The organism is Streptococcus dysgalactiae subsp. dysgalactiae (assembly GCF_900459225.1).
In the GTDB taxonomy this organism is placed as follows: Bacteria; Bacillota; Bacilli; order Lactobacillales; family Streptococcaceae; genus Streptococcus; species Streptococcus dysgalactiae.
On record NZ_UHFH01000003.1, the window covers coordinates 1,072,918 to 1,130,588 of the forward strand.

General features: G+C 38.8%; 55 protein-coding genes and 2 pseudogenes (2 of these 57 only partly in view). 13 read left to right on the forward strand and 44 right to left on the reverse strand.

From position 1 onward, the window contains the following. The 4 genes in view from DYD17_RS05690 to DYD17_RS05705 are tightly spaced (at most 43 nt apart) and all read right to left on the reverse strand, a layout consistent with a single transcriptional unit that may run on beyond the window. Positions 1–312: the 5' end (the start) of a response regulator transcription factor gene (locus DYD17_RS05690; RefSeq protein WP_115252876.1), read on the reverse strand. It extends 354 nt beyond the left edge of the window; only the first 312 of its 666 coding nucleotides appear in the window; it begins with the start codon at positions 310–312; its stop codon lies beyond the left edge, outside the window. Between the two features lie 43 nt (positions 313–355). Beyond that, complete coding sequence (locus DYD17_RS05695; protein ID WP_115276399.1) at positions 356–2,311, reverse strand: FtsX-like permease family protein; 1,956 nt, start codon at positions 2,309–2,311, stop codon at positions 356–358. Position 2,312: 1 nt separating this feature from the next. Beyond that, positions 2,313–3,065: an ABC transporter ATP-binding protein gene (locus DYD17_RS05700; protein WP_115252878.1), complete on the reverse strand. Its 753-nt coding sequence runs from the start codon at positions 3,063–3,065 to the stop codon at positions 2,313–2,315. Positions 3,066–3,101: 36 nt separating this feature from the next. Further along, the gene (locus DYD17_RS05705; protein ID WP_115252879.1) at positions 3,102–4,067 is read right to left on the reverse strand and encodes a S41 family peptidase; all 966 of its coding nucleotides are present in this window, start codon (positions 4,065–4,067) and stop codon (positions 3,102–3,104) included. Between the two features lie 165 nt (positions 4,068–4,232). On the opposite strand from DYD17_RS05705, the gene DYD17_RS05710 reads away from it, so the two are divergent. Together DYD17_RS05710 and citC are read left to right on the forward strand one after the other, a co-directional pair. Continuing rightward, complete coding sequence (locus tag DYD17_RS05710; protein ID WP_115252880.1) at positions 4,233–4,715, forward strand: PASTA domain-containing protein; 483 nt, start codon at positions 4,233–4,235, stop codon at positions 4,713–4,715. Between the two features lie 266 nt (positions 4,716–4,981). Next, complete coding sequence (citC, locus tag DYD17_RS05715; protein ID WP_115252881.1) at positions 4,982–6,034, forward strand: [citrate (pro-3S)-lyase] ligase; 1,053 nt, start codon at positions 4,982–4,984, stop codon at positions 6,032–6,034. Positions 6,035–6,166: 132 nt separating this feature from the next. Here citC and DYD17_RS05720 read toward each other — a convergent pair whose 3' ends face one another. From DYD17_RS05720 to DYD17_RS05755, 9 genes are all read right to left on the reverse strand, one after another. Then, complete coding sequence (locus tag DYD17_RS05720; RefSeq protein ID WP_003050671.1) at positions 6,167–7,561, reverse strand: oxaloacetate decarboxylase subunit alpha; 1,395 nt, start codon at positions 7,559–7,561, stop codon at positions 6,167–6,169. 14 nt (positions 7,562–7,575) lie between these two features. After that, entirely contained in the window at positions 7,576–8,154 is a 579-nt protein-coding gene (citX, locus tag DYD17_RS05725) for a citrate lyase holo-[acyl-carrier protein] synthase (RefSeq protein WP_115252883.1), read from the reverse strand. Then, on the reverse strand, positions 8,147–9,679 hold the full coding sequence (gene citF, locus DYD17_RS05730; RefSeq protein ID WP_115245974.1) for a citrate lyase subunit alpha: 1,533 nt from the start codon (positions 9,677–9,679) through the stop codon (positions 8,147–8,149). The genes citX and citF overlap by 8 nt, the downstream gene beginning before the upstream one ends. A gap of 2 nt (positions 9,680–9,681) precedes the next feature. Continuing rightward, positions 9,682–10,569, reverse strand: coding sequence for a citrate (pro-3S)-lyase subunit beta (gene citE / locus DYD17_RS05735; RefSeq protein WP_115252884.1), 888 nt, complete (start codon positions 10,567–10,569; stop codon positions 9,682–9,684). Further along, entirely contained in the window at positions 10,557–10,865 is a 309-nt protein-coding gene (gene citD / locus DYD17_RS05740) for a citrate lyase acyl carrier protein (RefSeq protein WP_003050682.1), read from the reverse strand. The genes citE and citD overlap by 13 nt, the downstream gene beginning before the upstream one ends. 35 nt (positions 10,866–10,900) lie before the next feature. Beyond that, complete coding sequence (locus DYD17_RS11140) at positions 10,901–11,035, reverse strand: OadG-related small transporter subunit (RefSeq protein ID WP_003050685.1); 135 nt, start codon at positions 11,033–11,035, stop codon at positions 10,901–10,903. A 17-nt stretch (positions 11,036–11,052) separates the two neighbouring features. Then, the gene (locus DYD17_RS05745; RefSeq protein ID WP_003050688.1) at positions 11,053–12,174 is read right to left on the reverse strand and encodes a sodium ion-translocating decarboxylase subunit beta; all 1,122 of its coding nucleotides are present in this window, start codon (positions 12,172–12,174) and stop codon (positions 11,053–11,055) included. A 44-nt stretch (positions 12,175–12,218) separates the two neighbouring features. Further along, positions 12,219–12,614: an acetyl-CoA carboxylase biotin carboxyl carrier protein subunit gene (locus DYD17_RS05750; RefSeq protein WP_115252885.1), complete on the reverse strand. Its 396-nt coding sequence runs from the start codon at positions 12,612–12,614 to the stop codon at positions 12,219–12,221. 61 nt (positions 12,615–12,675) lie between these two features. Then, on the reverse strand, positions 12,676–12,999 hold the full coding sequence (locus tag DYD17_RS05755) for a hypothetical protein (protein WP_003050694.1): 324 nt from the start codon (positions 12,997–12,999) through the stop codon (positions 12,676–12,678). A gap of 380 nt (positions 13,000–13,379) precedes the next feature. Between DYD17_RS05755 and DYD17_RS05760 the strand changes: the two genes are divergently transcribed. From DYD17_RS05760 to citG, 3 genes are all read left to right on the forward strand, one after another. Then, on the forward strand, positions 13,380–14,783 hold the full coding sequence (locus DYD17_RS05760; RefSeq protein ID WP_003050697.1) for a CitMHS family transporter: 1,404 nt from the start codon (positions 13,380–13,382) through the stop codon (positions 14,781–14,783). Positions 14,784–14,942: 159 nt separating this feature from the next. Next, positions 14,943–15,638 (forward strand): GntR family transcriptional regulator, encoded by a 696-nt coding sequence (locus tag DYD17_RS05765; RefSeq protein ID WP_003050701.1) that lies wholly within the window; start codon positions 14,943–14,945, stop codon positions 15,636–15,638. Continuing rightward, positions 15,631–16,515, forward strand: a complete 885-nt coding sequence (citG, locus tag DYD17_RS05770) for a triphosphoribosyl-dephospho-CoA synthase CitG (protein WP_003050705.1) — start codon at positions 15,631–15,633, stop codon at positions 16,513–16,515. The genes DYD17_RS05765 and citG overlap by 8 nt, the downstream gene beginning before the upstream one ends. Before the next feature lie 118 nt (positions 16,516–16,633). Here citG and DYD17_RS05775 read toward each other — a convergent pair whose 3' ends face one another. The 14 genes and pseudogenes from DYD17_RS05775 to ylqF all read right to left on the reverse strand — a co-directional run bounded on the left by DYD17_RS05775 (position 16,634) and on the right by ylqF (position 30,784). After that, a complete protein-coding gene (locus DYD17_RS05775) occupies positions 16,634–17,698 on the reverse strand; it encodes an AbrB family transcriptional regulator (RefSeq protein WP_003050707.1) in 1,065 nt (354 codons plus the stop codon). Positions 17,699–17,884: 186 nt separating this feature from the next. Continuing rightward, complete coding sequence (locus DYD17_RS05780) at positions 17,885–19,015, reverse strand: sodium ion-translocating decarboxylase subunit beta (RefSeq protein WP_003050712.1); 1,131 nt, start codon at positions 19,013–19,015, stop codon at positions 17,885–17,887. A gap of 9 nt (positions 19,016–19,024) precedes the next feature. Beyond that, on the reverse strand, positions 19,025–19,372 hold the full coding sequence (locus tag DYD17_RS05785; RefSeq protein ID WP_003050714.1) for a biotin/lipoyl-containing protein: 348 nt from the start codon (positions 19,370–19,372) through the stop codon (positions 19,025–19,027). After that, positions 19,372–19,686 carry a hypothetical protein gene (locus DYD17_RS05790; protein WP_115252886.1) on the reverse strand — a complete coding sequence of 105 codons (315 nt, stop codon included), beginning with the start codon at positions 19,684–19,686 and terminating at the stop codon, positions 19,372–19,374. The genes DYD17_RS05785 and DYD17_RS05790 overlap by 1 nt, the downstream gene beginning before the upstream one ends. A gap of 42 nt (positions 19,687–19,728) precedes the next feature. Then, a complete protein-coding gene (locus tag DYD17_RS05795) occupies positions 19,729–21,132 on the reverse strand; it encodes a pyruvate carboxylase subunit B (protein WP_283309413.1) in 1,404 nt (467 codons plus the stop codon). 158 nt (positions 21,133–21,290) lie between these two features. Beyond that, positions 21,291–22,637 carry a methylenetetrahydrofolate--tRNA-(uracil(54)-C(5))-methyltransferase (FADH(2)-oxidizing) TrmFO gene (trmFO, locus tag DYD17_RS05800; protein WP_003050723.1) on the reverse strand — a complete coding sequence of 449 codons (1,347 nt, stop codon included), beginning with the start codon at positions 22,635–22,637 and terminating at the stop codon, positions 21,291–21,293. Between the two features lie 150 nt (positions 22,638–22,787). After that, positions 22,788–23,504 carry a DUF3307 domain-containing protein gene (locus tag DYD17_RS05805; protein ID WP_003050726.1) on the reverse strand — a complete coding sequence of 239 codons (717 nt, stop codon included), beginning with the start codon at positions 23,502–23,504 and terminating at the stop codon, positions 22,788–22,790. Continuing rightward, positions 23,497–24,162, reverse strand: coding sequence for a SatD family protein (locus tag DYD17_RS05810; protein ID WP_003050727.1), 666 nt, complete (start codon positions 24,160–24,162; stop codon positions 23,497–23,499). Before DYD17_RS05810 ends, DYD17_RS05805 begins: the two co-directional genes overlap by 8 nt. A gap of 104 nt (positions 24,163–24,266) precedes the next feature. Continuing rightward, positions 24,267–24,498 (reverse strand): annotated as a pseudogene (locus DYD17_RS05815) (lactate dehydrogenase); the annotation flags it as partial. Positions 24,499–24,743: 245 nt separating this feature from the next. Next, positions 24,744–25,892 (reverse strand): annotated as a pseudogene (locus tag DYD17_RS05820) (IS3 family transposase). A 116-nt stretch (positions 25,893–26,008) separates the two neighbouring features. Further along, positions 26,009–28,126 (reverse strand): type I DNA topoisomerase, encoded by a 2,118-nt coding sequence (gene topA, locus DYD17_RS05830; protein WP_115252887.1) that lies wholly within the window; start codon positions 28,124–28,126, stop codon positions 26,009–26,011. Between the two features lie 100 nt (positions 28,127–28,226). Then, on the reverse strand, positions 28,227–29,069 hold the full coding sequence (dprA, locus tag DYD17_RS05835; protein WP_003050741.1) for a DNA-processing protein DprA: 843 nt from the start codon (positions 29,067–29,069) through the stop codon (positions 28,227–28,229). Between the two features lie 106 nt (positions 29,070–29,175). Next, positions 29,176–29,946, reverse strand: coding sequence for a ribonuclease HII (locus DYD17_RS05840; RefSeq protein ID WP_003050743.1), 771 nt, complete (start codon positions 29,944–29,946; stop codon positions 29,176–29,178). Further along, a complete protein-coding gene (gene ylqF, locus DYD17_RS05845; RefSeq protein ID WP_115252888.1) occupies positions 29,936–30,784 on the reverse strand; it encodes a ribosome biogenesis GTPase YlqF in 849 nt (282 codons plus the stop codon). The genes DYD17_RS05840 and ylqF overlap by 11 nt, the downstream gene beginning before the upstream one ends. Positions 30,785–31,440: 656 nt before the next feature. Here ylqF and DYD17_RS05850 point away from each other — a divergent pair. The 3 genes from DYD17_RS05850 (at position 31,441) to DYD17_RS05860 (ending at position 33,557) form a co-directional block, all read left to right on the forward strand. Continuing rightward, complete coding sequence (locus tag DYD17_RS05850; RefSeq protein ID WP_003050852.1) at positions 31,441–31,881, forward strand: DUF1836 domain-containing protein; 441 nt, start codon at positions 31,441–31,443, stop codon at positions 31,879–31,881. Continuing rightward, positions 31,878–32,528: a PAQR family membrane homeostasis protein TrhA gene (gene trhA / locus DYD17_RS05855; RefSeq protein ID WP_115252889.1), complete on the forward strand. Its 651-nt coding sequence runs from the start codon at positions 31,878–31,880 to the stop codon at positions 32,526–32,528. The genes DYD17_RS05850 and trhA overlap by 4 nt, the downstream gene beginning before the upstream one ends. A gap of 117 nt (positions 32,529–32,645) precedes the next feature. Next, positions 32,646–33,557 carry a diacylglycerol/lipid kinase family protein gene (locus DYD17_RS05860; RefSeq protein ID WP_003050859.1) on the forward strand — a complete coding sequence of 304 codons (912 nt, stop codon included), beginning with the start codon at positions 32,646–32,648 and terminating at the stop codon, positions 33,555–33,557. A 40-nt stretch (positions 33,558–33,597) separates the two neighbouring features. Here DYD17_RS05860 and DYD17_RS05865 read toward each other — a convergent pair whose 3' ends face one another. The 5 genes from DYD17_RS05865 to DYD17_RS11150 all read right to left on the reverse strand — a co-directional run bounded on the left by DYD17_RS05865 (position 33,598) and on the right by DYD17_RS11150 (position 37,232). Further along, a complete protein-coding gene (locus DYD17_RS05865) occupies positions 33,598–34,047 on the reverse strand; it encodes a hypothetical protein (protein ID WP_003050862.1) in 450 nt (149 codons plus the stop codon). A gap of 136 nt (positions 34,048–34,183) precedes the next feature. After that, positions 34,184–34,390, reverse strand: coding sequence for a CsbD family protein (locus DYD17_RS05875; protein WP_003050866.1), 207 nt, complete (start codon positions 34,388–34,390; stop codon positions 34,184–34,186). 328 nt (positions 34,391–34,718) lie between these two features. Further along, positions 34,719–36,263 (reverse strand): ABC-F family ATP-binding cassette domain-containing protein, encoded by a 1,545-nt coding sequence (locus DYD17_RS05880; RefSeq protein WP_174221695.1) that lies wholly within the window; start codon positions 36,261–36,263, stop codon positions 34,719–34,721. 434 nt (positions 36,264–36,697) lie between these two features. Then, entirely contained in the window at positions 36,698–36,937 is a 240-nt protein-coding gene (locus tag DYD17_RS11145; protein WP_226319053.1) for a carbohydrate kinase family protein, read from the reverse strand. Positions 36,938–37,025: 88 nt separating this feature from the next. Then, positions 37,026–37,232: a hypothetical protein gene (locus DYD17_RS11150; RefSeq protein ID WP_226313972.1), complete on the reverse strand. Its 207-nt coding sequence runs from the start codon at positions 37,230–37,232 to the stop codon at positions 37,026–37,028. A gap of 89 nt (positions 37,233–37,321) precedes the next feature. Between DYD17_RS11150 and DYD17_RS05890 the strand changes: the two genes are divergently transcribed. Beyond that, the gene (locus DYD17_RS05890; protein WP_115253256.1) at positions 37,322–38,587 is read left to right on the forward strand and encodes an aminotransferase-like domain-containing protein; all 1,266 of its coding nucleotides are present in this window, start codon (positions 37,322–37,324) and stop codon (positions 38,585–38,587) included. 60 nt (positions 38,588–38,647) lie between these two features. Here DYD17_RS05890 and DYD17_RS05895 read toward each other — a convergent pair whose 3' ends face one another. The 3 genes from DYD17_RS05895 to cls form a co-directional block, all read right to left on the reverse strand. Further along, positions 38,648–38,986: an ATP cone domain-containing protein gene (locus DYD17_RS05895; RefSeq protein ID WP_003050875.1), complete on the reverse strand. Its 339-nt coding sequence runs from the start codon at positions 38,984–38,986 to the stop codon at positions 38,648–38,650. A gap of 139 nt (positions 38,987–39,125) precedes the next feature. After that, a complete protein-coding gene (locus DYD17_RS05900; protein ID WP_003050878.1) occupies positions 39,126–40,202 on the reverse strand; it encodes an aspartate-semialdehyde dehydrogenase in 1,077 nt (358 codons plus the stop codon). Positions 40,203–40,479: 277 nt separating this feature from the next. Next, entirely contained in the window at positions 40,480–42,057 is a 1,578-nt protein-coding gene (gene cls, locus DYD17_RS05905) for a cardiolipin synthase (RefSeq protein WP_003050881.1), read from the reverse strand. Between the two features lie 412 nt (positions 42,058–42,469). Here cls and DYD17_RS05910 point away from each other — a divergent pair. Then, positions 42,470–43,575 (forward strand): IS3 family transposase gene (locus DYD17_RS05910; protein WP_115276400.1). Its coding sequence is split into 2 segments (ribosomal slippage): positions 42,470–42,746 and positions 42,746–43,575, totalling 1,107 coding nucleotides; the frame shifts between segments, so codons are not numbered across the junction. Between the two features lie 8 nt (positions 43,576–43,583). Here DYD17_RS05910 and DYD17_RS05915 read toward each other — a convergent pair. From DYD17_RS05915 to DYD17_RS05955, 9 genes are all read right to left on the reverse strand, one after another. Further along, positions 43,584–44,926 (reverse strand): IS3 family transposase gene (locus DYD17_RS05915; RefSeq protein WP_115276401.1). Its coding sequence is split into 2 segments (ribosomal slippage): positions 43,584–44,476 and positions 44,476–44,926, totalling 1,344 coding nucleotides; the frame shifts between segments, so codons are not numbered across the junction. A 181-nt stretch (positions 44,927–45,107) separates the two neighbouring features. Then, positions 45,108–48,641: a S8 family serine peptidase gene (locus DYD17_RS05920; protein WP_115253257.1), complete on the reverse strand. Its 3,534-nt coding sequence runs from the start codon at positions 48,639–48,641 to the stop codon at positions 45,108–45,110. 251 nt (positions 48,642–48,892) lie between these two features. Further along, the gene (locus DYD17_RS05925; RefSeq protein WP_115276402.1) at positions 48,893–50,563 is read right to left on the reverse strand and encodes a formate--tetrahydrofolate ligase; all 1,671 of its coding nucleotides are present in this window, start codon (positions 50,561–50,563) and stop codon (positions 48,893–48,895) included. A gap of 126 nt (positions 50,564–50,689) precedes the next feature. Beyond that, complete coding sequence (locus DYD17_RS05930; RefSeq protein ID WP_003050898.1) at positions 50,690–51,709, reverse strand: lipoate--protein ligase; 1,020 nt, start codon at positions 51,707–51,709, stop codon at positions 50,690–50,692. A gap of 39 nt (positions 51,710–51,748) precedes the next feature. After that, positions 51,749–52,630 carry an SIR2 family NAD-dependent protein deacylase gene (locus DYD17_RS05935; protein WP_003050901.1) on the reverse strand — a complete coding sequence of 294 codons (882 nt, stop codon included), beginning with the start codon at positions 52,628–52,630 and terminating at the stop codon, positions 51,749–51,751. Next, positions 52,623–53,435 carry a protein-ADP-ribose hydrolase gene (locus DYD17_RS05940; protein WP_115252895.1) on the reverse strand — a complete coding sequence of 271 codons (813 nt, stop codon included), beginning with the start codon at positions 53,433–53,435 and terminating at the stop codon, positions 52,623–52,625. Before DYD17_RS05940 ends, DYD17_RS05935 begins: the two co-directional genes overlap by 8 nt. Further along, positions 53,428–53,760 carry a glycine cleavage system protein H gene (locus tag DYD17_RS05945; protein ID WP_115252896.1) on the reverse strand — a complete coding sequence of 111 codons (333 nt, stop codon included), beginning with the start codon at positions 53,758–53,760 and terminating at the stop codon, positions 53,428–53,430. Before DYD17_RS05945 ends, DYD17_RS05940 begins: the two co-directional genes overlap by 8 nt. A 232-nt stretch (positions 53,761–53,992) precedes the next feature. Next, entirely contained in the window at positions 53,993–55,192 is a 1,200-nt protein-coding gene (locus DYD17_RS05950) for an NADH-dependent flavin oxidoreductase (RefSeq protein WP_115252897.1), read from the reverse strand. Then, positions 55,192–56,025, reverse strand: coding sequence for a lipoate--protein ligase family protein (locus tag DYD17_RS05955; protein ID WP_003050910.1), 834 nt, complete (start codon positions 56,023–56,025; stop codon positions 55,192–55,194). The genes DYD17_RS05950 and DYD17_RS05955 overlap by 1 nt, the downstream gene beginning before the upstream one ends. Before the next feature lie 223 nt (positions 56,026–56,248). Here DYD17_RS05955 and DYD17_RS05960 point away from each other — a divergent pair, with 223 nt between their 5' ends. The 3 genes from DYD17_RS05960 to DYD17_RS05970 form a co-directional block, all read left to right on the forward strand. Next, positions 56,249–56,935, forward strand: a complete 687-nt coding sequence (locus tag DYD17_RS05960; protein ID WP_304364339.1) for a phosphopantothenate--cysteine ligase — start codon at positions 56,249–56,251, stop codon at positions 56,933–56,935. Further along, complete coding sequence (gene coaC, locus DYD17_RS05965; RefSeq protein WP_003050914.1) at positions 56,928–57,473, forward strand: phosphopantothenoylcysteine decarboxylase; 546 nt, start codon at positions 56,928–56,930, stop codon at positions 57,471–57,473. Before DYD17_RS05960 ends, coaC begins: the two co-directional genes overlap by 8 nt. A gap of 66 nt (positions 57,474–57,539) precedes the next feature. Beyond that, positions 57,540–57,671: the 5' end (the start) of an ECF transporter S component gene (locus DYD17_RS05970; RefSeq protein ID WP_003050916.1), read on the forward strand. 447 nt of this gene lie beyond the right edge of the window; only the first 132 of its 579 coding nucleotides appear in the window; it begins with the start codon at positions 57,540–57,542; the stop codon falls past the right edge of the window.

Consider the following 57,671-nt stretch of genomic DNA (forward strand, 5'->3'; position numbering starts at 1 on the left):
AGGCTTAGGGATAAAATCATCTCCTCCCATATGAAGAGCCATGATAGTATCCGTCTCATCATTACTACTGGAAATAAAAATGATAGGAACCATAGACTGTTTTCGGATTTCAGTGGTCCAATAAAAACCATTGAAAAAAGGCAGGGTAATATCCATTAAAATAAGGTCTGGCTGGTAGGCCAATACCTCCTGCTTGATATCTCTAAAGTTACTAACCGTCTTAACATCGTAAGTTTGGCTAAGATGATTATGAAGAAGAGTTAAGATAGCTTGATCATCTTCAATAATATAGATTTTATCATGTTTTATCATACTGTTATTCTACCAAAAAAGTGGCGAAAAATCGCCACTTTTCCTATCTTTCAATAATTCGATAATAAGTTCTACTAGTCATTTTATAGATGATAAAGTAGAGACAAATAATGATAGCGATGGTAGTTGCACTAACGAGGTATACCATAATAGAGTCCAACACACCAAATAATAATAACATTTGTCTGAGCATAACAAATGCTGCACAGAAATGTAAGACAGCTAAGGTAATTGGGATAAAGAAGACTAACAGAATTTGTGAATTGATAGTCTGTTTAACTTGTTCTTTACTCATACCTACTTCTTGTAAAATCTTGTAAGATTTCTGATCTTCATACCCTTCTGAATACTGCTTATAATAAATAATGAGGGCTACGCCTAGAATAAAGCTAAAACCAAGTAAAAAGCCAGTAAATAAGAAACCACCAGAGAGAGTGTAGGATCCAAGACGATAATCTTCTTTTGTTTCTAAGTTCCCAATAAATTGACCATTATTGCTAATGGTTCCTTTGTCATCTAGGATGTTAGCCATTTCTTCTTTAGTAAGATTAGCGTAGGCAGTTATTGATGGTTCAAAACCATAATGAGTCACTGTTTCAAATGTTGTTTGAATGTTATTTAAGGTAGCTTCATCACTCACCACCAAGACTCCAGGATTATAGGTATTAGTGATAGGAGGAAAGTGTACTGTTTTGAAGTTAACAATATTTTCAAAACGATGGCCTAATAAGTCAATAGTTTTTAACTGACTATCCCCTTTTTGTTTAAAAAAGGCGGTCTGACCTGTTTTTAATTGAGGGAGTTTATTTCCCAGAGAACGGAAGTCATCTTGAGTAACGAGGTAAACGAAACCCGTTTTGGCGATGTTAGGATGCATCACTTCCTTTTTGGTAACCACAATTTTAGATGCTCGAGAGATTTCAAATGATATCCTGGTGTCCTTATAAATCAGAAAGTCAGATGCTTTTTTATCAATCTTGTCTAGGATAACCTTTTGAAAAATCTCGTCTTGATTAATTAAAGATGTATTATCAAATGTTATTTTACTATTTCTTGGAAAAAGCTGTTCTGCCATTGATTCTGTGTTGGTGTATAAGGCAGTTGTTGTTGCAATGGAAACAAATGCCATTACTGCTAAAATAGTGATATTAGCAAGTCCTACAGCATGTTGTTTCATTTTAAAAATCATTTGTGACGTGCTAACAAAATGTTCTGGCTGATAAAAGTAAGTCTTGTTTTGACGACGACGTTTTAAATACCAAGTCATAAAGGAAATATAGAACAGATAAGTTCCAATAATGACAATTATAACGGCTATAAAGAAACGAATAATGGTTTCAAAAGCTGTTAATGTTGATGAAGTTAAGGAAATGTAGTAACCAACACTTAGAGCAATAAGAGATAAAGCTGCCAATAAGAGGTTTCCTCGTGGTTCTTTTTCTCCTTTTTCTTTGTCTCGAAAAAGCATTAAGGGAGAGGTTTTTTTGACCTTAACTAATCCCACTAAGGCTAAGAAACCAAAAATGAACGCAAAAACGAGGGCTGTTAGGATAAATGCACTAATCTGAAATTGTAGGGTAAGACTAGGAGAATGAATCAAATTGACAAAAATCAAGTAAAATAGGTGTGAGAAAACAGCTGATAAGAGACTTCCTCCTCCTACTGTCACTAAATACATTAAAATAAGCTCAAGGCTAGAGATCCAACTGATTTGCTTTTTGGTCATGCCTAGCATGTTATAGAGACCGTATTCTCGACTTCTTTGATTGAGCAAAAAACGGTAACTGTAAACTTCTATGATGAGAGCAAATAAGACTAAGATCACAATGGCCAATCCTAGAAGCATTTTGCCATATCTCATATTTTCTGATATGGGACTCATGAAAATAATGAGGACAATGCAATTAAGCATATAGAGGACAGTACTGGCCAGTAAAAAAGGAGCTGACACGCTTAGAGAATTTTTTAGGTTATTCCATGCAAATTTGAGGTAAAACATCCTACTCACCTCCTAAAAGGCCTGTCATGGCAATGGAGATGTCTTTGTTGAAGTCTAAGTTGGTTTTATTGCCTCGATAGATTTGATGGAAAATACGGCCGTCTTTAATGAATAATACCCGCTTAGCATGGCTAGCAGCGTTTGCTGAATGGGTAACCATTAAAATAGTCTGACCGTCGTTATTAATGTCTTCAAACAGGTTGAGCAGTTCGTCTGAATTACGATGGTCTAATGCGGCTGTGGGTTCATCGGCAAGCAACAATTGTGGATGCGTAATGAGGCTTCGAGCAATGGCAACGCGTTGCTTTTGTCCGCCTGATAGTTCAAATGGTCGTTTGTCTAAAAGGGAATCAATGTGTAATTTAGGGACAATTTGATTTATTCGAGATTCCATTTCTTTGACAGGTCTACGATTTAGCACTAAAGGCAAGAAAATATTGTCTCGTACAGACAAGGTATCCAGCAAATTGAAATCTTGAAAAACAAAGCCGAGATTTTGGAGACGAAAATCAGCAAGTTGACTTTCTTTGATTTTGGTAACATCGGTACCGTTTAAAAAGATGGAACCATTCGTTGGCCTCTCCAAAGTTGCTAAAATATTTAAGAGGGTTGTTTTTCCTGAGCCAGACTCACCCATTATGGCGATAAATTCACCTTTGTCCACTTTAAAGTCAACATCTTGTAGGGCTCTCGTTTCTTCTTTAGAAAAGCGCGTGCGAAATATTTTTTCGAGGTGATTGATTTCTAATAACATGATAAACTCCTTTGACAACCTTATGTCTATTATATCTTATTTTGTAACGTCTGATAACCATACTTTGGCTTCAGTGAGTGGGTCTTTGCTTTCTCTATCAGGGAGGATTGGATTGTTTTCGTAGACTTGTCCTTGACGGTTAATGACACGACTGCTAGTAATGACCAACAAGGCACCATCATATAAAGGGATAACATGGTTTCCAGTGGTGTAGCCAGCTGTTGCTTCTCCAAAAAATAGGGTATGTTCAAGTCCTTGAAAAGCAAAGGCGGTCATCTCTCCTGATGAGGCTGTGTAGCGATCAATAAGGACTGCAACAGGAACTTTTTGCTTGATAACGGATTGCTCCAACTGGAGATTATCCTGATGACTCAACTCATGTCCGTTTAACTGTATGACCTGTTGATTATGGTATTTATCTTTAAAACGAAATAAGTCCCCATCTGGTAAAAGTCCTGATAGACCAATAAGCATCAGTGCCATATTGCCACCAGTATTGCCACGTAAGTCAACAATGACACCCTTGTATTTTTTAGTGAGAGGCTTGTTTAATTGATTGGCGTAAACTGTCATTGATTTTATGTCTAGTGCTTCGATAGCAGGTACCTTAAGATACAATAACCCATCATCTTCCGCTCGGCTTTGCGGTTGAGGATGCTTCATTGAGCTTTTTTTAAAACTGGCCTTATTGATTAAACGAGAGTGTTTTCCTCCTGCTACGACCACTGCCTTCTGAAGTATCTGTTGCGCTTCTTTGTAAGACTTAGCTTTTTTTAACGCTTTGTGAGTTTCTTGACGTGTCTTATTCCACTGCTCTCCTTGAGCATATAAGCCAAGTGTGTCTAAGCGTTCTAAGGCGATATCTCCATATTTTTGAACGCTGGGTGGAAATAGATAAAGGTTAAAGTTAGGTCCATAACGCTGAATCCCAAAAAAAGCTATGCCTGTTATGATTAATAAGGGAATACCTAAAATGATTAATCCTTTGGAATACCGTTTCATCGGTCGGTCTCCTTTTCTTGTTTTGTAACTCTAGTTTACTCCAGAAAGGCAAGTAATAACCTTACAATGCTAATGAGCTAACTTACAGTTCTGTAAGGTTTATCGCATGCTATTTTCAGACATTTTGTTATAATAAAAGAAAGAAACGACTCGAGGAGAAAAGAGATGCCAAAGAAAATAAGCAAAGCTCTGGGAGCAGTTGGGAAATTGATATCAATTATTCCTGACACCACTGAAATTATTGGAAAAACGATTGATAACAGTCGACCAATTATCGAAAAACGGATGGAACAAAAACATGAAAGGGAGATGCAGCTACGCACGATAGATGATGTGGTCAATCTTCCTGTTGATCAGGCACAAACTCATTTAGAAAAACTTGGCTTTGTAGTAGCAACTATACCTGCTAAGCCTCATAAAAAATGGCTTCACAGTAGCCTCAATGAAGTCGTTGCCATGTCTCCAAAATCTGGTAAACATAAGATAGGAAGCCTAGTTAAACTCTACTATATTACCGTTGATGTCTTAGAAAAAAGCCAAGACTTATTAGACCAAGAAACCTTACGGACTGTGAAACGCAATCAAAAACTTGCGGATACGTTTGAATCCGTTAAACACATTCGTCTTCATTTTAAAAAACATCGCTGATAAAAATAGACTAATCCATCTAAGGATTAGTCTATTTTGGCTATAAGTGATAGTAGAGCGCTTCTGCTATACTTATAGTTTTGAAGTCTTAAGGATAGTATTTTTGCTGTTCTTAAGACCAATATGCTGATAAAATAGCTGTGAGATCATGTTATAATAAGCTTGACAAATTTTACGGGACTAATTAATCGATTGAGTTAGCAATGGATGGTTCGTAAATGAGTTGTTATGATATGATTTAATAAAACCATAGATAAGGAGAAGAAATGTCTCACTATACCATTTCAAAAGCCTTTCCTTCAGATAAAACGACAATGGGCAAAGTAAAGAACCTGCTTCATCAAGAAGGGATACGTTTAGATGCTCATTTAGATTATACTTGTGTTATTTTTAATGATTCTGGTGATGTCATTGCTACAGGTTCTTATTTTGGAAATAGTTTGCGCTGTCTTTGCGTTTCCCGTGATTATCAAGGTGAAGGACTCCTCAATAAGATTGTCAGTCATCTGATAGATGAAGAATATGCTATTGGGAACTTCCATCTTTTTGTCTATACTAAAACTTCCTCTGCTGCTTTTTTCAAGAATCTTGGTTTTACTGAAATTGCTCATATTGATCATCATATTAGCTTTTTGGAAAATAAAAAAAATGGCTTCCAAAACTACCTAAATGATCTTGAGACTCCTGAGCACATAGGGGATAAGGTTGCTGCTATTGTTATCAACGCTAATCCTTTTACCTTAGGGCACCAATTTTTAGTGGAGAAAGCTGCAAGGGAAAATGATTGGGTTCATCTGTTTATGGTCAGTGAAGACTGCAGTCTAATTCCTTTTTCGGTGAGAAAGAGGTTGATTCAAGAAGGTCTAGCTCATCTTGATAATGTCATATTTCATGAAACGGGTCCTTATTTGATTAGCCAAGCGACTTTCCCAGCCTATTTCCAAAAAGAAGACAATAACGTGATTAAGAGCCAATCCTTACTAGATACGGCAATCTTTGTTGAAATTGCTCAGACCCTTCATATTCATAAAAGATACGTTGGAGAAGAGCCAACCAGCCGAGTAACTGCTATTTACAATGAAATCATGGCTCAGCAGTTGCAGCAAGCTGGTATCCTCCTAGATATTCTGCCAAGGAAAGCTATCAATCAGCAGCAAGATCCTATCAGTGCCTCAACGGCTAGGCAGGCATTGAAAGATGATGATTGGGAACTATTGGCAAAACTTCTTCCCAAAACCTCTTTGGATTATTTTGGTTCACCAGAAGCTCGTCCCATTATTGAAAAGATACAGGATACTTCGTCTGTCAAACATTATTGAGATAAAAAACCTACCTGATTTTCAAAATCAGGTAGGTTTTTGGTATTATTACAGCAAATACGTTTCACTAAGAAAAAACGCTTAGCTCCTTAACCAAGGAGATTAATGGTTAAGAGGATTAGTTATTCCCTGTTAGTCTTGGATGTCCAGTTGTACAGTAACTTCTTGAACCGGAACATCATAGAAAGGATCTTCACGGCGTCCCAAGAAATCTCTAGCTTGTTGCGGGAAGCTTGCATAGCTTAGCACGTCTTCTTCTGAACGAGCGTATTGAGTAATCTCGTCACGCAGATAAATCATTTGAGGCTCGATTAGGTCGGCTGGTCTGCAGGTAATGACTGCTTCGTCACCAATGATTTTCTCTCTGATACCTTCTGCTAATGGCGCTGGTGATTGACCATATAGTCCTCGAACATAATCTTTGATTTCATTTGGAACTATCTTGTAGCGTTCCCCTGAGATGATATTCATCAAGGCCTGTGTTCCAACCATTTGTGATAATGGCGTTACGAGTGGCGGGTACCCAAGATCAGCTCTTACTTTAGGTACTTCTGCCAGGACTTCTTCGTATTTATCAGCTAGGCCTTGCTCGGTTAATTGGCTCAATAGGTTTGATAGCATACCACCTGGAACTTGGTAAATCAATGTTTTTGGTTCAGTGTCTTTGACTTTGGGATTTAAAATCTCTGTCTCTCGGTAATGGTCACGAATGGTATTGAAATATTCTGCAACTTTGGCTACCTCTTGCATATCCAAGCCTGTGTCAAAGCCTAAATCCATCAAGGCAATCGCCATTGATTCTGTGGCAGGCTGACTGGTTCCCCCTGAAAAAGAGGAAATCGCCGTATCAATAATATCAGCCCCTGCTTCTGCCACTTTTAAGTAAGTCATTTCTGAAATACCACTGGTAGCATGGGTATGAACTTCAAGAGGGATAGCTGTATTCTCCTTGATACGTTTGACCAACTGGTAACCTGTTTCTGGAGTTAACACTCCGGCCATATCTTTAATACAGATAGAATCAGCTCCAATTGCCTGATAGGCTTTCGCAAGGTCTACAAAGTAGTCTACGGTATGCACTGGGCTGGTTGTATAAGAAATAGCCACTTGAGCATGTCCACCAAATTCTTTGGTAGCTGATACTGCTGTTTGAAGGTTGCGTGGGTCGTTTAAAGCATCGAAAATACGGACAATATCAATCCCATTTTCAATTGATTTTTGAATAAAGGATCTGACCACATCGTCAGCATAATTGCGATACCCAAGTAGATTTTGTCCACGTAAGAGCATTTGCAACTTGGTTTTTTTGACCGCTTTGCGAATGGTTCTAAGGCGTTCCCAAGGGTCTTCATTTAAAAAGCGTAGGCAGGAATCAAAGGTTGCCCCTCCCCACATTTCAAGGGCATGATAACCAGCGTTATCTAGAGTTTCTAGAATAGGAATCATTTCCTCGGTTGTCATACGTGTGGCAATCTGACTTTGTTGACCATCACGTAAAACTGTTTCCGTTATACGGATTTTCGTCATAATTGTTCTCCTCATTAACCTATCTTATCTAATGGTAAGGATGGGGTGTCTTGATTGAAAAATGAATGGAGCAAGTTGGTAATAGCTGCCTGCATGTCTTCAATGCTATGTTGTCGTAAGCGGCCACAGACTTTTGCCTCTTTAGAACAGATAAAACACTGTCTTGGAGGAGCTCCTAATGTCGTCCTACTAATCGGACTTGGTTGTCCATTGCTTAAGACAAGAACATCTAAATCCATGAGACGTCCTATAGGTAAATCTGTTTCTAAGGCAATCATTTTTAATTTCAGGTCTTGGCTAGGTAGACTTGTGATGAGGTAATACTCATAACCTGTTGTAGGCAGTAATCGCAACTGGTAACAAATCTTATCGTCAGCTAATGTAGTTTGAATGGCCTTAATCACCATATCAAAAGCTTCAAGAAGTTTAGGAGAGGTTTTAATTGGTCCAGGGATATTCATAGTGACCGATAATAAGCTACCTTCTGGGTACTCCTTTAATAAATGCAGCTGACGCAGAGCTCTTTCTTCGCGGGCCCGTAACATGTCATTGAGTTGGATAGATTCACCTGAAAAATAAGCTTCTTTAGACATTGTAAACTACATCAATAAGGCTACCATCACGGTATTCAATAAGAGCAACAACCTTATCACCATATTGAATACGCTCAGGTGTGCCAACGATAGCATAAGCCTTCTCTTTTAGCTCCTCAATACTAAATTGTGGCACATTGAGGGATTTGAAATGCTCTACTAAGTCTTGACGATTTGGATTAATGGCAATTCCCACTTCTGTGACGACCACATCGACACTTGTTCCCGGTGTAATAACTGTATTAACCTCATCAACAAAGGTTGGGATGCGTCCACGAATAAGTGGCGAAATAACCAAACTCATCTTCGATGCAAAGGCAGTGTCACAGTGGCCACCAGAAGCCCCACGAATGACGCCGTCAGATCCTGTCATCACATTAACATTGAAGTTAGTATCGACTTCAAGGGCTGATAAAATACAAGTGTCTAATTGGTTAATTACTGAGCCCTTGCTCAATGGGGAGGCATACATGTTGGCGTCAATTTCATAGTGGTCAGCATACTTACCAAGAGAAACAGCTGATGGGTGATCAAAGTCTTGGACATCAAAAATTTTTTCAACCAGTCCTTCTTCGAGCAACTCCACCATAGCATTGGTAATACCACCAAGAGCAAAGCTAGCTTTGATATTTTCTTTAATCATAGCTTCGCGCATGAAACGGGTTACTGCCAAAGAAGCACCACCTGTTCCAGTTTGGAAAGAGAATCCTTCTTTAAAATAAGGAGAGTTGGTGATTACTTTAGAGGCGTATTCTGCAATTAAGAGTTCTTTAGGATTTTTTGTAAAACGAGTTGCCCCTTTGGCGATTCCTTGAGGATCTCCGATAGCATCTACTGTTACCACATAGTCAACATCTGTTTGAGGAATGCTGATTGGGGTATTCGGATAAGGAACCAAATTATCTGTCAAGATAACCACCTGATCTGCATATTTGGCATCAATCATGGCATAGCCCAAAGAACCACAGGTTGCTTTCCCTTTTGTCCCATTAACATTTCCGTAAGCATCTGAACTTGGGGCGCCCAGAAAGGCAACATCAATATGGATATCCCCACTAGCAATGGCACGAGCGCGACCACCATGGGAGCGAATAACCACAGGATTTTCCATTAGTCCTTCTGAAATGGCTGCCCCTACTTTGTCACGAAGACCAGATGAGGTGATGTTGGTAACCACACCATTTTTGATGTGATCAATCAAAGGCTCATGCACATTAGCGATGGAACTTGGGGCAATAGATAGGTTTTTAATACCCATTTTGGCAATTTCATCCAAGACCATATTCATAATGAAATCCCCTTCACGGAAATGGTGGTGGAATGAAATGGTCATGCCATCTGTTAAGCCAGTTTTTTCAATCGCTTCACGGATAGAGCCTAATAATTTAGAATCTCCAGGTTTAACTGGTTTGATACGACGGCTGGCTTCATCGTAATTTTTAATATGCGCTAATTCTCCTTCAAACACACCGTATTGGTCGGCGTATTGTTGAGGAATATCTCTACCGAGTTTATTTGTTACCATCTTTAAATGTCCTCCTCAGATAAAACACCTGCTGCCGTTGCTAGGGCAATGACACGTTCTGCACGTTCAACAATTGGTTTGTCAACCATTTTTCCATTTAAGGAAATAACGCCAGAGCCTTTGCTTTCAGCTTCACGAATTGCCCAGATGACTTGTTTAGCATGGTCAATTTCTTTTTCGGTTGGGGTATAAATCTCATTGACCAGAGGAATTTGACGAGGGTTGATTACTGATTTACCGTCAAATCCTAACTGTTTGATCATGCGAACTTCGTTTTGGAACCCTTCTGTATTATTGACATCAGAATAAACAGTATCAATGGCAGCAATTCCAGCAGCACGAGCAGCATGTAAAATCATGCTACGAGCAAAGAATAATTCTTGACCATCTGGGTAACGACGCGTTTTCATATTCGTGACATAGTCTTCTGCCCCAAGAGCAATACCAATCAAGCGCTTAGAAGCTTTGGCAATCTCCCGAGCATTTAGGACACCTTCGGCTGATTCAATGGCTGCCATCATGCGTGTGCGACCAACTTCAATGTCATTTTCGCGTTCGACACGTTCAATAACAGCCTCCACATCAACAATATCTTGGGCAGTCTCTGTTTTTGGAAGACGAATCACGTTAACACCTGCCAAAACAACAGCTTCGATGTCTAAAGCCCCACAAGAATCAAGACCATTCACACGAACAACCGTTTCAACACTTGAATAATCAAAAGTTTTAAGCGCAAAATGAACGAGAGCTCTAGAAGTGTCTTTTTCTTTGAGTGAAACAGAATCTTCCAAATCAAACATGACGGAATCAGCGCCAAATAAAGGAGCATCTCGAAGCATGGCTGCATTGGCACCAGGCACAAACATCATTGTTCTTCTTAAACGTTCCATGAGTCAATCTCCTTCCAATCGTATTGGTCAATACCAGCTGCGCGATGAACAGCTGCAATGGTTCTTGCTTGAATGGTACAATCCAAAGCGCCTTTATCAACAGCCTCTACTTTAGCAGCCGTCACCTTCAAATTAACTAGGGTTTGATGAATGAGTTGACGAATGTGATTGCCAAATTGTTTTTCAACACTACTGTCTAGGGTTACTGTAATGGTTTGCTCGTCATTAGGGGATACTGTAATCATTAGGTCACTTGATTCAAGTGAACCAGCAACGGCAGTTTGTTTAATATCCATTGCGTTTACCTCCTTGATTTTCTTAAATAATATTGTTATTTACTAACTGGGAAAAGTTTAATCAGAATCTCTGCGACAAGATAGAGAATTCCTAACACGATAAAGACACCTGCCATACCAAGCGCCATTAGCTCAAAGGAACTAATCAAATGGTCCATATTAATTGTCATTAGGTTTCTTTCCTTTCTTAGCTAAAGTAAGCTAGCAACAATCCACCTGCGATAACAGAAGCGATTTGGCCAGAGACATTGGCACCTACAGCATACATAAGGATAAAGTTTTGCGGGTCTTCATCTGTTGCCATCTTTTGAATCACACGACTTGACATTGGGAAAGCTGAGATTCCAGCAGCGCCAATCATTGGATTGATTTTCTCTTTTCGGAAGAGATTGAGGAATTTGGCAAACATCACGCCACCGATAGAATCCATGATAAAGGCAAGTAAACCAAAGACGATAATCAAAAGTGTCTGTACGTTTAAGAACAGGTCTGCCTGCATTTTAATAGAAATCGTTAATCCAAGTAGGATACTGATGATATTAACCAATTCGTTTTGAGCGGTTTGCGACAGGCGGTCAAGCACACCACACTCACGTAGTAAGTTACCAAACATCAAAAAACCAACTAAAGGTAAAGAAATTGGAGCAATGAACCCTGCTACCAGTGTAATAATAATTGGGAACAAGATTTTAGTCATTTGAGACACATTCTCAGCCTTGTAAGTCATGCGAATGCGACGTTCTTTTTTCGTTGTTACTAATTTAATAGCAAATGGTTGAATAATCGGAACCAGAGCCATATAAGAATAGGCTGCGACCGTAATTGGTCCAAGTAAATCCTTGGCTAGTTGGTTGGCAACGAAAATAGAGGTTGGTCCGTCTGCTGCTCCGATAATGCCGATTGAAGCTGCTTCTTTGATGTCAAAGCCAGCCAGTACAGCAACAACAACAACAAAGAAAATTCCGAATTGAGCTGCTGCACCAAACAAGAGCATGAATGGGTTTTGAAGTAAAGGACCAAAGTCAATCATGGCTCCTATACCAATGAAAATCAAGAGTGGGAAAAGTTCTGTGCCAATCCCAAAATTGAAGAGGGCATCAAAAACCCCTTCTTGCTCGACTCCGTTAACCACTTGGGTTAAAACCCCTGAGCCAGGGAAATTCACAAGGATTGTTCCAAGTCCCATTGGCACAAGTAGAGTTGGTTCGTATTCTTTTTTAATCCCTAGATACATTAAGAGAGCACCGATGCCCATCATAACAATTTGGGAAATCGTAATGGATGTTATTCCTGCGATTAAAGTTTCCACACATTCACTTCCTTTTCTGTCTATTTATTCTAGTTATAGTACTATTAACCAATTGTAATGAGGCCATCACCAGGGTTTACCACTTGACCTGGGCTAACATGAATAGCACTAACGGTACCTGCTGAGGAGGCAACAATTTCATTTTCCATCTTCATCGCTTCTAAGATTAGTAAAGGTTGGTTTTCGGCAACCTGATCACCTACGGCAACCAAAACTTTTAGAATGGTTCCAGGCATTGGTGACGGAATGGCATCCGCTCCTGCTGTAGCTGTTGGCTGTGGTGCTTGTACTTCCTCCACTTGTGGGCTTGCCTCAGCAGGGGCAGGTACTGGGGCGGGTGTTGGTTGAACGGGGGTAGCTGCTTGGACAGGAGCACCGATTTCTTCCATTTCTACAAGATATTCTTTACCGTCAATGGTAATTTTAAACTTTCGTAACATCTTTTTTTCTCCTATATATGTTATTGTTTTTGTTGACTGAGTGAAAGGTTCCGATGAATGACTACCTTTTACAATAGATTGATGTTACCCTGAACTGACTTTCTGGGTAAACACCTGCAGCGATACTTGAAGCAATTAAGGAAACGGTGATTGCCTCAGGATTGCGCTTGAGAATTCGTTTAACCTTGAATTGACTATTAGGTCTATCGCTAGCAGCAATAGCGCTGGCAATTAAAGTAACCTTTTTGTAATCACTTTTGTCTGCAGGAATATAAGCGGGAATCTTTTCCCAGTTATCAGAAGGTTTTATTTCTGAATTAAGGGTTGAGAATTCTTCCAGTATCTCTTTTTTAGAGTGTTTAAACCATTTTTGGAAAAATTTCATGAGCTACCTCCTTTCTATATTTGCCCGTTTAGGAAACCTCTAAGCTTATTATATACCAGGCTTCTTGTTTGAGATGGATTTTTTGTGTTCTTTCTAAGAGCGCTTTCAAAGTTTCATAAAAACTTTCATTTGTTACCCTTTTTGTTAAAAAAGGGTAACAAATGAAATGATTATTTTGGGGTTGTAAACCAGATAAAAGCCTACCAATTCTTGCTTTTTTGATATTATGGAAAATGCAGAATAGTCTCATGTAACAGAAACTATTTTCAAAATGGATTTTCAAATTGTTTTTTTTGTGTCTTTCCGCACAAAGGGGTATTTATTTTCTAAGCGCTTTCATCTATACTGAAATCATAAAATTAAAAAAGGAGATAACAATTATGTTATTAACAATTCTGGCTTATGCCATGATTATTGTCTTCATGTACGTGGTAATGAAGAAAAAAATGACCCCTTTTACTGCTTTGGTCATGATTCCATTAATTATGACAATCGCTGTGATATTGACTGGTTCAGCTGATTTTAATGCAGATGCCAAATTCGTTGCTTTTATAGGTGAAGATGGTATTGCCAAAAACTTAACGGCTATCGGACCGATGGTTATGTATGGTATCAACAATACTGCTAAAACAGGTATCATGTTGCTATTTGCCATCCTATTCTTCTCCATCATGTTAGATGCAGGATTGTTTGATCCAATTACTGAGAAAATGATTCGTTTTGCTAAAGGCGATCCAATGAAGGTGCTTATTGCAACAGCTGTCGTTGCTGCGGCTGTATCACTCAATGGTGATGGAACAACCACCACTTTAATTTGTTGCTCTGCCTTCTTGCCAATCTATAAAAAATTGAATATGAAAATCATGAACCTAGGTGTCTTGATAATTCTTCAAAATACTATTATGAACTTACTCCCATGGGGTGGTCCTACTGCTCGTGCGATGTCTGTTCTTGGCGTAGGTCCTGAAATTCTTGGTTACCTTGCACCAGGTATGATTTTATCTCTCCTTTATGTGATTTGTTGGGTTGCACCAAGTATGGGACGTAAAGAACGTACAAGACTTGGCGTTATCGATTTGACTGAAGAAGAAATGTGTAAGCTAACCGATATTACTGATCCTGATACACTTTCTATTCGCCGCCCTAAAAACTTCGTTTTCAATGCTATCTTAACCATTGGATTGATTGCTTGGTTAGTTGCTGGTTCATTCTACGAAGCTATTGCGATGGCACCACTTCTTCTCTTTGCTGTGGGAACCTGTATCGCCTTAATGGTGAACTATCCAGTTCTTAAAGACCAATCTAAACGTATTGGTGACAATGCTGGGGATGCTGTTCAAGTTGTTATTCTCGTCTTTGCTGCTGGTATCTTTATGGGGCTTTTCCAAGGTTCTGGTATGGCTAGCGCTTTGGCACAAAGCTTTGCTACTATTATTCCAAAACAATTGGCAGGTTTCTGGGGTCTTGTTATTGCCTTAATTTCTGCACCTGGTACGTTCTTTATCTCGAATGATGGTTTCTACTACGGTATCTTGCCTGTTCTTGCAGAAGCTGGTGCTGAATATGGTTTCAGTAACATGGCAATGGCTCTTGCTTCTCTTATGGGACAAGCCTTCCACTTACTTAGCCCATTAGTTGCTTTCATTTACCTCCTTCTTCGCTTGACAGGTCTTGACATGGGAGAATGGCAAAAAGAAGCTGCTAAATATGCCCTTATCATCTTTGTGATCTTTGTGGTAACTATTATTGCTATGGGACAAATGCCACTTTACATTCCACAATAAACCAACGATAACACTACTACCTTATTCCTTATGAGATGATTAAAGTCATGTCCTCTAGTGAGCACATGACTTTAATTTTTCAGAAACCATCAAGCCATATTGGAATGTTTCACAAATTTCAGTATAATAGAGTGAGGATACCAATTATAAGGAGATGACATGAATCCTATTATCGAAGCCGTCAAACAAAACCTTGACCTATCAAGAAATATCCCTTTGAAAATAGCCTTTTATAACGCTCTTAAAAAGACCATTATTTTGAGACAAATTCCTGTTGGAAGCCGTATCAATGAAAAAGAGTTTTCCATTGCGCTTAATATTAGCAGGACACCCATTCGCTATGCGTTGGGGTTATTATCTGAAGAGCATCTTGTAGAGCACATTCCTAAAAAAGGTATTATCGTTAAGGGAGTTAGTATCAAGGATGCTTGTGAAATTTTTGAAATTCGAAAGGCTCTAGAAACTCTAGCAACGGTACAAGCGATGCACCTAATGACCGAAGAGGATTTCAAGGTGATGCATGACTTGTTGGCAGACTGTGAGACTTTTATTGAAGAGGATGATATCAATCGGATTCTAGATAATTTCAATGAATTTAACAATTTGATTTACAGCTATAGCCAAATGGTTCGCTTAAAAGAAATTGTGACAGAGTTGCAAGCTTATTTGGTCTACTTTAGAAAAATTTCTATCTCCTCCGTTGAACGCCGTAAACGAGCTCTGTCTGAGCACTGGATGATTTACCGAGGCATGAAGAACAAAGATCATGAGCAAATAACATTGATTACACATGAACACTTGAATAGCTCACTTGAATTTATCTTAAAAGAAATGAGCCCTAATCAAAATGACTAAGGCAGTTCTAACGAGTATTAGTCAGTTGGCTTTAAAAGCTTTGCTTTATGAAGTATCCCTATCTCCTAAACCTGGTTTAGTTGACCGATTTGATAATGGTTCTCACGATGACATGACCTTTATGACTTTTGTCGACAGTATGATGGCGCTCTCTCCTTTTTTTCAGGCTTATATCGAAGCTGGTTTTGAAGCATCAGAACAAGATCCCCTTCTCCTTTTTAATCGCCTTAGGCAATTAGGTCAAGAGGCCGAGGAAGCCATGTTTTGTGCTACTCAGGGAATTAACACTCATAAAGGCTTGAATTTTTCCATGGCTTTACTTCTTGGTGCAACTGGGGCCTATCTAGCAAGAACGCCTCACTTAATGACTGACTTAGGACGTTTTAGCAAGGAAGATACTGTAGCTATTTGTCGCTTAGTGAAGCCGATGACGGAACACTTAGTTCAGTCAGATCTTGGGCAGTTACAGACTAAAAAAGTCTTGACCTATGGGGAAAAACTCTTTTTGACTTATGGTATTAAGGGACCGCGAGGTGAAGCAAGTAATGGTTTTTCGACGTTAACCGACCATGCTCTGCCCTATTTTCGTCAGCTACTTAGTAAAAAGGATCCTGAAACCAGTCAACTTCAACTTTTGGTTTATTTAATGAGCTTTGTTGAGGATGGTAATTTGATTCATCGTGGAGGGATTGAAGCATGGAAAGGCGTTAAGGCAGATATGCGACTACTCCTGCAACAAGATTTATCAACAACTGATCTAAGATCAGCTTTGTCCTCCTACAATCAATGCCTCATTAACCAGCATCTAAGCCCCGGAGGCAGTGCTGATTTACTGGCTCTGAGTTTTTACTTTGCTTTTTTAGAAGGTCTATTATAAAAACTGTTTATTTTGTATAACTCTATCAACTTAGCCCTAGAAGCTAGCTGATTATGGTAATGCAAAACAAACAGTTTTTTATTATATCCAAGGGCGTGATTGTTACACTCTCTAAAAGTTAGAGTAAACTAATCACCAGCCATTTGACAAGTAAAGGCATGACGATAACGGTGTATAAGGTACGACTGATTTGAATCCCTGCAATTTTTGCCATATCTCCTCCGAGGTCACCAGCAAGCAGCGAAATATCTGTTGCACCAGCCGGTGAGGAAGCAAAAAGTGCCGATTGTAAGTCTAAAATTCCTCGTTTGTACATCATATACCCAAAAAAGACATTGATAAGCAAATAACTGGCTAATAAAAGCATGATTGGAACAATGAGATGAAACATATCAAGCAGGCTCTCCCGTGTAAAACTGGTTCCAATAAGTGTTCCTGCCAAAATTTGCGCGATAAAGCGTATTTCACTAGACAGTTGTGGTGTGTTTTGGCTCATTTTTAGAATAGCTGAAAACAAGAGTGAAACAATCAACGCCCCTACTGGTATATTAAGACACAGCCCAATAAAACCACCCACACTTGCTACGCTTAGAATCACCATATTATTCCAAGCTTGACTTGGGTAGCTTAAGGAACGATTGGTTGCTCTTTGCGCAATCTGATTTTCTAAAGGTTGGGAGATTGGTTTCGGGGTAACACGTTTGACCCAAAATTGTACCCAGAGCGGTAAAATAATCAAGATACCAATTAAGCGGGCTGACTGTAAGGTAGCTACAATATCCGGTTTTGCCCCCATATCAACGGCCATCAAAGAAACGTCCATGATGCCACCAGGTAAACAACTTAGAAAAGCTGTCACCAAGTCTAGTCCGAAAAAGTGATGGAAAAGGAACCCCATCACAAGCATATTCAGTGTAAACAAGGCCATTAAACTGACAATTGATTTGGCAAGTTTAGGTAGATTAGCTAAATCTTTCTGGCTTACCGTTTGACCAATATAGGCTCCGCTGACAATCTGAGCGATGAGTTTCATTTGGCTAGCAGCTTGCATCTGGCCTGTTAAAATAGATGCCATTGCGACTGCTGCCATGCTCCCAATCATAAAGGGAGCTGGGATTTTTAACCGTTTGGCGATGATACCACCTAAACTCCCCACTAAAAGAGTGATGAGGATTAAAACCATGCAAATCCCTTCTATTTTGTCGATTCAGTAGGTTTATTATAGCACAAAGCGAGGCAACTGCCAGTACCCATACCATAACTCTAAGTTCTTTGAAAACTAACTAGCTTAAAAAAAAGAGATGGTTTCTCATCTCCTTGATAATGATTTGGTTTGTTGGTGACAGACAGACTGAAACTGATAAATCTGTTAGCCAAAGAAGGCCAGCAAGGCACCAGAAGCAATGGCTGAGCCAATAACGCCTGCTACATTTGGTCCCATGGCGTGCATGAGCAAGAAATTACTTGGATCTTCTTCTTGTCCGACCTTTTGGACAACTCGGGCTGCCATAGGAACAGCTGAAACACCAGCTGCTCCTATCATAGGGTTAACTTTTTTACCAGATAAATAGTACATGACTTTCCCCATTAAGACTCCTCCTGCTGTACCAGCAGCAAAGGCAATTAAACCAAGAGCGATAATTTTTAATGTTGTAGCCGATAAAAATAAGTCGCCATTGGCTTTAGCTCCAACAGTTAACCCTAAGATGATGGTAATGCAAAACATAACCACTTGTTGGAGATTCTCTACAATTTTAGGAACAATTTTAATTTCTCTGACCAGATTTCCCAACATCAAACAGCCAACTAAGGTTGTAGCACTAGGAACTAAAAGACTGACAAAGATTGTTACCATAATTGGGAAAATTATTTTTTCTTTTTGGGAAACAGTTCTTGCTTGTGTCATTTTCACTTGACGCTCTGCCTTGGTAGTCAAGAATTTAATGATTGGCGGTTGAATGATAGGTACCAAAGCCATGTAGGAATAAGCTGCTAGGGCGATAGTAGAGAGTAAATCAGGTGCCAACTTTGTCGTCACATAAATAGCTGTTGGACCATCAGCACCACCAATAATCCCGATAGAAGCCGCTTCTTGAGGTGTCATGCCTAACATAATAGCGAGGAAAAAGGCTAAGAAAATCCCAACTTGTGCTGCACCTCCTAGCAAAATGGTTTTAGGATTAGCAATCAAGGGACCAAAATCAGTGGAAGCTCCCAAACAAAGGAAGATTAAAGGTGGGTAAATACCTAGGCTAGTCCCCTTATACAGGTAATAAAGAAGGCCACCGGGATTACCATTGGCAGGGTGGTCCATCAATCCCGCCATAGGCAAATTGACGAGTAAGATACCAAAGGCGATTGGCACCATAAGATAAGGCTCATATTCTTTTTTAATCCCAAGGTAGAGGAAGAAACAGGCCAAACAAATCATAATAAGATTATTAACAGTTAGATGAGCCAATCCTGATGAGTGGATCATTTGATTGAGTACGTCAAGCATGCTGTCCTCCTAAAATGAGATCAAGACTTGATCAGAATCAACCGTTTGGTTAGCTGAGACATGAATTTTTGAAACCAAACCATCTGCAGGTGCCAATATTTCATTTTCCATTTTCATAGCTTCTAAGACCAGAACAGCTTCTCCTTTTTTAACGGTCTTTCCTTCTGTAACGAGGATAGACAAGACCGTTCCAGACATAGGAGCTTTTACCTGTAAGCCGCTAGCAGAGTTGATATCAGTTTTTTTCTCAGGCGCAGCTGGCGCTGGTTGTACCTTCTCGACCGTTTCTCCATCAGCTAATTCGCGTAAACTCACTTCATAAACCTGTCCATTGACAGTCACTTCATATCTTTTCATTAAGGCTTCCTTTCCACAGCAACAACTTCAAATCGTTTTCCTGACTCTTCTTGGCTAGCATAAGCAAGACTAGTCATAACAGCAATCCTAGCTAATTCATCCTTAGCCAAAAGGGTTTCGAGAGCTTCTCCACTCGCTTGGGTAGCTTCTTTGTCTTGAAGACTCTCAGGAGAAGCTTGAGGAAGAAGGGGTTTTTCTTGTGACAATAATTTACCACTTAGTATCATTAGTCCCATAATGCCTGTCAAACAGGTCAGTACGAGAAATAAAGATATTAACGTAACTTGCAAGATATCAATAAAGGAATAGGTCATTTGATCTCCATATCTCTGTTTGCATCTGATTAAGATAGCCTATTATGCTTTGATAAAGGCAGTCACTTTAATGACGTCATCAGTTTGGTATTTGGTTGTTAAAAACGTTTTTGCTACGCTTGGGAAGAGGGCATAAGTCAGAACATCTTCGTCCGTTTGGGCTAAATCTGCTATTTCTGCCTTCAATACTTCAAATTCAGGATTCAACTGGTCTGCAGGACGATTAGTGGTTAGTGGTGTTGATCCAATTTGACTCTTTTGCAGGTCTTCATTGACAGGTGCAGGTGTTTTCCCATATTCTCCTGCTAAATATTGTTTGATTTCTTTGGACACCATTTGATAAGGTTTCCCTAAAATCACATTCATAGTAGCTTGAGTTCCGACCATTTGGCTAAGTGGCGTTACTAACGGTGGGTAGCCTAAGTCTTTTCTTACCCGAGGAACTTCGGCTAAGACGTCTTCTAATTTTGATTCGGCATTAGCTTGTTTCAGTTGAGATAGCATATTAGATAACATGCCTCCAGGAACTTGATATTGTAGCGTCCTTGGGTCTGGAAAGAGAAGACTGGGGTCCAGAGTTCCATCAGCTAAATACTTTTGGCGAGCTTGACGAAGGTGATTAGCAGCTTGTTCCAGTAGCGTTTCATCTAATGTGATATCATAACCTGCTTCTTTTAAGGCTAAATACATAGATTCTGTGGCAGGTTGTGAAGTGCCTTCACTAAAAGGTGACAAAGCGCTATCAATTCTATCAGCACCAGCTTCTACTGCTGCTAGATAGGTCATCTGAGAAATACCGCTGGTTGCATGGGTATGCACAATAAGAGGTAAGCTAGTAATAGCTTTGATACCAGCTACCAATTCTTTAGCCGCTTTTGGGGTTAGAATACCAGCCATATCTTTGATACAGATAGAATCAGCCCCCATCTCAACCAATTCTTTTACCAAAGAAAGGTAATAGTCCAGAGTGTGTACAGGGCTGGTCGTGTAGGCAATACACAGTTGAGCTTCTTTACCCGTTTTTTTGACAGCCGATAAAGCTTGACGAATATTTCGTGGGTCATTTAAGGCATCAAAAATACGGAAAACATCAATCCCATTTTGAGCTGATAAGCTAATAAATTTGTCAACGATGTCATCTGCATAATGACGATAGCCTAAAAGGTTTTGGCCTCTCAATAGCATCTGTAAGCGTGTATTAGGTAAGCCTTTTTTTAACGTGCGCAGCCTTTCCCAAGGGTCTTCATTTAAAAAACGAATACAAGCATCAAACGTGGCCCCTCCCCAACATTCTAGGGAATAGTAACCAATCTTGTCTAATACAGGAAGAACTGGAAGCATGTCCTCGATAGGTAGACGCGTTGCCATCAAACTTTGATGACCGTCTCGTAAAACTGTCTCCGTTATTGCGACTTGCTGCTGCATGCTAAAACCTCCAAACTGAATCAACTAATGAGTACTATTCATTATATAATATTGCCCTTAGCGACCATAGCCCATTCATGTATTTTTTGTGCATTCTTTTGCATAGTTAGCGTTCAAATCAGCAAGTAAAAAAGAGTTCCTCTTCAGCAACTCAACTGAAAAGGAACTCTTTTTTACTGTTAAAGCGACGCTAAGCAGATTTCTAAATCTGCCAAAGCACGACTAGCAATAGCTTCATAACGTTCTTTTTTGTCACGAATGCGTGGGCCTTCTAACTCTTTGATAATGCCAAAGTTGACGTTCATTGGTTGGAAATGCTTACTCTCGGCATGAGTCACATAATGAGGCAAGCTACCAATAGCCGTTGTCTGTGGAAAGACCATGGCTTCCTCACCTTTGAACAAACGGGCTGCATTAATACCTGCTACTAAACCTGAAGCAGCTGATTCGACATAACCTTCAACTCCAGTCATTTGCCCTGCGAAGAAAAGATTTGGATTGCTACAAGATTGGAAGGTTTCGGTTAAAAGATTTGGTGAATCCATATAGGAATTGCGGTGCATGACACCGTAGCGGACAAACTCAGCATTTTCAAGCCCTGGAATCATTTGGAAAACACGCTTTTGCTCACCCCATTTGAGGTGTGTTTGGAAACCAACGATATTATAAAGGCTTCCAGCTGCATTATCTTGACGCAATTGCACAACAGCATATGGCGTTTTAAATTCTCCATCGCGAGGACCTGTATAGTCATCTGGATATTCCAATCCAACGGGTTTCATAGGTCCATAAAGCATGGTTTTAATGCCACGTTTAGCCATAACTTCAATTGGCATACAGCCCTCAAAATACTTTTCTTTTTCAAAGGCATTCAGTGGGGCTTCTTCTGCGGTTGTCAGTGCTTCATGGAAAGCCATGAATTCTTCTTTGGTCATAGGACAGTTGAGGTAAGCAGCTTCGCCTTTATCGTAGCGAGATTTGAGGTAAACCTTGCTCATATCAATAGTAGATTTATCAATGATAGGCGCTGCTGCGTCGTAGAAATAGAATCCATCGCCACCATTCAAAGCGTGAATTTTTTCTGCCAAGGCATCTGAAGTCAATGGACCCGTCGCGATAACCGTAATGGCATTGTTAGGAATTGCTGTGATTTCATCACGAATGACCTCAATGAGAGGATGATTTTTCAACTCTGCAGTGACACTCTCTGCATACCCCTCACGGTCAACAGCCATTGCTCCCCCAGCAGGTACACGATTAGCTTCACCATTACGCATAATAATGGAATCCAAGCGACGCATTTCTTCTTTGAGAAGACCGACTGCATTGGTTAAGCTATCACCACGAAATGAGTTGGAACAGACCAATTCGGCAAAATTGGTGGTTTTATGTTGCGGTGTTGCTTTGACACCACGCATTTCATACAATTTAACGGGGATACCGCGCTTAGCAATCTGATAGGCAGCTTCAGAACCAGCTAGCCCAGCTCCAATAACATTAATATAAGTTGCAGTTGATTGAGACAAGTCACTAATACCTCTTCGGGAATGACATCTCTTAGATGACAGACCCACAAATCTTTCTAATGTAGTTACCTGACTTATTATAACAGAAATAAGAAGAAAGAAAAAGAAAGAGACTAAGCGATAACCTCTTTCTACGGGAACCCTTTTCAACTAGAAGAAACAAATCCATGCTGCGATAAAAACACTGAGAATACTAAATAAAGACCCAATCAGGTAGTATTCTGCAAAAGCTGGACTTTCCGAAATTTTATTGTAGCGAGCAATAGATTTAGCGGTAAAGACCAGCCCTATTGAAGCAAATTGCCCCATGATCATACACAAACCAATAACAATTCTCTCTAGAATTCCTATGGTAGCCCCCGCTCCTATGATCGTGTCCATTTTTTCTCCTTGGTCAGGCTGGTATTTGCTGAAAAAGAGTTTAAAGACAATATTAGTTGGTTTGGTAATGACTAGGATAAATAAAACGGTCATCAAAATAGGTATCGGAAGCCAATTAGGCAAGGGCACTCCTGCTAATCTTAGCCCAGCAAATGAACTAATAGCGATATGTAAGCATTGATCCAGCAGAAAAATCCACTCTCTTTTCCATTTTAGAGAGTTAGCCACCTTTGGCTTTAGCCAGTCAATAAGCGCGTGACTTATCATAACCAAAAGGCTCATCAACCATGCTTGTGGGATAATGAGAGTTAAACAAATTAGGGGAATGCTAACTCCAATCAAGTGGTAACCTAAATAAGTCAAATATTTTTCTTTTAAATCAGCTACTTGCTGACTTTGTAACTGGTAGTCTGATAACACATGACAAATGAGAAACAGGGTAAGTGTAGGGGTTTGAGCTAGGTAGTGAGAGACACCATTAATCATCAGCTTCCTCCTTGATTTGTTTGAGACAGTTTAGTGCACTCTGTCGTGTTCTCAGATAAATTTTAACATGACTACTTTTTAGACGTTTTGACAAAGCGCTAGAGCTAAGAGATAATTGCTTTCCTAATCGTTGTTGATCAAAGTATTCTTCATAAATATCCAAATCTAAAAGCGTGTCAAAAATTTCCCATTGACTAGCTCGCCAGTTGGCTTTAATAGCATCTCCAGCTGCTAGTAAACTGTTTAATACATCATCTTGGTTGTGATGACCAGTCCGAAGAGCTAATGTAGTATTACCATAATCATTTTTTTGATGAATATAACGAATAGCCTCACGAGCATGCCAATAAGCAGGTCCATCAGCCCCAATACTAATATCAGGATTGATGTCTGTTAAAATAGAACCTACTCCTACTCCAAATCGAATAGGGATATCCATGTGATGATTAATCAAATCAATCAGATGGAAAATAGGAGTATCCATCTGAAAAAGTCCTTGAAATTCATCTCCCAACGTCAGGGATAACTTAGAAATAATATAAGGAGCAAAGGTTTTGTTGAGGTCGTCTAAATAAGCTGCTAAAGTTTTTTGAACTTTGGAACGATCTGTCAATTGTTTGGACTGGATAATATCTCCAATAAGCGCTATATATGTCATAAGAGTCCCCTTTCTTACAGTCTATTATAAAGGACTAATACAAAAAAGTCCATTATAAAGGAATTTTTAGAATTATTCCTTTATAATGGACGTCAAATCAGTTGTTAGTTAACATGAGTTATCGTCGTCCCAGTTTTGATAATCTCTACTGTAGTATTAAGGGCACCTTCAACTAGTTTTTTTAACAGCATCATCAATATAATAAGCTGCATGAGGCATATAAATAACCTTAGGATGGTTAATCAAAGCTTTAAATAGTGAATCTGTCATTTCTTGACCTTCAAAATTCTTAGGAATATAAGGTCCTTCAAATTCGTAAGTGTCAATACCAGCTCCGCGTTTGCACGATTTGAATTCCTTGACTATCCTCCCGAGTGATTTTGGTTTCCGAAGAAGAAAATTGTGCCATGTATGAACATCAAGGTTACCAAGAGGTGGCCTACTATTGGACCGTTTTAAAATCGCCTCGAGAAAGATATTCAAAAAGGAGTGCCGTATTGAAGTGACCCCAAAAAGTTGGACATTATATTTTAAGTTAAGGTTGGACATGTCAAGAAAAAATAGACCTAAAGTTAAGCTAATTAGTAACTATTTTTTTCAAATTCTACAGGTGAGAGATACCCTAAAGCTGAATGCAGACTTTTAGGGTTATAGTAAGTCTCAATATATTTAAAAATCTCAAGCTGAGCTTGCTCAATAGTTGCGAAATGAGCATCATTGACAAGCTCTCTTTTTAATGTTTTATAAAAGGCTTCCATGAGTGCATTATCGTATGGATTACCTTTTCGACTCATACTGGACTTCCATTTTTTCCGTCTAAGTAGGACCTGAAATCGTGCCCCCGGTATATTGAGACCCCTGATCTGTATGGACGATTACCCCTTCTTTAGGCTTTTCTCTATCATAAGCTTGATTGAAAGCCTCTGTTACCAACTTGTCTTGCTTACGTCGGCCAATTGCCCAACCAACAATCTTTCTACTATAAACGTCTATAAAGACAGATAAATAAAGTATTCTTTCTTGTGTAGGGATATAGGTTAAGTCTCCTAGCCATAATTTATTCTTACCAGTCGCTTGGAAACATTGATTAACAAGATTGGGACGAGTTAATGAAGAACATCGACGGTTATAGTATTTATAGTTATATCGACTTCCTTTAGCATAGAGACCTAACTGATGAAGGAGTCTACCAACACGTTTATGATTGACATGCATGCCACGTCTACAAAGTTCTTGGGTAATTCGTACACTTCCGTAACGCTCTTTATGTTCATAGAAAATGGCTTTAATCATTTCCTTCAAAGCTTCATTCTCAACATGCCTTGAAGATGGACGACGTTTTAAATAAGCATAGAAACCTGAACGGGAAACTTGAAGAGTTTGATAGGCGTGATGAATAGTCAAGCTAACACTATTTTCCTTCAGAAACCGAAATTTTATTTCCGGTTTGGCTTCAAGAAGACCTGGAACTTTTTTAGAAGAGCTAATTCCTTCTGTAGCAGTTTATTCTCTTTTTCAAGTTTTTTTATCTCAAATTGAGCATGATGAAGTGCGCTCCCGTGTCCTGGGAACGCACTTTCTCCATATTTTTCATATTCTTGAACCCATCGATAAAGACTATTGGGATGAATTTCTAAAGTTGAACTAACCATTTTTACAGACTGCTCTTCCTCAAGGATGAGTTTTACAGCAGAGAGTTTGAAGGCTTTATCAAAGGTTTTTCTTGGCATAATGACTTTTCCTCGTTTCCACTTAATTTTGTGTCTACTTTATTATACCAAGTTCACCCCAAAAGTTAGATTTATTGTTTAACTTTTGGGGTGCAGTTCAAGTTCCAATTCTTTTTTTATTTGATTTTTTCTTCTTTGTAATCACACGTTTCATTACTACAAACCACTTGTTTGCCGCCACCACGTACTTTCTTTTCAACCAGATAGTCACCAGACTTAGGACAGTCACGTCCAACTGGTAAATCCCAAGAAGTGAAGTCACATTCTGGGTAGCGATCACAACCATAAAAAATCCGATTGCGCTTAGTTTTTCGTTCAATGACTTGTCCCTTATGACAAATTGGACAGGTAACACCGATTTCTTTAGTGATGGCTTTTGTATTACGACACTCAGGGAAGTTGCTGCACGCGTAAAATTTCCCAAAACGTCCTAGCTTAATGACCATTGGGTGGCCACAAACATCACAGTCAAAACCAGCTGGTTCATCTTTGATTTGAATCTTTTCAATTTCAGACTCAGCCTTATTCAATTCTTTGACAAAGGGTTGATAGAATTGATCGATGACATGTTGCCATTCTTCTTCGCCGATTTCCACTTGATCTAGCTTACCTTCCATCTCGGCAGTAAAGGCAACATCAACAATATCTGGGAAAAATTCGACAATAAGCTTGTTGACAATTTCCCCAAGCTCAGTTGGCTCAAAGCGCTTAGCAGATAATTTAACATAGTACCTGCGTTGAATCACTTCTAAGGTTGGGGCATAAGTTGATGGTCGACCGACCCCATTTTCTTCTAAAGTTTTAATCAGAGTTGCTTCAGAGTAGCGAGCCGGAGGTTGCGTGAAGTGCTGTTCTGGAGAAGTTGATACCTTTTTAACGGTTTCCCCTTCTTCCATTTCAGGTAACATTTTGTTTTTATCCGAGTCATTGTAAACAGCCATATACCCATCGAATTTCATTTGGCTGCCATTGGCAACAAAAAGCATGCCATTTTGCTCCAAGTTCACCTTTACGGTGTCAAAAACAGCTGCTGTCATTTGGCTAGCCACAAAACGATTCCAAATCAGAGTATAAAGTTTTAACTGATCCTTGTTAAGGTATTTGGCAATAGCTTCCGGTGTATGATTGACGCTAGATGGACGAATAGCTTCGTGAGCATCTTGGGCACCACTGGTATTTTTGACACGATTTCCATGTTTAGAATAATTAGCTCCAAAACGATTATTGATAAATTGGGCAGCATCATTTTGCGCTACAGGACTAATCCGTGTAGAATCGGTACGCATATAGGTAATTAAACCTTGAGTTCCATTTTCTCCTAAATGAATCCCCTCATACAATTGTTGGGCTACCATCATGGTTTTACGCGTTCTGAAATTGATTTTATTAGCAGCGTCTTGTTGTAGAGAAGAGGTCGTATAAGGTAATGGGGCATTTCGACGGCGCTCTTTTTTCTCAACCTTACTAACCAAGAAATCATCACCTTTTAATTTAGCAAGAACTGCTTTAACGTCATCATTGTTGGAAAGTTTCATCTTCTTGCCATCAAGACCGTAAAAACTTGCTTGAAACTTTTTGGTTCCTTTTTTGAAGAGGCCATCAATAGACCAGTATTCTTCTGGAACAAAGGCTTTGATTTCATTTTCTCGGTCAATAATTAATTTTAGAGCAACCGACTGGACACGTCCTGCTGAAAGGCCTTTTTTGACCTTTTTCCAAAGAATAGGTGAGATGGAGTAACCTACAATACGGTCTAAGACACGACGAGCTTGTTGAGAATCCACCAGGTTCATATCAATTTGACGAGGTTCCACAAAAGCATTTTTCACCGCATCTTTGGTAATTTCATTGAAAACCACTCGGTTTTTATCTTCAGGATCGAGTCCTAGAATATGTGACAAATGCCAAGAAATAGCCTCTCCCTCACGGTCCGGGTCACTTGCCAAGTAAACTTTTTTAGCAGCTTTGGCTTCTTTTTTCAAAGAGTTGATAAGGGGGCCCTTACCACGGATATTAATGTATTGTGGCTCATAATTATTATCAAAATCAATAGACATAGAGGATTTTTTTAAGTCACGAATATGCCCTACTGAAGCGACAACTTTGTAACTGCGTCCAAGATATTTTTCAATAGTCTTAGCTTTTGCAGGTGATTCAACAATAACAAGATTTTTCTTTGCTGCTGATTTCTTTTTAGTCCCCGTTTTCGGCTTAGTTGTAGTTTTTGTTCCCAATTCGACACACTTCCTATAACAGTTTGCTTAAAGCTTATAGCATAATATCCCATTTTTAAGGAACTGTCAATAAAAAAATGCTATATAGGAAGAAACTTTGTTATTTTTGATATTCGGAAAGGATGTCCATCCCTGATGTGACGCAGGTTGCTCCCTCTTTTATAAGCTGTAAACAACCTTCGGATTCGCCGTCCAAAATGTTCCCTGGAACAGCAAAAATATCTCGCCCCTCTTCTGTCCCAATTTGACAAGTAATCAAGGAACCTGAGCGATTTTTTGCTTCAACGACAAGAATACCTCGACTAAGCCCTGCAATAATACGATTGCGTTCCGGAAAGTGATACGATAGTGGTTCTTCTCCTGGACCATATTCCGTCAAGATAAGGTGTTTCCTTCCTAAGAATGTTTGTAATTCTCGATTTTCTTTAGGGTAAAAACGGTCTAATCCTGTTCCTATCACCGCAATGGTTTGTCCTCCATTTTTAAGGCAGGCTAAATGTGCACTAGTGTCAATACCTCGAGCAAGTCCGCTAACAATCACAAAACGGTTCCCGAGTTCTTTAAGAATTTTACGGACAGACTTTACTCCAGTATCGCTTGAGCGCCTTGAGCCCACAATGGCTAATTTAGGTTTATCAAGAAGGTCTAAATTGCCTTGAAAAAACAAGAGGACGGGCGGATTATATATTTCTTTCAAAGCCATTGGGTAATGTTTATCTAGGATAGAAATACTAGGGAATTGTTTAAATTCCATTTTTAACTTTTGGATATCTAACTGCTTATAGGTTTCTATAAAGTGAGACGGGTGCTTACAACAGGAAACAACGGCCATGTCTTGAAGCGATAAGTATTTTTCCTGTTGTTTTTGGTAGTCAAGAATATTGAGAATATTTTTATTAGTCAGTCCAGCCTTCTTTAGCTTATAAAGTTCAAAATGATTCACTAAGTTACCTCCCTACTTCTTTTATTCGAAAAATAAAGAAAAAAAGTCTGCAATCTGCAGAACTTTTTAAAGGTTATTAGAATTAGTTAGTAAGCTTTAATAAGGATTACATGGACTTGATTGGTTCAAAACTCTTGCGATGAATCGGTGTTATCCCGTGTGTCCGCAAACCGTCTAAATGTTCTTTGGTGCCATAGCCTGCATTTTTAGCAAAGCCATAACCAGGAAAAATGCGATCATAGTTAGCCATCATCTGATCTCTGGTGACCTTAGCTACAATTGATGCTGCTGCAATAGACAAGGAATTGGCATCGCCTTTAATAATAGACTGTTGTGGAATGGCAATATCCAATGTCATGGCATCAATCAAGAGATAATCTGGCTGTGTGAGTTGGCCCTCCAACTGTTTAATAGCTTCTAGCATAGCTAGTTTGGTTGCTTCATAAATATTAACCTCATCAATCAGCTGATTATCAATAATACCGATACCGATAGCCAAAGCCTTTTCTTTCACTGCCTGATAAATGGTCTCATGTTTAGCTTTAGGGATTTTTTTAGAATCATTCAGACCTTTAATTTTGAAATGTTGAGGTAAGATGACACAAGCTGCGACAACGGGACCTGCTAGGGGGCCACGTCCCACCTCATCAATACCTGCAATGGCTTGGTAGCCTTCTTTATAAAGCGCTTTTTCATAAGAAAGCATGGCTTCTAATCGTTCTTCCTCTGCTAAGTCGGTCTGAATAGCCTTTTGTCGACTTTTTAGCGCTTTTTGGACGCCTAACCTAGCGTCAGTTGCCAATTCTTGAAAGAGGGGGTCTGAGAGGGTAGTAACAGCTTCCAGGCTTTCTTTGATGGCTTTAATACTAGTCGACATCCATATCTCCCACCTGATCTAAGGTGTATTGACCTAATTTACCATCACGAACTTCCTTAACGAATAAAGTGTAGAAACGGTCGTAATCATCTTTAAATCCCAGTTGGCGTGTCAAGGTCATAATGATTTCAGGAGCTTCTTCCTCAAGAGGAATATTCTTAAAACGCTTAGTAAGGCGACTAGGATAATGTGTTTTAAAGTAATTCAAACCAAAAATAGTAACCTCATCCATTGGCAGTAATTGGTCCTTGATAGCACCTGTTAAAGCTAATTTTAAGCCAACCAATTCGTCTTCAAATTTTGGCCATAAAATACCAGGGGTATCTAGAATTTCCAATTCCTTATTGGACTTCAACCATTGTTGCCCTTTGGTCACACCAGGTTTATTACCAACCACAGCAATTTTCTTACCAGCCAAGCGATTCATCAAGGTAGATTTGCCAGCATTTGGAATGCCAATAATCATGGTTCGTAAGGTTTCTTTTTGAATACCACGATTACGTAGGCGCTGAATTTTATCAGCCATGAGTTCCTTGGCTGCCTCTGTTACTTTTTTAACTGTTGATTGTTCTTTAGAATTGATGGCTAGTGTTTTAATGCCTTGACTTTTATAGTAGGCTTTCCACTCTTTAGTTCGAGTTGCATCTGCCAAGTCAGCTTTATTTAAAATCATTAATTTAGGTTTATCACCAACAATTTTGGTGAGCATGGGATTTTGACTAGAAAGTGGCAAGCGTGCATCCACTAAAATAGTTACAAAGTCAACATGCTTTAAATTTTCCTGAACCTGTCTTCTGGCCTTGGACATGTGCCCAGGAAACCATTGAATCATTGCCATAAGTTTATCATTCCTTTCGTAGCAAGGTTTTTATACATAACACTTACTAGTTTTCAATTGGGGACCAAATAAGAGCCAAAATTTTGCAGTCACAAAGTCAGTTGGTTATCAACACTTCTTTAGTTTCTTTCTTAAGAGAAAGAAAAACAGCCATTTATATAGCTTAATGACTAAATTGATTTTAGACTACTCTTTTTTCTCTAAAATCAGACAAAGAAAATTTGACCGCTTTATATTATATCATGATTTTTGTGATTTTCCCGACTTCTGTTCTATCTTAGCCGTTTTCAAAAGCCTTTTAAAAAATAAAAACTGATTTATGAATTGAGTTAATCATCTCGTTATACATGTTTTATAATCTCATGTTTCCCTTCAAGAAAGATTATTGTAAACTATTGTTCTAAGACTCAGATTAATATACAAAAAGCTTAGAGGATCCTTTCAGCATCTGTTCGAAGCTTTTTGTTGTAAAATTGAAGATTGTAAAATGGCTTAGAAACAATGGTTTATTCTCTAATTTTCGTAGGAGCTATGTTTTGAAATAGTAAAAAATCTAAACAGAAAGTGATAATTGTCTATCACCGACAGTTTACACTTGCAATTAGTTTTTATTAATCATATAATCTAGTTATCAAAACTAGATAGAAGGGTGACAAATGATTTTCCCATCATTACCTTATTGGCAAGACCTTCCTGATTTAGACCTTTATTTAGATCAAGTTCTATTGTACGTCAATCAATGCACGGATTTTTCTATGGTGTCAGATAATAAATCGTTAACGGCATCAATGATTAATAATTACGTTAAACATGGTTACGTGGCTAAACCTATCAAGAAAAAATACCAAAAGCAACAACTAGCGCGCTTAATTGCCATCAGTTTGTTTAAAACGGTATTTCCTATTCAAGATATTAGTCGAGTATTGCAAAAATTACAGTCAGAAGCTGATTCGGAAAGACTTTACAACACCTTTGTGTCCTGTTGGAATCAGCAAGTTCCCATTGAGGAAGACGTTCCGCAGATTGTGCAGGTTGCCTGTCAAACGGTCAAAGATTACCACAAAACTATTTATTTATCACAGGAGGTGACACAATGAACCAAACCTTTAAACAAAGTCTTCCGTTGTCCTTTAACGAGGAAGTAGCTAACAGTGTGACACATGCTATTGGGGCATTGGCTATGCTAATCTTACTTCCTGTTTCGGCTAGTTACGCTTACCAAACCTATGACATCAAGGCAGCTGTTGGAATCTCCATCTTTGTTATTAGTCTTTTTCTGATGTTTCTATCTTCTACGATTTACCATTCTATGGCCTATGGTTCTCTGCATAAATACATTTTACGTATTATTGATCACAGCATGATTTACATTGCTATTGCAGGGAGTTATACACCAGTTGCCCTGTCTCTTGTTTCCGGTTGGCTAGGTTATGTGATTATTGTTCTACAGTGGGGAATCACACTTTTTGGTATTTTATACAAAATTTTTGCTAAACGCATTAATGAAAAATTTAGCCTTATCCTTTATATTGTCATGGGTTGGCTTGTTATTTTTGTCTTACCTGTTATCATTCAGAAAACAAACCTTACTTTTGGCCTCCTTATGCTACTAGGAGGCTTAGCTTACACCATTGGTGCGGCTTTTTATGCCAAAAAAAGACCTTACTTTCACATGATTTGGCATCTTTTCATCTTATTGGCCTCAACCCTTCAATTTATTGCCATCACCTTCTTTATGCTTTAAAATAGGTGGTCTGATAAGAGTCAAACAGAGTTTCCTATGCCTTTTTTATAGGGACATTCCTTAAGAGAAATGGTATAATGGTTAACAATTAATAAGTGATTAGAAAGTAGAGACCTCATGAAAACTGTTCGTATTTTTTACAATCCCAATTCTGGAAAAAAAGAAGATCAGCTTGCCAGTGACGTTAGAGACTATTTTCTTCATCATGGGTTTTCCGAAAAAGATGTTGAAGTGATTACCCCTAAAGATGCAGACCAAGCTTTCCTCCTAGCGAAACAAGCTGCCAAAGATCATATCGACCTCGTCATTCCTTTGGGAGGAGATGGTACGCTTAATAAAATTATCGGTGGTGTCTATGAGGGAGGAGCTCACTGTTTAATTGGCTTAGTCCCGTCAGGAACGGTTAATAATTTTGCGAAGGCTCTCCATGCTCCCTTACAAACTTCTGAGGCCTTAGATACTATTTTATCTGGTCAAGTGAAGAAGGTTGACATTTGCAAAGCCAATCATCATTACATGATTTCTAGTTTGACGCTTGGGTTACTAGCTGATATTGCTGCAGATGTAACGGCTGATGAGAAAAGACGGTTTGGTCCTTTAGCCTTTTTGAAAGATAGTATTCGAATACTGAGACGAAATCGCAGCTATCATATCTCATTGGTTAGCCACAATCATCATATTCATTTAAAAACAAAATTTTTATTAATTACCATGACTAATACCATAGCTGGTTTTCCTTCCTTCTCCCCAGGAGCACAAGCTGACGACGGCTACTTCCAAGTCTACACCATGAAAAAAGTCTCCTTCTTTAAATTCTTATGGCACATTAATGATTTCAGACAAGGCGATTTCTCCAAGGCAGAAGAAATTAGTCATTTCCAAACCAATAGTCTAACCCTTCAACCTCAACATCAGAAACAAACTATTTCTCCTCGTTCCCGAATTGATGGAGATAAGAGTGACTATCTTCCTATTCAGTTAGACCTAATTCCAAAAGCAGTTTCCATTATCGTTCCTAACGACAATTAAAAAAAGTGCCGTAAGGCACTTTTTTGTCTTATCTAAAAGGTTAACTTTTGGTTTTTTCTGAATCGTCTTCAGTATCTGTCTTATCGCTTTTGAGTTGGTTCACTTTAGATTGGATAATGTGACTAGTTGTTTCACTAAATCCTTCTACCTTTTCTTTAGCCTGTTCTAATGAGTCCTCAACCGTTTCTGCGGCAATACCGCCATAAACTTCAACAGCATCTTTCGTATCTTGCCATTTTTCTTCAACCGTTTCTGCCGCAATCCCACCATATACTTCAACAGCATCTTTGGATTCTTGGACTTTTTCGGAAACCGTGTCTAGTACTTTTTTACTTTTATCATGCAAGTAAGTATTAAGATCTTCAATCTTCTTAGCACTCTCTTTTAACAATTGGTCTTTTTTAGAAGATGAAAGGCTCAAGTAAGCAATCGTTGCTGCCGCTGAACCTAACAATAATCCTAAAAAGACGCCATGATTTTTCTTAGCCATTGGCTGACCTACTTTCTGTTAGTTGGAGTTTTACTGTCGTTAATAATTTTTTTTGCCAGTTTGACAGCTGGAACGACCAATAAAACAAGTTGTAAGACTTCCGTAAATTTAATATTTCGTTTTTTCATGAAGCGAATTACTCCTTTTTATCTTTTCCTGATAAATGATCAACAAATCCTTTGAGGCTATCTTTAGCATCATCAAGCACTTCTGCAAGCTTCCCTTTAGTATGTTCAGCTTTACCCTCTGCCTCCAAGGATTTATCATCTCTTAGATGACCTACAGTTTCTTTAATTTTTCCTGAGATTTGGTCTCGTTTAGCATCAAATTTTTCTTCTGACATCGTTACACGTCCTTTCAATTGATGAGTCACCACATGGTCTTATCTAAAAGGATTAATGAATGGTTACCAAAGTGACTACACCAATTATTTTTGTATTTTCAATAAAATAAGACTCAATCATATGCTTTGTAAAATAGATACTAAAGTCATATATCATCTTACTTTAAAAAGTGACAACACATTTATTAATCTATATTGTCATTATATCATGAGTAAGGTATCTCGTCAAAAATTTTGATTGGTTGACGTTAACTAGCTTTTCATAATAGTTCCCAGATTTTGCCTACTATTAAAAAATCCAAGACCTTTTGAGGTCTTGGAAATCTACTTATGTTAACTGATTGAAATCCCAAACATCGGTGACCCAACCGTCGTAAAAGTCAGGTTCGTGGCAGACCATTAAAATGGATCCTTTATAAGCTTTCAGAGCACGTTTGAGTTCTTCTTTAGCATCCACGTCTAAATGGTTGGTTGGCTCGTCCAAAATAAGTACATTATTCTCACGATTCATGAGTAAACAGAAGCGTACCTTAGCTTGTTCGCCACCAGAAAGCACTTGGATTTGGCTTTCGATATGTTTTGATGTCAGACCACAACGGGCAAGAGCTGCTCGTACCTCAGCCTGATTCAAAGCTGGAAAGGCATCCCAAACAGCTTCTAAAGGTGTTTGACGGTTACCACCTGCTACTTCTTGTTCAAAATATCCAACTTCTAAGAAGTCTCCTGTTTCAACCTCCCCTTCTAACGGTTGAATAATTCCTAATAGGCTCTTGAGGAGGGTAGATTTTCCGATACCGTTGGCCCCAATAATAGCAATTTTTTGATTGCGCTCAAAGTTAAGGGTCAAAGGCTCTTTGGTTAAAGGACGGTCATAACCAATCACAAGATTTTTAGCTTGGAAAATAAAACGGCTTGGAGTTCTTGCTTCCTTAAAGTCAAAACTTGGTTTTGGTTTTTCTGCTTGAAGCTCAATCAAATCCATTTTATCCAGTTTCTTCTGGCGAGACATGGCCATATTACGCGTTGCTACTCTAGCTTTATTACGATTAACAAAGTCTTGCAAGTCCGCAATTTCCTTTTGTTGGCGTTCATAGGCTGCTTCTAACTGGGATTTTTTCATATCATAGACCGCTTGGAACTGATCATAATCACCAGTGTAGCGAACCAAATCTTGATTTTCAACATGATAAACAATGTTAATCACATCGTTCAAGAAAGGAATATCATGCGAAATTAAAACAAAGGCATTCTCATAGTTTTGCAAGTAGCGCTTGAGCCACTCAATATGTTCTGCATCGAGGTAGTTTGTTGGCTCATCCAATAAAAGAATATCTGGTTTTTCCAGCAATAGCTTAGCCAATAAGATTTTAGTTCGTTGACCACCTGATAGAGCAGTGACATCAGATTCCATCCCAAAATCCATCACCCCTAAGGCACGTGCCACTTCATCAATTTTAGCATCCAAGGTATAGAAGTCGCGGCTTTCCAGACGATCTTGCAGCTCGCCGACTTCTTCCATCAAGGCATCAACATCTGCTCCTTCATCTGCCATTGAAAGGTAAATGGCATTGATGCGCTCTTCGGTCTTAAATAACTCATCAAAAGCTGTTCGCAGGACATCTCGAACGGTTTGCCCAGCTTCAAGCACTGTGTGTTGATCCAAGTACCCTGCTGTGACATATTTAGACCATTCAATTTTTCCTTCATCTGGCTGGAGGTGACCAGTAACAATACTCATGAAGGTTGACTTGCCTTCGCCATTTGCCCCAACCAAACCAATATGTTCTCCCTTGAGAAGACGGAAAGATACATTTTCAAAAATAGCACGGTCACCAAAACCGTGACTAAGTTGTTTCACTTCTAAAATACTCATGACTTCTTCCTTAATTATCATCAAAAAAGCCGTTAAAACGGCTTTCTACATTTATTCAATTATGGCAAAATTGTAACTTTTTGTCAATGAAGGAATAGTTGAGCAATTACTTTATGTCCTGATAGTCTTCGTAAGGTAATCCTGCATTAATTGTTGAAATGATGTGTTAAGATAGGCTAGATGCGGTTCGTAGGCAATTCCAAAAGTTTAGTATAAGAGTCGTTTGCAAAGCTTTTTCGATAAAGGAAATAGCAAGGTTAAGAACATCTTTCATAGGCAATTCATAACAAAAACCAGACGCTATAATAGCTGAAACGATATCTCCTGTCCCATAAAATTGTTGAGGAGACCGGGTTCCAAAATAATAGCTTAAGTGAACTTTAGACGATTAATAGCAAGCAAAACCAGTCTCTCCTTCTTGGAAAGAGATTCCACTAATGACAAATATGCCGAGGTCCAAGAGCGGCTAATTTTATGGCTAATTGTTTCATATTCTCTTCACTGTAATGTTTGCCTAAATAGGGAGTTTGCGTTAACAGGCAAGTTTCGCTCACTTTAAGTATTAACAAGTCCGCTTGGCCTGCCAGTTGAGTCATCACAGCTACATGTTGACTTGTGAAGCCAGTGTAAAGTTTTCCCTGATCCGCCATAATAGGATCAAGAATCAGAGGCATTTGTTATTGCGACAGAAAATCCAAAATCTTCTCATCATCTTCTGTTTGGCTAAGATAACCTATAACTATGGCATGACAATCAGCGCCTCTATCTCTTCACTTTGTTAAAAAAGCCTTCACTAAATCTGAAGTTCTCCATTTCACAGGCTTGTTTCCCCCACCTGTATGCCCCGATAAGAGACAGGTCGGTAAATAAGGCTTGCTCCATGCAACAGGCTGCCATCACAGGAATGCTGGCTGATAGTCCTACTTTTCCTATGCCAACTAAGTCGTTGGCCGCCATAATACGTTTCATACTCACATACCTCTTTTCCTTAGTAACTATTGTAAGGAAAAGAGGTATTCGGTACAATAGAGTTAACGATTAACTGTATGGGGAAAACTATGACAAGCAAATACCAAACCATTATTTCAGATTTGGACCAAGCTATCCAAACGCAAGCATTAAAAAAAGGAGATAAACTCCCTTCCATCCGGCAATTAAGTGACCATTATCGGTGCAACAAAGACACTGTGCAACGTGCTCTATTGGAACTAAAATATAGACACCTCATTTATGCGGTGCCAAAAAGTGGTTATTATGTTCTAGGAAAAGTGTCTGAAGAAGATATTGCTGTCGATTTAAGTCTCGAGGACTATAACAACATTGCTTACGAAGACTTTCGGCTTTGCCTCAATGAAGCTCTGGAAGCTAGAGATTCTTATCTCTTTCACTACTACCACAAGGCCGAAGGGCTAGACGATTTACGAGATGCTTTGGTGCCCTATCTGGCAGATAATAGTATTTATAGCTGCAAAGAGCAACTCCTTATTACTTCTGGGACACAGCAGGCTCTCTATATATTATCGCAAATGCCTTTCCCAACTGCTGGGCAGACCATTCTTATTGAAAAGCCAACTTATCATCGTATGGAATCTCTTCTTAATCATTTGGGAGTACCCTATCAAACCATTAATCGAGGGTTTAATGGGCTGGATTTAGGGGCACTAGAATCCCTTTTTCAGTCTGGAGAGATTAAGTTTTTTTATACTATCTCACGCTTTTCAAATCCTTTAGGGCTTTCTTATACGACCAAAGAGAAAGAAGCTATTGTTCGCTTGGCAGAACAATACCATGTCTATATTTTAGAAGATGACTACCTAGGTGACTTTGTTAAAGCAAAGGAACCTCCGCTTCACTATTATGATACCCATCAGCGTGTGATTTACCTCAAGTCATTTTCCATGAGTGTTTTTCCGGCACTTAGAATCGCTACACTCGTTTTACCCCAAACTTTAAAGTCACAGTTTCTGACTCAAAAATCAATGATTGATTTGGATACCAACTTGTTGATGCAAAAAGCCTTATCACTCTATTTGGAAAATGGCATGTTTTATAAAAATCTCAAGCACATCAAGCGTTTGCTAAAGGAAAGGGAAGATGGTTTAGACACAGTTCTAACGACTCACCTATTGAAGAAGCAATATCGTTTGACTCCAACCCATCTCATTATCAATACTGATAACTTTCCTACTCTCCCTCACGAGTTGCTTTCTGGAAAGAGTTCTTTTCTCATAAGTGGTAACAGTCGTTATCTGATAATGACTATTCATCAAAACACCCTACATCAGTTAAGGTTATTTTTTGACACTCTCAGCAACTTCTTGTAAGAGCTATTTTTAACAAGATACTAAAAATCCCCCAAAGGCTGTTCTTTGGGGGATTTGAGTTTATTTTGTTTGCTCAAAACGTAAGTGGACAATAATGTTATCACCATAACCATTACGCTCAAGATCGCGCTGTAGGCGATAAGAAATGTAATGTTCTGCAATGGTGATATAACCTGCATCCATCAAACGATTTTCAACGAGGGATTGAATCATGTTGATAGTAGGGCGTTCAGCGTGCACTTCTTCTAAATCAATGACGACCTTTTTAGTAACTTGAGCAAGATTTTGTCGCCAGGTATCATCGATAACATATACCGTTCTTGCTGCTTTGATAATCGCTTGATAAATTTTATCAGGATCAAATTCAGCGACTTGACCATCACGCTTAATAATTTGCATAAGAGCGCCTCTTTTCATTAGTTTTCATCTCTACTTACATTATGCAAATGTTTTCACGATTTGTCAAGTCATAGCACTCAAACTAGCGATATAGCAAGGTTTCTTGCCTATCTTTTTTTATTCATCAAATGAAAAAAACTTAATGTAAAGGGAAAACACCTAAATCACTTGGGACGATTAACCCTTTCTTATGCAGACTTTCTGCAATTTGAACTGCATTCCAAGCAGCACCTTTTAATAAATTATCCGAGACCACCCAGAGATGAAGCCCATTATCAATGTCGAGGTCTTTACGAATACGACCAACAAAGGTAGCCCGGCTACCTACGGCATTAACAGCCTGAGGATAGAGTTGCTGACTCACATCATCTTGCAGAACCGCTCCGGGGAACTGATGAATGGCCTCTTTGACGTGATCAATTGGAGCTGGCACTTTTGTTTCGATATAAACAGATTCAGAGTGAGCGGATAAGACTGGGATACGAACACAAGTGGCAGAGACTTTGATTGTAGGATCTGCCATAATTTTCTTGGTTTCCATGGTCATCTTCATTTCTTCATAAGTGTAATCATTTTCTGTGAAGAGGTCAATTTGAGGCAGAGCGTTAAAAGCAATAGGGTAATGTTTTTTATCTCCAGCTGAAGGTAAAATTGCTGCTATTACTTCCTTTGGAGTTTTGCCTTGATGAAGGATTTGTTCATATTGAGAAAGCATCTCTGCAATAGCGGACTGACCAGCTCCTGAAACAGCTTGATAAGTTGATACGATGATGCGTTCTATCCCCCACCGTTGGCGAATGGGTTCAAGTGCAATCATCATTTGGATGGTTGAACAATTAGGACAGGCCACAATACCTTTATGATGATTGAGAGCTTCTGCATTGACTTCTGGAACGACTAAAGGAACTTCTGGATGTTGGCGAAAATGGGAGGTATTATCAATAACTACTGCACCTGCTTGAAGCGCATAAGGTACAAATCTCTCTGAGACGCTACCTCCTGCTGAGAATAGAGCAAGGTCAATCCCATCAAAGGCTATTTCATTTGTTTCTTCAATTGGAATCTCTAGCCCCTTGAATGGTAACGTCTTACCTACAGAACGTGTTGATGCCAGAAGTTTGAGTTTTGAAATAGGGAGATCGGATTCTTCTAACATCTTAATCATTTGGTGGCCAACAGCTCCTGTTGCTCCCACAATAGCTACAGTATAGCCCATACAATCACCTCTTACATTGAAGTCTTTATCAGACTTATTTTTCTAAAATTTATAATAGACCTATTATAGCTTATTTTATTTTAAAAGAAAAGCACAAAAAAAGGATTGAGAATATCTCAATCCTAGGGGCGTTCTTACTTAGTAAGAGCGTGATAAAAAGGTTCACACAAATTATCAAAGTCGGCTTCCCACCTTAATGACCTCCCCTGCGCAAAAGTGGTTTTACAACCACAATCGACTCATCGCATAATAATATTCTAACAGAATATGTCCTAAATTACAAGAGAGGAGCAATGGTTCTGACTAATAGTCCAACTAATTTTTGATACCAAGGGCGGGTCTTGAGTTGTTCTTGTGTTACTAAAACTGATTTTTCTTGTGTTTCCTTAAAATCCTTGACAATTTCCGCGATGGCAGACACACGATACAAATAGGTCGCACATTCAAAATGATGATATAAACTGCGATAATCTAGGTTAATTGTCCCAACGACTGCTTTGGTATTATCTGACACAAAAATCTTGGAGTGGACAAATCCTGGCTGGTATTCATAAATCTTAACCCCCGATGTCATTAGAGCTTTGTAATATGTTTTAGCCAAGGCATAGGGAACACCTTTGTCAGGAACACCAGGCATAATAATACGAATATCTACACCACGTTCTGCAGCAAATCGCAGAGCATGTTCCATCTCACTGTCTAAAATCAAGTAAGGGGTCATGATGTAGACATAATTTTTGGCATGGTTCAAAATATCAATATAAACATTCTCTCCGATTTTATCGGTATCTAAAGGCGAGTCTCCATAAGGAATCACGTAGCCATCCGACGGAAGGGAGGGAGTATGTTCCGAAAGATAGGGGTCGATAATCAACTCTTTTTCAGTGATAGACCACATCTGTAAAAAGAGAATTAAAAAGCTATCTGTTGCTTCACCTTCTAACATCAATCCAGCATCTTTCCAGTGGCCAAAACGGTCGATCTCGTTAATGTATTCATCAGCTAAATTCACACCGCCCGTAAACGAAACGACTCCATCAATGACCACTATTTTTCGGTGATCTCGGTAATTATAGTAGGTGGAAATAAATGGTGAGATCGGTAAAAATGACTTTGCCTTGATTCCTAGTTGTTGCAATCTTACCGCATAGTCTGGTGATAAGGTTGACAATTCATTCATTCCATCAAACAAGACTCTTACTTCCACACCTTCTTTTACTTTTTTCTCTAAAATACTTAAAATTTCTCCCCACATTTGCCCTTCAGCTATAATGAAAAATTCTAAGAAAATGTATTTTTGGGCCAAAAGCAACTCTTCTTTTAACCGTTTGAAAAACGTTTCTCCTGTTGGAAAATAAGTTGTTCTTGTGTTGTTATAGATCGGAAAATTGCCGCGGCTTCTTTCCAAATATTGCACCAGGTGGTAAGTGGTTGAGGTATTATCTTTAAGGACTTCTAAAATGGCTTCATCATCTCTGAGATATGGAGCAGAAAGATCCACTAAATGACTAATTCTTTGTTTGAGTCCGCGATAACCCCAGTCTAATTTGGTGTAGATGAGAAAAAGCGAACCCAACAAGGGGGCAATCATAATTAAAATTAACCAGGTCATTCTTGAAATGGCATCCATTTCACTATTAACCAGATACAAGACGATAGCAATAGCAAAAATACCTTCTAAAATAGTAATCCAAACACGGTATTGCTCCATCCAAGCATAGGTTAGAAATAAGAAACCTAGCTGAAGGATAATTAATAAAACAATAACAGTTGTTCGACTAAAAATGCCTCGTAAAACTCCTCGTCTCCCTTTATGGAGCAAATATTTTACTTTTGCTTTCTTTTTGATAACCAATCCTCCATCTTCACAAATCTCATTTTACATATTATATCATAGTAATGAAGGAAGCGAGTCACCTATAATCTGATTAGTTTGATTAATAGCCTTACTCTCTTAAATAGCTCACTAATAGTATTAATGACAATAGCTTTTTTCCTAGTATTTAACTATTTCTCCTCTAAAAGTCTATGTTTCAACTATAACTCTCTCTAAATAAATGATTCTGACATGATGATAAAAAAGAAGCAAATCAATCTCTCCTCGCTAAAAAGAAAGGGAGATTATTGAAGTGACCCCAAAAGTTGGACATTATATTTTAAGTTAAGGATTGAGTTCTGTATTGCACAGGACTTAGTCCTGAATAGGTTACACTAAACTAGACAGAATTTATAAAGTGTTCTACACTAAAGAAAATAGGAGAACAGATGTGTCTAGAAAAATACGTCGTCACTTCACCGATGACTTTAAGCAACAAATTGTTGACCTTTACAATGCTGGTAGAAAGCGTAGCAGTCTCATCAAGGAATATGAGCTAACCCCTTCCACCTTCGATAAGTGGGTTAGACAAGCCAAAACAACAGGTTCATTCAAGTCTGTTGATAATCTGACAGATGAACAGCGGGAGCTGATTGAACTCAGGAAACGCAATAAAGAACTCGAAATGCAATTAGATATCCTAAAGCAAGCGGCGGTGATTATGGCACAAAAAGGGAAATAATCACTGCTAATAAGGATAACTATAGCATTTCAGCCATGTGTCGTTGGTTGAACATTCCTCGTTCTAGCTATTATTACAAAGCTGTAGAGCCAGTATCTGAAGCGGAACCTGAAGAAAATATCAAAGCTATTTTTCTCGAAAGTAAGGCCAGATACGGATCCAGAAAAATCAAAATATGCTTGAATAACGAAGGTATCACACTTTCACGTCGTCGGATTCGACGCATTATGAAGCGACTCAATTTGGTTTCTGTTTATCAGAAAGCCACCTTCAAACCACATTCCAGAGGCAAGAATGAAGCCCCTATTCCCAACCATTTAGACAGGCAATTTAAGCAAGAAAGGCCACTAAAAGCCTTAGTCACTGACTTAACCTATGTTCGTGCAGGCAATCGTTGGGCTTATGTTTGCCTCATCATTGACCTATACAACCGTGAAATCATCGGCCTGTCTCTTGGTTGGCACAAGACCGCTAAACTCGTTAAGCAAGCCATTCAAAGCATCCCTTACGCCCTGACCAAAGTTAAGATGTTCCATTCAGATCGTGGCAAAGAGTTTGATAATCAGTTAATTGATGAAATATTGGAAGCCTTTGGAATCACACGTTCGCTTAGTCAGGCTGGTTGTCCTTATGACAATGCCGTAGCTGAAAGTACGTATCGTGCTTTCAAAATTGAATTTGTTTATCAAGAAACCTTTCAATCGCTGGAAGAACTAGCTCTTAAGACTAAAGACTATGTTCATTGGTGGAATTACCACCGCATTCATGGTAGTCTCAACTACCAAACACCAATGACTAAAAGATTAATTGCCTAGAAAACACTTTATAAATGTTGTACAGAAAAGTGTTGCCTTTTCACTTTTAATGTAAGTTTGATTCGTTTAGTGTTGTAGTAGTTGATATATTCTGAAATAGCTGTTTTTAATGTTTCGAGGGAAGTAAATTCCTTCTCAAACCCATAAAACATTTCTGTCTTCAATGTTCCAAAAAAAGATTCCATCATGCCGTTATCTAAGCTATTTCCTTTACGCGACATGGACGGTCTCATTCCATGCACCTCAAGAAAATGATGGTAGTAAGTGTGTTGATATTGCCATCCTTGGTCACTATGTAAAATAGTGCCCTGGTAAGTTTGTTCAGGAAAAGCCTCGGAAAGCATCGTTTTAAGTTGTTGTAAGTTTGGCGAGGTAGATAAATGATATGCAATAATCTCACTGTTAAAGCCATCAAGAACTGGTGATAGATACAATTTTTGATCACTAGCAGGAATTGAAAACTCTGTGACATCGGTATAACACTTCTTAAGTGGTTGGGTAGCTTTAAATTGACGCTTAATGAGATTATCAGCTTTCTTGCCAACCTCACCTTTATAAGAGTTATAGCGACGTTTCGCACGGATTCTAGCTTTCAAACCAAGTTCTGTCATCAAACGTTGAACTTTCTTATGATTAACTTTATAGCCTCGATTTTTAAGTTCGAGGTGAATTCTACGGTAACCATATCTCCCTTTGTTCTCAGAATAAATATCTTGAATAGCTTCTTTTAATTCTTTGTTGTTATCTCCCTGAGTTAGACGTTTAACCTGATAATAGTAGGTTGATCGAGACAGCTTCAAAATATTAAGTAGGATTCTTAAATCAAATACATTGATTAGTCCTTGAATGATTTCTGTTGCTCTTTGAGCCTTGCTTCGACCCTCAATCGGAGTTCTCTCAACTTTTTTAGTACGGCATTCTCCGCTCTAAGGTACTCATTATCATATTGAAGACGCTCTAATTCAGTCATTTCTTCAAGTTTTCTCTTTGGTTTGCGTCCCATCTTTACAGGTCTCCCTCTTGATTTCTCAAGAATAGTATACCCGTTTTTCTTGTATTGCGCTATCCAATTAGGAAGCATTCCCTTGTTTGGTAATCCATAATCTAGAGAAACCTCTAGCTGAGACCTACCTTTCATCAGAACTTCGTTTATGATTTCCTGCTTTAGTTCAGGAGAATAATACCTATTTTTCCTTTTACAAACACTTTCCAATCCGTGTATATCAATAAGGCGGACCATGTATTGAAGGTTATACTTACTCATATTAAATGTTTGACTGATTTTAGGCCATGTCCAACCAGATTGTCGTAAGCGATAGATTTCAATTTTATCTTCATAACTTAATTTCATAGAAAAACACCCCAAAAGTTAGATTTGTTGTCTAACTTTTGGGGTGCAGTTCATATTTTGCTTCTTTTTGGAAATCTATCCTCTTAACTAGCGAATCAGCAGAATTCACTAAAGGATTAAACTAAATTAGTCAATACTAATACTAAGCTAAATTATTAGTGATTTGTTTTATGAAAAGGACTTATTGTTTTTCTTTCTTTTTGAAAAGAGCTACAAAAACAGTTGAGCATAGAAGTCCTAGTCCAGCTAAAAGAGAAAGGTTTGAACGTTCTGCTGTCTTAGGGAGTACTTTTGCTGAAGATGATTGAATTTCCATATTGTGGTGGAATGTGTCAGCATTTTCTTTTTCATCTAAGCCTTGTGGAGCTAATACCTTAGGTTGGTCCGATTTTGTTTCCGTAAGGATCAAGAGATTAGCGTCATCGATCATACGATCAATGAATTCTTTGAGTTGCTTATCAGTCATTTCAGGATCTGTAGATGCTTCTGAAGACTGTTCTTCTTCATTTGTCATGGGTTGAAAAGATTCTTTTTCAACGTCCTCGTTTTCTGTAGGCTGATCTGATTGACCTTTAGGTAAAAGTTTTTCAAGAGAAACAGCATGGTAATTGCCGAAACGATCTTCTGCAATTAAAACAAGTTTGCTAAAGTCAACTGTCAGTGGTTTTTCTGATAATTCTGTTTCAATTGTTTTTGGAATATCAAAGCTTCCATCTGCCTGCATTGGAATATAGTGAACAACCTGATCATTATAAGGTTCCTCACCCTCTTCAACTTCAGCTGGAATTTCAGTATTATAACCAATTTGGAAACGAACACCTTCTGGTAATTGACTCACATCAATACTGAATTTACCTGTTTCGGTATCATAGGATGCTTTCGTTGGAAGTTCAGGTAGACTTGTTTTCACTTCTACTTTAAAATCTTGGATTTGAGCTTTTGCACCTTCTGCTACTGGTGTGTAGAGTACTCGGTAAATATACAGTCCATCTTCAACGGTTTCATCGTCACTTGTTTGACCATCCCACTTAGTGTTTTCAAAGCGATGCATTACTTTAGCACTTTCATCTAAGTCTTGGAAATATTTACGTGTAGCAGTGGATGAACTTTCCCATACAAGTTTACCGTTTTTATCAAGTACTTGTGCTTTAATATTTTTAACATTTCGAAGGAAGATTCCTTGGAAAAGAACACTGTCTTTATGCCCATCACCATTTGGAGAGATTTGGAAAATGCGTTCTGCCATTGGTGCAATGACATCCCTCTCTCCTTCTAAAGCCTCTGTCCCTAAAATAATATTACGTCCCGCTTCAGCACCTAGTTCGTTGATTTCACCTGCCTTAGTTTCTTGAGCTAAGAAGTAAGGTGTAGCGACACTCACCAATGCAGTTACCTTGCTATCTTTTTCAGGAAGCAAGTACTTACCTGTTTCATCATCTTTCTCAAGTTTTTGATAGAAAGCACCTGCTTCGAGGGTATCATAAATTGGTGTATCCAAAGCAGGAAGATTAGCAAAGTCGCCTCTAAATCCACTAAATGGAATACTCATTAGTTCATCTTGGCGATCTAAGTTATCTGTAAAACGAACAAATCCTTCAAGGAAATAGCCGTTTGGCATTTCTTTTAACAAATCTGCAGCGTAGGCTGAAGCATCAACGGCAATTTGAATCTCTTCCACATCATTCGTGATAGTAATAGCTTGCCATTCAGATGATTGCAAGCCCTTCGGTTGCAATTCGAAGTGACCATCTTTTGTTTTATCAGTCCCTAAGTTCAATTGGAAATAAAGGGTTTTAGGCGCTTGCTTTTTTGTAAGGCGTTTTACATTAAGGGTTACCACAAACTTGTCTTGGATATTACCAAGATTAATTTTTGCTTGACCAGCTGCATCTGTTAAGTAATAGTCGGCTTTTAGAGCCTTTTGAGCATCAATATGACCAGCACCTTGATGACGTGGTGAAAAGTAAGCTTGCTCCTCAGGACTATATAAAGCAGTTGCAGAACTCATCACAACCGTTCTAATTAATTGTGAACGTTGATTATCTGTTAATTCTGGGAATCTATCTTTATAAGCTTTTTGAAGAAGCGACAAAATGCCAGAAACATGTGGCGTCGCCATACTTGTTCCACTTTCGTAGCCATATTGTTTTCCTTCTGTTGCTGACAGAATATTGAATCCTGGAGCTGCAATATCTGGTTTTATCATACCTTCAGCAGTAACTCCCCAACTTGATTGACTGATAGGACGAAGTCCAGCATTATTAGCAAAAACTTCAAAAGCTTTATTGAACATGAAATTATTTGCCTTTTTTAATAGTGCTGAGTCTTTAAGACTGATAAACCCTACTGGGATAGAACAACCTTTTGGAATAAAGTAGTGGGCAATTGTGAAATTTCCTTGAAGAGCGTCGTTATTAGAGATAATAACCCCTGCTGCTCCCGCTTTCAGAGCATTTTCAATCTTTTGTGAGAAATTTAGGCTACCGCCACGTTGGATTAGCACAACCTTATTTTTAGCATCAACAGTTTCAAAATCACCTTCTTCTCCGAAAACTGCATCTACTAACGTATATTGTTTTTTATCGTCAAAACTCTTATGAGCTGAAAGAAAGATTGGTAAACTTTTTGACTGATCATCTATTGTCACTTGAAGTGATTGACTAATAATAGACATTGGATTAGCAGCTGCCACACTGATAACATCTTCTGAGATAGCTGGGCTATTTAATGTTCCAAAGTCAGGATTGCTAGACAATGGCAAACGACTTCCCATGCCAATAGCCCCCTCATTACCACTTGCGGCAACTAATAAAACACCTTTATTTTTTGCTGCTATAATAGCTGTTTTGACGTCTGGATGCAAATCACTTAACGAATCAGCTGCTTTTCCAAAGCTCATGTTAATGACTGTTGCCCCAAGCTTAACAGCATCTTGAATAGCTTTAGCATAAGAAATAGCAAAAGCATCTTTTTGCCCTCCGCTCTTCACTTTCATCATCAAAATAGAAGCATTGGCCGCTATTCCTTCCATACGAAGACTATTTTCAGTTGCTTTTTCTCCATTACCTGTAGCAATCGCTGCAACATGTGTCCCATGGACATTACTTGCTTTAGGATCAAAAATCTCATCTGTTTCTTTAGAATAATCGTAAGTAAAAATAACCTTTTCATTATACCATCGACCATAAGAAATATTTTGTTCTTCTTTAATCTTGGAGAATTTTTCTTTGGTTAAGAGATTAGGATATTCTTGTAACCGATGATCTAGCTTGAAAACCTCATGTTCTGGATCAAATTCATCATCAATAATTGCAATAATCTGACCACTTCCCTTATCTGTTTTTAATTGCAATTCTTGTATTTTCGTCAAATCATTTTTAGAAAGTTGACTAGGAAGAGATTCTGTTTTTTCAGCAAAAGCTGGAATTGGCTCTTGCTCTTTTGAGATAGTTTCGTCTGCCTTAGGAGCCTCTTCTTTTGCTTCGTCAGCTGCTGCTCCGCTTTCTTCTGTTTCAGAACTAGTTTCTGAGTTAGTAGCTATTGTTGAAGTTTCAGTTTTTTCATCAACAACTGGGGATGCTGCTGAGTTAGCCTGAAGGACTGTTTCTTCAGTAACTTGTTCATCGGCTAACACAGAGTGATGATTTAATAATAAAAGGCTTGTTGTTGCAAGCGTCAATTGACATACTATTTTTTTCTTAGAGTGATTTTTCATGGTCACTACAATACCTCCAATAACGTGTGAATATAATGATACAACATTATTAAAAAATTAACAATAGATTTATTCAAAATTAATTTATTTTTCTTATCATTAATTTTTTTGATATCACTGAAAGCAGTTATTTAGCTTCTGGAATGTTACCATGACTTAAAATAAGCGTTAACAAAGAAAAGAACACCTAAAAAACCTGATGATTAATCCATCAGGTTTCTTCGCTTTATTAAGGTTTAGATTATTTTTGATTAAAACAAACCAATTGCTGTCTCGTCTTCGGTAACGTCCATTGCCATTGCTGCTGGAACTTTTGGTAGGCCAGGCATAGTCATCACATCTCCTGTTAAAGCAACAATAAATCCTGCTCCTGTTTTAGGAACAAATTCACGGATAGTGATGTCAAAATCTGTCGGTGCTCCTAACAAGGAAGGGTTATCGGAGAAACTGTATTGTGTCTTAGCCATACAGACAGGCAACTTATCCCAACCAAATTCTGCAAACTGCTTCAATTGTGTTTTGGCTTTTGCGCCAAATTGGACAGCTTTACCCCCATAAATTTGGGTAACAATCTTGGTCACTTTTTCTTCCAATGAATCTTCATCTGCATAAAGACGCTTGTAATCAGAGGATCCTTGATCAATCACATGAACCACTGTTTGGGCTAATTCTACGCCTCCTTCAGCTCCATTAGCCCAAACACTGGATAATTCTACAGGAACATTTATATCAGCGCACAGAGCCTTTAAAGTCGCAATTTCAGCTTCGGTGTCTGCAACAAATTCATTGATTGCAACAACAACTGGTACTTGGAAGCGACGCATATTGTCGACATGACGTTTTAAATTGGCAAAACCTAACCGCACAGCTTCGCAATTTTCAGTCGACAAATTGACCTTATCAACTCCTCCGTGCATCTTAAGAGCACGTAAGGTGGCAACCACCACAATAGCATCTGGTGCTTTAGGAAGGTTAGGAACTTTAATATCGAGGAACTTCTCAGCACCCAAATCAGCACCGAATCCAGCTTCTGTAACGGTGTAATCTGCCAAACGCAAGGCTGTTGAGGTAGCAAGGACAGAGTTACATCCATGGGCAATATTAGCAAATGGTCCCCCATGAACAAGGGCTGGTGTTCCATAAATCGTCTGCACTAAATTTGGCTTGATAGCATCTTTTAGAATTAATGTTAATGCTCCTTCAACCTTCAAGTCACGAACATAGACAGGCTTACGATCATAGGTATAAGCGATCACAATGTTTGCCAATCGTTCTTTCAGGTCTTTTAAATCAGTCGCTAAACATAAGATAGCCATGATTTCAGAAGCTACTGTGATGTCAAATCCATCTTCGCGTGGCACACCATTCACAGAACCGCCTAAGCCGACAATTACTTGGCGAAGAGCACGATCATTAAGATCTACCACGCGCTTCCATATAATACGACGTTGATCGATTCCTAAATCATTTCCTTGCTGTAAATGATTATCAATCAAAGCTGATAAGGCATTGTTGGCTGTGGTAATGGCATGCATATCGCCTGTGAAGTGAAGATTGATATCTTCCATTGGCAAGACTTGGGCGTAGCCCCCGCCTGCTGCACCCCCTTTAATCCCCATAACAGGGCCAAGGGAAGGCTCGCGTAAAGCAATCATGGTTTTTTTACCAATTTGATTTAAAGCATCTGCCAATCCAATGGACATGGTTGATTTCCCTTCGCCTGCCGGAGTAGGGTTAATAGCAGTTACCAAGATTAATTTTCCAGGCTCATTTGTTGAGACGGATTTGATTTTCTCAAAAGATAATTTAGCTTTATATTTACCATAAAGCTCAATATCATCAGCTTCTATTCCAATTTTGTTAACAATATCAGTAATTGGTTGTAAGGTGACACTTTGGGCGATTTCGATATCTGATTTCATGATAACTCCTCAATTTTATGTAATGTCGTCATTATATCACATTTTAAGCTAGGCGTACATTTATTTGAATCACAACAAAGAATGTTCGTTTTCTAGTTTGTTTTCACCTACTCCAAGTTAAACTTACTAGGAAAACATCAAATCCACCAATTCTCTTGCTGTAATAGCCCCTAAATAAGGCGTTAAATGAGTTGATTCCAGAACAGCAAGCACATCTTCTTTTTCCATTCTGGTGCCAATCAAGAGGTGTTCCAGTTCTGTAATATCTGCTTTTCCAAAAAAGTCTCCGTAAATGCGACAGTCAGCAATCGAACCTTTTACGATATCGAGATGTACATCAACCGTTCCTCCAGCAAAGCGGCCATCTCTATGGTAACGGTATTGTGGAGAATTGCCATAGTTCCACTCCCAATTTTTATACTTACGCTCTGTTAAGGCATCAATCTGTTGCCAATCTTCTTCAGTCAAGTCATAGCGTTTTGCCTGACTAATGGTTTCAATCTTTAATAACTGACAAACCATCAAATCTTTAAATTCCTCAACAGTAATACCTTGATACTGCGGTGCTAAATGTTCTCTGATATTACCTACTCGGCTTCGCACTGATTTGATACCCTTTGATTCAATTTTTTTTCGGTTAGGGTTCAGTACCTTTTCCATAGCTTCAAAATCCACATCTAAAAGTAGCGAATAACCCCCATAGACACGGCCATTGGCAATGGTCATTGCAGCTCCAGATACTTTTTTACCATCGATGATCAAATCATTTCGTCCGGTCATTTCCACACCTGTCACTCCCAAATGGTGAAGTGCTTCAATAGCAGGTTGATAGGTTCGTTTGAAATCCCCAAAAATCCCATTATCATTAATAAGATAACAAATGTTAACAGCTCCAGAATCAACATACACAGCTCCACCACCAGTATCTCGGCGAACAACAGGAATATGATGTTCTTTTAAATAATCTTGATTGGTTTCGACGACTGCATTTTGAAATTTTCCAATCTCAACTTTGGGATCACAATAGTATGGAAATAAGATATCGTCATCCAAAAATAAATTTTCTTGGACGTACACTTGCATAGCTAGAGCGACAGCTCCGTCAGTAATTCGTTTACCGTTACGAATTGGTTCAATAAGATACATGTTAGTTGTCCTCTCTATTTGTGAGTTAGCTCGTATGGTTTATAGTGTTTGGTATATAGTTTTTGCGTCCTTAATCAATTGGGCAATATGGTCTGTTAGTTCTAAACTCTGTGATCTTAACTGTTGAGGGGTACGATAGTGTTTGTGGTTCAAGGTCACAAATAAGGCATCAGGATTTTCTGATACGCGCTTCCAAAAAGGGTGTTTAATAAATTGAGGTGTGGTATGCCCCACACCAATCTCTAAATAGAGCACTTTGCCATGTTCGTGTTCTGATAGAAAAGTGTCATAGCGTTCTTTTTGTGCCTGGAAATCCGCATCTTCAACCATTCCTTTTTCTTCGTTACGTTTATTAATTTCAAAAGGAGCTCCGCATTTAGGACAATGCGGGATTAATTGATCTGGAACTTTCATATTTGCTTGCTCAGCAATCATTTGACGTATTAAACAATCATCCTTGTAAGTTTGCTGATGGCAGTGTTGACTGCATTGCCACAAACCGTATTCCCCTTGAATATGAAAGATCTTTTCTGGGTCATAATTAGCTACCCAAAAAGCATTATCAGCATTGGTAGTAATAATATGATAAGCTTTGGTTTCCAAAATGTCCCGTAAATCAAGATAAGATTGGCCAACAGGCTGGTCAAGGTAATTCAAAGCCACAAAACGACTTTGAAAAGCCCAGTATTCTTGCCAGTCTTCAAAATCAAAGAGACTAGCTTGCAACATATCCAAAAATTGGTACTTGGCAATAAAATCTGGAAAAGCAGTTTCAAAACGTGGCCCTATATAAGTAAAGCCATCAGCTGCTGACATACCAGCACCAATCCCAACAACAAGAGCATCGGCTTCTTTAATCAATTGAGCTAGTTGTTCTGCCTGGGTGAGGTCTTCATTGGGATAAGTTTTCCAATTACTCACAATTATTCTCCTTTTGTAAATACATATCATACAAAGCCTTATCTTCTAAGGTAAAGGTATTAAAAATAACAGCTAATCGCTGATTTGGGTGTTGTTCTTGCCATTTTAAGACTGTCTTAATAGCAATCTGTGAGGCTTCTTTTTTAGGAAAACCAAATTCACCTGTTGAAATGGAACAGAAGGCTAAGCTCACAAGTCCTGATTGAGCTGCCAAATTAAGGCAGGATTGGTAACAGCGAGCTAGTAAATCTGCTCGAATAGGCGAAATCGGTTGTCCCTTAGCAATTCTTGGCCCAATGGTATGAATAATAGATGAAGCTGGTAAATGGTAGGCACTGGTCATCTTAGCTTGACCAATAGCTTCTTTGTGCCCTTGTTCAACCATGAGAGACTGACACGCTAAACGTAATCGGCTCCCAGCAAAGGTATGAATGGCATTATCAATACAGCCATGATTAGGAATAAAACATCCTAATAAGTCACTGTTTGCTGCATTGACAATAGCATCCACAGCAAGGTGCCTAATATCTCCGTGGTAAAGAAAAATCTGATCATGAGCAGTTTTCTGGCAACCTTCAAGACTTATCGGACGAATAGAGTTCTGCCAAGCATCCAAATAAGCGTCTTCCAAGACAAGGTAGTTTTGAGACAAGGGAAGAGCAGGCCGCTGATTGATAAGCGACCGCCATAAAATCTCCCGTCCTTCTAAGGTGGCAGGCAAAGCAGAAACCTTAAAATCATCAACCCATTCTTCTGATTGTAGCTGCGCAATCATCTCGCCTAATAACTCAAATGACTTAGGCATCTTCTAAGGCATCAAAAGCTGCTTGATCAACATCTGCCAAGACTACAATCCAGTTTTCATCAGCTTTTTCAGAATTCAAGAGGGTTGGCGTTAGCGTTGCTGCCTCATTACGTTCCACAACAGTCCCTGCTAATGGTGACAAAACAGACATAACTGTTTTAGACGCTTCTAAATTCAAGATAATGTCATCAACCGCTAAGGTGTCATTTTCAGTAAATTCGGCATAACCAATAATTCCAATATCATCTTGCAATTCGGGTGTCATGCTGATGGTATAACGGTCTTCTTTTTTCTCAATTAGTAAGTAGTTCGCAAATTTTTTCATTTTCTTTCCTTTCTCTTTAGAGAGTTATATTAATAAAGTGACGACGATTGTCAGCGCTGGTTTCACGCTGGTTTTGCTTTAGAGAATCGTTGTGAGTTTCCTCAATAATATGTTGATGTTCGGGCTCCCCACAGAACCAAGAAAAACCAAGGTTTTGTACTGTCTGGGTTAGGTAACATGTTTCTTGAGGGCTTCTTCTTAGTCAATTCCCCATAATCAAGTACTCTGAATTTTATTTATCCTCCTCGTAATATTGAGCAAGACTGCGAAAGAGGGTTCGGGATTCTTTAGGCAAGGATTCACCGTAATCCATCAAAGGAACAATATCTTTGAAGGAAGCTTTTGGAATCGCTAAACTTTCCAAATCTTCCATCCTAATCTTCAGATGAATAGAATCCTCTCGTCCTTCTTTGATTTTAGTCGCAAATTCTGGGTCAACCACAAAAGGAGTTGAGGCACCCACAAAGTCTGAATGGGCTAAAGCTTCAATGGCTTTCTCAGGCGTATTAATTCCCCCAGTAGCCATAACTGGTAACCGTTTGTTGAGATGATTCCAGACTACTTGATTCACGAGTTGTCCGTGATAAGGACCAGATGAGCGAACTGTGTTACGAAACACATGATGCCCCCAGCTTGCTATGGCCAAGTAATCAAGTTTTGCCACTTCTAGCGCCCAATCCATCAATTGTAAAAAGTCTTCAATCGAATAACCGATACTATGTCCTCTCGTCTCTTCTGGCGTTGCCCTGAAGCCAAAGATAAAGTCAGCTGGAGCTTCCTGATCAATCACCTGTTGAACAGCTTGCAAGACCTCCAGAGTTAATTTAGCCCTGCTGGCAAGTGATTGACAACCATGATGATCGGTCCGCTGGTTAGAAAAAGTGGAGAAAAAGGTTTGAATCAGTAAGCGCTGGGCAGATGAAATTTCCACACCGTCAAAGCCCGCTTGAATCGCCCGCCGAGTCGCCTGCGCATATGATTCAATAAGTCCTTCTATCTGTTGAAGTGAGAGAGCCTTGACTTCGTGAGGTTTTGGAGAATTCAGCTTCATCTCACTAGGACCATAGACAAAACCATATTTGGTTAAGGTATGACTAGCAAAACGACCCGCATGAGTCAGTTGTAAGACAGCTTTTCCCTCTTGTTCTTTCATTGCCTGAGCTAATTTTTTCAAGCCAGAAATGTCAGCATCTTTGGCGACACTAAAACCATATTCAAATAGCTGTCCATAAGGGTCAATATAGGCTGCCCCTGAAATTTGTAAAGGGGCTGATCCTGCTCGTCGTGAGGCATATAACAAATCGTCTTTGGTCACAAATCCGTCTGCAGTTGAGGAATTTGTCACCATAGGTGACAGAACGAAACGATTAGCCAAACGAACCCCATTTGGCAATGTTAAAGGCTGATATAAAGGACCAAAACTTTCTTTCATCAGGCTTCCTTTCTAGACACTTCTGCTTGCATACGCTCATAAATGGCATCATATTCACCCATCAGAGCTTGGCTTGGAGACTGTTGTGACAGAGAAAATCCAAGTTGTCTCAAGGTCAGTTGTAAACGTTCAGTAACGTCACCTACTGTAAATGGCGTCCCTAGGAGTTCTGAGAGATTAGCCATACATTCTGGATCAATATTTGGGTAATGAACCTTTGTTGGTTTTCCTTGTTTACCAGTGTCATAAAATGTTTTGATTAATTCTCCACGAGCTGTTTGGTCACCACAAACACTTAAGTAAATGGAAACGACTATACCGTCTTTAATCCGACGCTGAGCAATACCTGCAAATTTTCGGCCTGCAATACTCAAATCATAATTACCGGGGCAATAAGACCTTTCAATCTCCACATAGTCAATCGCCTGATAATAATCTGAAAAGGTTGCCCTAATAAGATCAACCATCATCAAATAGGCAGTTGCAATGCTAATCCGTTCTGAAAATTGATCTGGAATAATGAGTGAAAAATTTAAAATCCCTTCATCTGCCACAACAGCTAGACCGCCAATATTGCGTACAACCGGAAGATAACCTTTTTCTTGAAGTGCTAGCTTCGCCAGTTCTATATAAGGCAGCTGTCGATCTAACATTCCTAAAATAACTGTTTTTGCCATGGGCCAAATATGCAAAATAAGTTGCTGGGGATGTCGATTAATCTCCCTTAAAAACACTTCTGTCCACGCAAAAGGTCGTAAAGCATCCTTTGCTTCAATCATTCCCTCATCGTATATAGAGACAGGCAAGTGCTTTAAATCTCTAATGTCTATCACAATTTTTCCTTTCTTAGCTGAAACCGCTTCCCCTATTTTAACGCAAAATACATTATTTTACCACTATTGAATCTTCCTTTTCCTTATTTTTCTCTTATTTTCATGGTTTTTTCAAATCCCAACCAATATAACCGTTTAGTTAAGTATTTAGATAATGAGATACTTTCCTAAAGCAACAGTAACTTTCGTTTACTATTAAAGGCTTTTCTGATAAAATATGGCTATGAAATTATTAATCACATCAGGCGGTACAACCGAGCCAATTGATGCCGTCAGAGGTATCACCAATCATTCAACCGGGCAACTTGGCAAATTAGTTGCTGAAACATTTTTAAAACATCAGCATGAGGTGACGTTGGTGACAACTAAGGCAGCTGTCAAACCAGCAGCTTCTGATAAGCTAACCATTATTGAAATCAAGACAGTTAAAGACTTGATGACTGTTTTAGAAGAGCAAGTTCCCTATCATGATCTCCTTATCCATAGTATGGCCGTTTCCGACTACACCCCTGTCTACATGACAGATCTCGAAGAGGTGGCTCAAGCAGAGAATCTTGATAGTTTTTTAACGCATCAAAATGGAGAACAAAAAATCTCATCACACTCCGAACATCAGGTTCTCTTTTTGAAAAAAACACCTAAAGTTATTGCTTATGTCAAAAAATGGAATCCTCAGATAAGATTGATTGGTTTTAAATTATTGGTCAATGTTTCCGAGGAGGAATTGGTTAAGGTGGCTCGTGAAAGCCTCCGTAAAAATAAGGCCGATTATATCCTAGCTAACGATTTAGCCAACATTCAACCTGGCCAACATAAGGCGCTCCTTGTTTCAGAGAAGGAAGTGGTTGCTGCTAATACCAAAGAAGCCATTGCAAGTTTATTATATGAAAGGGTTGTTGGAAATGACTAAACACATCACTTTAGCAGTCTCAGGCAGTATTTCTGCTTATAAGGCCGCAGACTTAACGAGTCAATTGGTGAAAAAAGGGCATGAGGTTACCGTTTTAATGACAGAAGCCGCCACTGCTTTTATCACGCCTTTAACACTGCAAGTATTATCCAAAAATCCTGTTCATCTAGATGTGATGGCAGAAAATGATGTTAAGATTGTCAACCATATTGAATTGGCCAAACAAACCGACCTATTTATCCTTGCACCAGCTAGTGCCAATAGCTTAGCCCATCTTTCTTATGGATTTGCAGATAATATTGTCTCCAGTGTCGCCCTTGCATTACCAGTGACAACCCCTAAGTTAATAGCTCCAGCCATGAATACTAAAATGTACCAAAATCCGATTACCCAAGACAATATAAAACGCTTGTCTCAATTAGGTTTTACTGAAATCCCTCCTAAGACAAGCTTACTTGCTTGTGGGGATACTGGTCCTGGTGCTTTAGCTGATCTTGATGTCATTTTAGAAGCTATCGAAACGACGTTAAAATCCTAATCTATTTGCCCTTGTCACCTAGTTCAAAATTAGGTATTATAATATAAAAACTTATTGGAGAATGAAATGAATCGCCATAAATCATCAGATATTTCTCGAGTGGCTATCTTTTTTGCCATCATGTTAGTCATCCATTTTATCAGTAGTCTGGTATTCAACCTTTGGCCAGTACCAATCAAGCCAACATTAGTTCACATT

Coding starts and splice junctions, on each gene's coding strand:
- DYD17_RS05700 (WP_115252878.1), bottom strand. CDS start 3,065: ATGTTATTAGAAATCAATCACCTCGAAAAAATATTTCGCACGCGCTTT.
- citF (WP_115245974.1), bottom strand. CDS start 9,679: ATGGTAACAAATAAACTCGGTAGAGATATTCCTCAACAATACGCCGAC.
- DYD17_RS05960 (WP_304364339.1), top strand. CDS start 56,249: ATGAAATTATTAATCACATCAGGCGGTACAACCGAGCCAATTGATGCC.
- DYD17_RS05940 (WP_115252895.1), bottom strand. CDS start 53,435: ATGCCTAAGTCATTTGAGTTATTAGGCGAGATGATTGCGCAGCTACAA.
- DYD17_RS05755 (WP_003050694.1), bottom strand. CDS start 12,999: ATGAAATTTTTCCAAAAATGGTTTAAACACTCTAAAAAAGAGATACTG.
- DYD17_RS05945 (WP_115252896.1), bottom strand. CDS start 53,760: ATGAAAAAATTTGCGAACTACTTACTAATTGAGAAAAAAGAAGACCGT.
- DYD17_RS05720 (WP_003050671.1), bottom strand. CDS start 7,561: ATGACGAAAATCCGTATAACGGAAACAGTTTTACGTGATGGTCAACAA.
- DYD17_RS11145 (WP_226319053.1), bottom strand. CDS start 36,937: ATGCCTCTGATTCTTGATCCTATTATGGCGGATCAGGGAAAACTTTAC.
- DYD17_RS05705 (WP_115252879.1), bottom strand. CDS start 4,067: ATGAAACGGTATTCCAAAGGATTAATCATTTTAGGTATTCCCTTATTA.
- DYD17_RS05850 (WP_003050852.1), top strand. CDS start 31,441: ATGATTTTCCCATCATTACCTTATTGGCAAGACCTTCCTGATTTAGAC.
- ylqF (WP_115252888.1), bottom strand. CDS start 30,784: ATGGCAATGATTCAATGGTTTCCTGGGCACATGTCCAAGGCCAGAAGA.
- DYD17_RS05785 (WP_003050714.1), bottom strand. CDS start 19,372: ATGAAAAGATATGAAGTGACTGTCAATGGACAGGTTTATGAAGTGAGT.
- DYD17_RS05695 (WP_115276399.1), bottom strand. CDS start 2,311: ATGTTTTACCTCAAATTTGCATGGAATAACCTAAAAAATTCTCTAAGC.
- DYD17_RS05765 (WP_003050701.1), top strand. CDS start 14,943: ATGAATCCTATTATCGAAGCCGTCAAACAAAACCTTGACCTATCAAGA.
- DYD17_RS05775 (WP_003050707.1), bottom strand. CDS start 17,698: ATGGTTTTAATCCTCATCACTCTTTTAGTGGGGAGTTTAGGTGGTATC.
- DYD17_RS05925 (WP_115276402.1), bottom strand. CDS start 50,563: ATGAAATCAGATATCGAAATCGCCCAAAGTGTCACCTTACAACCAATT.
- DYD17_RS05860 (WP_003050859.1), top strand. CDS start 32,646: ATGAAAACTGTTCGTATTTTTTACAATCCCAATTCTGGAAAAAAAGAA.
- citD (WP_003050682.1), bottom strand. CDS start 10,865: ATGGATATTAAACAAACTGCCGTTGCTGGTTCACTTGAATCAAGTGAC.
- DYD17_RS05875 (WP_003050866.1), bottom strand. CDS start 34,390: ATGTCAGAAGAAAAATTTGATGCTAAACGAGACCAAATCTCAGGAAAA.
- DYD17_RS11140 (WP_003050685.1), bottom strand. CDS start 11,035: ATGACAATTAATATGGACCATTTGATTAGTTCCTTTGAGCTAATGGCG.
- citC (WP_115252881.1), top strand. CDS start 4,982: ATGTCTCACTATACCATTTCAAAAGCCTTTCCTTCAGATAAAACGACA.
- DYD17_RS05900 (WP_003050878.1), bottom strand. CDS start 40,202: ATGGGCTATACTGTAGCTATTGTGGGAGCAACAGGAGCTGTTGGCCAC.
- DYD17_RS05760 (WP_003050697.1), top strand. CDS start 13,380: ATGTTATTAACAATTCTGGCTTATGCCATGATTATTGTCTTCATGTAC.
- DYD17_RS05810 (WP_003050727.1), bottom strand. CDS start 24,162: ATGACATATATAGCGCTTATTGGAGATATTATCCAGTCCAAACAATTG.
- DYD17_RS05710 (WP_115252880.1), top strand. CDS start 4,233: ATGCCAAAGAAAATAAGCAAAGCTCTGGGAGCAGTTGGGAAATTGATA.
- DYD17_RS05750 (WP_115252885.1), bottom strand. CDS start 12,614: ATGTTACGAAAGTTTAAAATTACCATTGACGGTAAAGAATATCTTGTA.
- DYD17_RS05920 (WP_115253257.1), bottom strand. CDS start 48,641: ATGAAAAATCACTCTAAGAAAAAAATAGTATGTCAATTGACGCTTGCA.
- DYD17_RS05930 (WP_003050898.1), bottom strand. CDS start 51,709: ATGTATCTTATTGAACCAATTCGTAACGGTAAACGAATTACTGACGGA.
- DYD17_RS05880 (WP_174221695.1), bottom strand. CDS start 36,263: ATGAGTATTTTAGAAGTGAAACAACTTAGTCACGGTTTTGGTGACCGT.
- citX (WP_115252883.1), bottom strand. CDS start 8,154: ATGTCTAAAGAAGCTTATTTTTCAGGTGAATCTATCCAACTCAATGAC.
- coaC (WP_003050914.1), top strand. CDS start 56,928: ATGACTAAACACATCACTTTAGCAGTCTCAGGCAGTATTTCTGCTTAT.
- DYD17_RS05890 (WP_115253256.1), top strand. CDS start 37,322: ATGACAAGCAAATACCAAACCATTATTTCAGATTTGGACCAAGCTATC.
- DYD17_RS05895 (WP_003050875.1), bottom strand. CDS start 38,986: ATGCAAATTATTAAGCGTGATGGTCAAGTCGCTGAATTTGATCCTGAT.
- DYD17_RS05865 (WP_003050862.1), bottom strand. CDS start 34,047: ATGGCTAAGAAAAATCATGGCGTCTTTTTAGGATTATTGTTAGGTTCA.
- DYD17_RS05790 (WP_115252886.1), bottom strand. CDS start 19,686: ATGACCTATTCCTTTATTGATATCTTGCAAGTTACGTTAATATCTTTA.
- trhA (WP_115252889.1), top strand. CDS start 31,878: ATGAACCAAACCTTTAAACAAAGTCTTCCGTTGTCCTTTAACGAGGAA.
- citE (WP_115252884.1), bottom strand. CDS start 10,569: ATGGAACGTTTAAGAAGAACAATGATGTTTGTGCCTGGTGCCAATGCA.
- DYD17_RS05840 (WP_003050743.1), bottom strand. CDS start 29,946: ATGTCGACTAGTATTAAAGCCATCAAAGAAAGCCTGGAAGCTGTTACT.
- DYD17_RS11150 (WP_226313972.1), bottom strand. CDS start 37,232: ATGAAACGTATTATGGCGGCCAACGACTTAGTTGGCATAGGAAAAGTA.
- DYD17_RS05805 (WP_003050726.1), bottom strand. CDS start 23,504: ATGATTAATGGTGTCTCTCACTACCTAGCTCAAACCCCTACACTTACC.
- DYD17_RS05950 (WP_115252897.1), bottom strand. CDS start 55,192: ATGAAAGAAAGTTTTGGTCCTTTATATCAGCCTTTAACATTGCCAAAT.
- DYD17_RS05780 (WP_003050712.1), bottom strand. CDS start 19,015: ATGCTTGACGTACTCAATCAAATGATCCACTCATCAGGATTGGCTCAT.
- citG (WP_003050705.1), top strand. CDS start 15,631: ATGACTAAGGCAGTTCTAACGAGTATTAGTCAGTTGGCTTTAAAAGCT.